This is a genomic window from Clostridium sp. LS (assembly GCF_002760435.1).
Classification (GTDB): Bacteria; Bacillota; Clostridia; order Clostridiales; family Clostridiaceae; genus Clostridium.
On sequence record NZ_AUUU01000038.1, the window covers coordinates 1 to 57,671 of the forward strand.

Annotated in this window: 51 protein-coding genes (1 of these 51 running past the window's edge); 42 read left to right on the plus strand and 9 right to left on the minus strand. The window is 29.4% G+C overall.

All coding sequences use genetic code 11. The annotated features are described in order from the left end of the window. Window positions 1-249 precede the first annotated feature (249 nt). From COL3_RS09290 to COL3_RS09335, 10 genes are all read left to right on the plus strand, one after another. Window positions 250-1,206 (plus strand): polysaccharide deacetylase family protein, encoded by a 957-nt coding sequence (locus tag COL3_RS09290; protein ID WP_008428947.1) that lies wholly within the window; start codon window positions 250-252, stop codon window positions 1,204-1,206. A 316-nt stretch (window positions 1,207-1,522) separates the two neighbouring features. Further along, entirely contained in the window at window positions 1,523-2,908 is a 1,386-nt protein-coding gene (locus COL3_RS09295; RefSeq protein ID WP_008428946.1) for a TldD/PmbA family protein, read from the plus strand. Window positions 2,909-2,911: 3 nt separating this feature from the next. Beyond that, window positions 2,912-4,255, plus strand: coding sequence for a TldD/PmbA family protein (locus tag COL3_RS09300; RefSeq protein WP_008428945.1), 1,344 nt, complete (start codon window positions 2,912-2,914; stop codon window positions 4,253-4,255). Window positions 4,256-4,446: 191 nt separating this feature from the next. Beyond that, the gene (locus COL3_RS09305) at window positions 4,447-5,256 is read left to right on the plus strand and encodes a putative ABC transporter permease (RefSeq protein WP_008428944.1); all 810 of its coding nucleotides are present in this window, start codon (window positions 4,447-4,449) and stop codon (window positions 5,254-5,256) included. Between the two features lie 28 nt (window positions 5,257-5,284). Then, window positions 5,285-6,394 (plus strand): histidine kinase, encoded by a 1,110-nt coding sequence (locus tag COL3_RS09310; protein ID WP_008428943.1) that lies wholly within the window; start codon window positions 5,285-5,287, stop codon window positions 6,392-6,394. Further along, window positions 6,391-7,011: a response regulator transcription factor gene (locus COL3_RS09315; RefSeq protein ID WP_008428942.1), complete on the plus strand. Its 621-nt coding sequence runs from the start codon at window positions 6,391-6,393 to the stop codon at window positions 7,009-7,011. Before COL3_RS09310 ends, COL3_RS09315 begins: the two co-directional genes overlap by 4 nt. Before the next feature lie 300 nt (window positions 7,012-7,311). Beyond that, the gene (locus COL3_RS09320; RefSeq protein ID WP_008428940.1) at window positions 7,312-8,241 is read left to right on the plus strand and encodes an ABC transporter ATP-binding protein; all 930 of its coding nucleotides are present in this window, start codon (window positions 7,312-7,314) and stop codon (window positions 8,239-8,241) included. A gap of 13 nt (window positions 8,242-8,254) precedes the next feature. After that, the gene (locus tag COL3_RS09325; RefSeq protein ID WP_008428938.1) at window positions 8,255-9,403 is read left to right on the plus strand and encodes an ABC transporter permease; all 1,149 of its coding nucleotides are present in this window, start codon (window positions 8,255-8,257) and stop codon (window positions 9,401-9,403) included. Then, entirely contained in the window at window positions 9,396-10,517 is a 1,122-nt protein-coding gene (locus COL3_RS09330; RefSeq protein WP_008428936.1) for an ABC transporter permease, read from the plus strand. The genes COL3_RS09325 and COL3_RS09330 overlap by 8 nt, the downstream gene beginning before the upstream one ends. 36 nt (window positions 10,518-10,553) lie before the next feature. After that, a complete protein-coding gene (locus COL3_RS09335; RefSeq protein WP_008428934.1) occupies window positions 10,554-11,309 on the plus strand; it encodes a class I SAM-dependent methyltransferase in 756 nt (251 codons plus the stop codon). A 179-nt stretch (window positions 11,310-11,488) separates the two neighbouring features. Here COL3_RS09335 and COL3_RS09340 read toward each other — a convergent pair whose 3' ends face one another. Continuing rightward, a complete protein-coding gene (locus COL3_RS09340) occupies window positions 11,489-13,360 on the minus strand; it encodes an LTA synthase family protein (protein WP_008428932.1) in 1,872 nt (623 codons plus the stop codon). A gap of 323 nt (window positions 13,361-13,683) precedes the next feature. On the opposite strand from COL3_RS09340, the gene yedF reads away from it, so the two are divergent. Beyond that, entirely contained in the window at window positions 13,684-14,256 is a 573-nt protein-coding gene (gene yedF / locus COL3_RS09345; protein WP_008428929.1) for a sulfurtransferase-like selenium metabolism protein YedF, read from the plus strand. A 25-nt stretch (window positions 14,257-14,281) separates the two neighbouring features. Continuing rightward, window positions 14,282-15,241 carry an NAD(P)/FAD-dependent oxidoreductase gene (locus COL3_RS09350; protein ID WP_008428927.1) on the plus strand — a complete coding sequence of 320 codons (960 nt, stop codon included), beginning with the start codon at window positions 14,282-14,284 and terminating at the stop codon, window positions 15,239-15,241. A gap of 78 nt (window positions 15,242-15,319) precedes the next feature. On the opposite strand, the gene COL3_RS09355 is transcribed toward COL3_RS09350, so the two are convergent. Both COL3_RS09355 and COL3_RS09360 read right to left on the minus strand, forming a co-directional pair. Next, the gene (locus tag COL3_RS09355; RefSeq protein ID WP_008428924.1) at window positions 15,320-15,898 is read right to left on the minus strand and encodes a GDSL-type esterase/lipase family protein; all 579 of its coding nucleotides are present in this window, start codon (window positions 15,896-15,898) and stop codon (window positions 15,320-15,322) included. Between the two features lie 24 nt (window positions 15,899-15,922). Beyond that, window positions 15,923-16,585, minus strand: coding sequence for a RusA family crossover junction endodeoxyribonuclease (locus tag COL3_RS09360; protein ID WP_008428922.1), 663 nt, complete (start codon window positions 16,583-16,585; stop codon window positions 15,923-15,925). 600 nt (window positions 16,586-17,185) lie between these two features. Here COL3_RS09360 and tsaD point away from each other — a divergent pair. From tsaD to COL3_RS09385, 5 genes are all read left to right on the plus strand, one after another. Continuing rightward, complete coding sequence (tsaD, locus tag COL3_RS09365; RefSeq protein WP_008428921.1) at window positions 17,186-18,205, plus strand: tRNA (adenosine(37)-N6)-threonylcarbamoyltransferase complex transferase subunit TsaD; 1,020 nt, start codon at window positions 17,186-17,188, stop codon at window positions 18,203-18,205. An 8-nt stretch (window positions 18,206-18,213) separates the two neighbouring features. Further along, on the plus strand, window positions 18,214-19,215 hold the full coding sequence (locus COL3_RS09370) for an alpha/beta hydrolase (RefSeq protein ID WP_008428919.1): 1,002 nt from the start codon (window positions 18,214-18,216) through the stop codon (window positions 19,213-19,215). A gap of 261 nt (window positions 19,216-19,476) precedes the next feature. Next, complete coding sequence (locus tag COL3_RS09375) at window positions 19,477-20,694, plus strand: trypsin-like peptidase domain-containing protein (protein WP_008428918.1); 1,218 nt, start codon at window positions 19,477-19,479, stop codon at window positions 20,692-20,694. A 171-nt stretch (window positions 20,695-20,865) separates the two neighbouring features. Further along, entirely contained in the window at window positions 20,866-21,174 is a 309-nt protein-coding gene (locus COL3_RS09380; RefSeq protein ID WP_008428916.1) for a PTS lactose/cellobiose transporter subunit IIA, read from the plus strand. 11 nt (window positions 21,175-21,185) lie between these two features. Then, entirely contained in the window at window positions 21,186-22,334 is a 1,149-nt protein-coding gene (locus COL3_RS09385; protein ID WP_008428914.1) for an ABC transporter substrate-binding protein, read from the plus strand. Window positions 22,335-22,362: 28 nt separating this feature from the next. Here COL3_RS09385 and COL3_RS09390 read toward each other — a convergent pair whose 3' ends face one another. Then, window positions 22,363-23,493: a glycosyltransferase family 1 protein gene (locus COL3_RS09390; protein WP_008428912.1), complete on the minus strand. Its 1,131-nt coding sequence runs from the start codon at window positions 23,491-23,493 to the stop codon at window positions 22,363-22,365. Window positions 23,494-23,620: 127 nt separating this feature from the next. Here COL3_RS09390 and COL3_RS09395 point away from each other — a divergent pair, with 127 nt between their 5' ends. From COL3_RS09395 to COL3_RS09405, 3 genes are read left to right on the plus strand one after another with little or no spacing between them, the layout of a single operon-like run. Further along, entirely contained in the window at window positions 23,621-24,637 is a 1,017-nt protein-coding gene (locus COL3_RS09395) for a CotS family spore coat protein (RefSeq protein ID WP_008428910.1), read from the plus strand. Between the two features lies 1 nt (window position 24,638). Then, window positions 24,639-25,454 carry a hypothetical protein gene (locus COL3_RS09400; RefSeq protein ID WP_008428909.1) on the plus strand — a complete coding sequence of 272 codons (816 nt, stop codon included), beginning with the start codon at window positions 24,639-24,641 and terminating at the stop codon, window positions 25,452-25,454. Window positions 25,455-25,513: 59 nt separating this feature from the next. Further along, on the plus strand, window positions 25,514-26,569 hold the full coding sequence (locus COL3_RS09405) for a CotS family spore coat protein (RefSeq protein ID WP_008428906.1): 1,056 nt from the start codon (window positions 25,514-25,516) through the stop codon (window positions 26,567-26,569). Window positions 26,570-26,940: 371 nt separating this feature from the next. On the opposite strand, the gene COL3_RS09410 is transcribed toward COL3_RS09405, so the two are convergent. After that, window positions 26,941-27,951 (minus strand): AraC family transcriptional regulator, encoded by a 1,011-nt coding sequence (locus COL3_RS09410; protein WP_008428904.1) that lies wholly within the window; start codon window positions 27,949-27,951, stop codon window positions 26,941-26,943. A gap of 146 nt (window positions 27,952-28,097) precedes the next feature. Between COL3_RS09410 and COL3_RS09415 the strand changes: the two genes are divergently transcribed. Further along, window positions 28,098-28,877 (plus strand): SDR family oxidoreductase, encoded by a 780-nt coding sequence (locus tag COL3_RS09415; protein WP_008428900.1) that lies wholly within the window; start codon window positions 28,098-28,100, stop codon window positions 28,875-28,877. 186 nt (window positions 28,878-29,063) lie between these two features. On the opposite strand, the gene COL3_RS09420 is transcribed toward COL3_RS09415, so the two are convergent. Then, a complete protein-coding gene (locus tag COL3_RS09420; protein ID WP_008428898.1) occupies window positions 29,064-30,197 on the minus strand; it encodes a glycosyltransferase family 1 protein in 1,134 nt (377 codons plus the stop codon). 108 nt (window positions 30,198-30,305) lie between these two features. Here COL3_RS09420 and COL3_RS09425 point away from each other — a divergent pair, with 108 nt between their 5' ends. From COL3_RS09425 to COL3_RS09440, 4 genes are all read left to right on the plus strand, one after another. Next, the gene (locus COL3_RS09425; protein WP_008428895.1) at window positions 30,306-31,304 is read left to right on the plus strand and encodes a CotS family spore coat protein; all 999 of its coding nucleotides are present in this window, start codon (window positions 30,306-30,308) and stop codon (window positions 31,302-31,304) included. A 165-nt stretch (window positions 31,305-31,469) separates the two neighbouring features. Further along, window positions 31,470-32,330, plus strand: coding sequence for a sporulation peptidase YabG (gene yabG / locus COL3_RS09430; RefSeq protein ID WP_008428894.1), 861 nt, complete (start codon window positions 31,470-31,472; stop codon window positions 32,328-32,330). 85 nt (window positions 32,331-32,415) lie between these two features. Next, window positions 32,416-32,733 carry a thioredoxin gene (trxA, locus tag COL3_RS09435; RefSeq protein WP_008428891.1) on the plus strand — a complete coding sequence of 106 codons (318 nt, stop codon included), beginning with the start codon at window positions 32,416-32,418 and terminating at the stop codon, window positions 32,731-32,733. A gap of 255 nt (window positions 32,734-32,988) precedes the next feature. Next, window positions 32,989-34,980 carry an EAL domain-containing protein gene (locus COL3_RS09440; RefSeq protein WP_008428889.1) on the plus strand — a complete coding sequence of 664 codons (1,992 nt, stop codon included), beginning with the start codon at window positions 32,989-32,991 and terminating at the stop codon, window positions 34,978-34,980. A 165-nt stretch (window positions 34,981-35,145) separates the two neighbouring features. Here COL3_RS09440 and cooS read toward each other — a convergent pair whose 3' ends face one another. Then, complete coding sequence (gene cooS / locus COL3_RS09445; protein WP_008428886.1) at window positions 35,146-37,065, minus strand: anaerobic carbon-monoxide dehydrogenase catalytic subunit; 1,920 nt, start codon at window positions 37,063-37,065, stop codon at window positions 35,146-35,148. Between the two features lie 343 nt (window positions 37,066-37,408). On the opposite strand from cooS, the gene COL3_RS09450 reads away from it, so the two are divergent. The 10 genes from COL3_RS09450 (at window position 37,409) to rho (ending at window position 49,645) form a co-directional block, all read left to right on the plus strand. Continuing rightward, window positions 37,409-37,651 (plus strand): Veg family protein, encoded by a 243-nt coding sequence (locus COL3_RS09450; protein ID WP_008428883.1) that lies wholly within the window; start codon window positions 37,409-37,411, stop codon window positions 37,649-37,651. Between the two features lie 398 nt (window positions 37,652-38,049). After that, the gene (locus tag COL3_RS09455) at window positions 38,050-39,612 is read left to right on the plus strand and encodes an SPOCS domain-containing protein (protein WP_008428881.1); all 1,563 of its coding nucleotides are present in this window, start codon (window positions 38,050-38,052) and stop codon (window positions 39,610-39,612) included. Between the two features lie 173 nt (window positions 39,613-39,785). After that, window positions 39,786-40,631 (plus strand): cyanophycinase, encoded by an 846-nt coding sequence (locus COL3_RS09460; protein ID WP_008428879.1) that lies wholly within the window; start codon window positions 39,786-39,788, stop codon window positions 40,629-40,631. Beyond that, entirely contained in the window at window positions 40,603-43,248 is a 2,646-nt protein-coding gene (cphA, locus tag COL3_RS09465; protein WP_008428876.1) for a cyanophycin synthetase, read from the plus strand. The genes COL3_RS09460 and cphA overlap by 29 nt, the downstream gene beginning before the upstream one ends. Before the next feature lie 161 nt (window positions 43,249-43,409). After that, complete coding sequence (gene ispE / locus COL3_RS09470; RefSeq protein WP_008428874.1) at window positions 43,410-44,252, plus strand: 4-(cytidine 5'-diphospho)-2-C-methyl-D-erythritol kinase; 843 nt, start codon at window positions 43,410-43,412, stop codon at window positions 44,250-44,252. Window positions 44,253-44,313: 61 nt separating this feature from the next. Next, the gene (spoIIR, locus tag COL3_RS09475) at window positions 44,314-45,069 is read left to right on the plus strand and encodes a stage II sporulation protein R (protein ID WP_008428872.1); all 756 of its coding nucleotides are present in this window, start codon (window positions 44,314-44,316) and stop codon (window positions 45,067-45,069) included. A gap of 195 nt (window positions 45,070-45,264) precedes the next feature. Further along, window positions 45,265-45,681, plus strand: a complete 417-nt coding sequence (locus COL3_RS09480) for a DUF1934 domain-containing protein (RefSeq protein ID WP_008428869.1) — start codon at window positions 45,265-45,267, stop codon at window positions 45,679-45,681. Window positions 45,682-45,797: 116 nt separating this feature from the next. After that, window positions 45,798-46,103 carry a hypothetical protein gene (locus COL3_RS09485; RefSeq protein WP_008428868.1) on the plus strand — a complete coding sequence of 102 codons (306 nt, stop codon included), beginning with the start codon at window positions 45,798-45,800 and terminating at the stop codon, window positions 46,101-46,103. A gap of 167 nt (window positions 46,104-46,270) precedes the next feature. Further along, window positions 46,271-47,881 carry a CTP synthase gene (locus COL3_RS09490; RefSeq protein ID WP_008428866.1) on the plus strand — a complete coding sequence of 537 codons (1,611 nt, stop codon included), beginning with the start codon at window positions 46,271-46,273 and terminating at the stop codon, window positions 47,879-47,881. 318 nt (window positions 47,882-48,199) lie between these two features. Continuing rightward, window positions 48,200-49,645: a transcription termination factor Rho gene (rho, locus tag COL3_RS09495; protein WP_008428864.1), complete on the plus strand. Its 1,446-nt coding sequence runs from the start codon at window positions 48,200-48,202 to the stop codon at window positions 49,643-49,645. Between the two features lie 39 nt (window positions 49,646-49,684). Here the strand turns inward: rho and COL3_RS09500 are convergent, their stop codons facing one another. Together COL3_RS09500 and rpmE are read right to left on the minus strand one after the other, a co-directional pair. Continuing rightward, window positions 49,685-50,791 carry a glycosyltransferase gene (locus tag COL3_RS09500; protein ID WP_008428862.1) on the minus strand — a complete coding sequence of 369 codons (1,107 nt, stop codon included), beginning with the start codon at window positions 50,789-50,791 and terminating at the stop codon, window positions 49,685-49,687. 219 nt (window positions 50,792-51,010) lie between these two features. Continuing rightward, the gene (gene rpmE, locus COL3_RS09505) at window positions 51,011-51,220 is read right to left on the minus strand and encodes a 50S ribosomal protein L31 (RefSeq protein ID WP_008428861.1); all 210 of its coding nucleotides are present in this window, start codon (window positions 51,218-51,220) and stop codon (window positions 51,011-51,013) included. Between the two features lie 188 nt (window positions 51,221-51,408). Here rpmE and COL3_RS09510 point away from each other — a divergent pair, with 188 nt between their 5' ends. The 7 genes from COL3_RS09510 to upp form a co-directional block, all read left to right on the plus strand. Beyond that, window positions 51,409-51,993: a thymidine kinase gene (locus COL3_RS09510; RefSeq protein ID WP_008428859.1), complete on the plus strand. Its 585-nt coding sequence runs from the start codon at window positions 51,409-51,411 to the stop codon at window positions 51,991-51,993. Window positions 51,994-52,017: 24 nt separating this feature from the next. Continuing rightward, the gene (gene prmC, locus COL3_RS09515) at window positions 52,018-53,778 is read left to right on the plus strand and encodes a peptide chain release factor N(5)-glutamine methyltransferase (protein WP_008428858.1); all 1,761 of its coding nucleotides are present in this window, start codon (window positions 52,018-52,020) and stop codon (window positions 53,776-53,778) included. Window positions 53,779-53,985: 207 nt separating this feature from the next. Continuing rightward, a complete protein-coding gene (prfA, locus tag COL3_RS09520; protein ID WP_008428857.1) occupies window positions 53,986-55,068 on the plus strand; it encodes a peptide chain release factor 1 in 1,083 nt (360 codons plus the stop codon). 85 nt (window positions 55,069-55,153) lie between these two features. After that, window positions 55,154-55,741 (plus strand): hypothetical protein, encoded by a 588-nt coding sequence (locus COL3_RS09525; protein WP_008428856.1) that lies wholly within the window; start codon window positions 55,154-55,156, stop codon window positions 55,739-55,741. A gap of 52 nt (window positions 55,742-55,793) precedes the next feature. Continuing rightward, window positions 55,794-56,843: an L-threonylcarbamoyladenylate synthase gene (locus COL3_RS09530; RefSeq protein WP_008428855.1), complete on the plus strand. Its 1,050-nt coding sequence runs from the start codon at window positions 55,794-55,796 to the stop codon at window positions 56,841-56,843. A gap of 168 nt (window positions 56,844-57,011) precedes the next feature. Continuing rightward, window positions 57,012-57,461 carry a ribose 5-phosphate isomerase B gene (gene rpiB, locus COL3_RS09535; RefSeq protein ID WP_008428854.1) on the plus strand — a complete coding sequence of 150 codons (450 nt, stop codon included), beginning with the start codon at window positions 57,012-57,014 and terminating at the stop codon, window positions 57,459-57,461. A 44-nt stretch (window positions 57,462-57,505) separates the two neighbouring features. Continuing rightward, window positions 57,506-57,671, plus strand: the beginning of a protein-coding gene (upp, locus tag COL3_RS09540; protein ID WP_008428853.1) for a uracil phosphoribosyltransferase. Its footprint extends 464 nt past the window's final position; the window shows 166 of its 630 coding nt (coding positions 1-166); the start codon lies at window positions 57,506-57,508; its stop codon lies beyond the right edge, outside the window.

A 57,671-nucleotide genomic window follows, 5' to 3' on the forward strand; every position in this document is an offset into this window, starting at 1 on the left:
GCTGTTAACCGATAGGTTGGAGGTTCGAGTCCTCTTCGCGGAGCCATTTTTTTATGAAAAACTTGTAAAAAGGAAAAATTTTCAGTCGAGAAATCGGCTTTTTTTTATTGTATAAAACCTGCTAAAACCTTATACTATATATAGATGCCAGTTCCATGGAAAAGTATTTTTTAAAATTGATTTATCAAAGAGAATAAGTAGCAAACTATAGTAAAATTTATTGAATTTAGATATTGAGGTATTATAAAAATGAGACATAGCAATAGGCGTAAACAAAATAAAATTAAAAATATAAAAAGAGCAAGAGTTACTGTTTTATTCATCGTAGTTGCGATAATTGTAGTTATGGGAAGTGCTATTATAGCTCAAAAGTTTTCGGCTAGCAAACAATCTGTACAAGCACTTGATAACAATGCAAATCAAGATAAAAATCAGGATTCAAATGGCAGCGAGGTTAAAAGTGAAGTACCAAGTAAGGATCTATCTAAGGAAAGTTCTTCTGAAGTAGAAGATGTTGCTTTTGTAGAAAATTATTTGAATCAGCAAATGAAGAATAAAAAACCTGATGGCGCTGATGGTAAAAAAGTTGTGTATTTAACTTTTGATGATGGACCATCAGAGACTGTTACTCCACAGATATTGGATATTCTCAAGTCTGAAAATGTACATGCAACCTTTTTCCTTGTAGGAAAAGCAATTAATGAAAGTGATACTACTAAAAATTTAGTAAAGCGTGAATTAGCAGACGGGAACGCAATAGGTAATCATACTTATTCGCACAATTATACTTATTTATATCCAAATGGAAAAATTAATTTGGAGAATTGTATGTCTGATTTTGAGAAGACAAATCAAATTTTGAAGGATGTTTTAGGTCAAGATTTTTCAACAAGAGCTGTGAGATTTCCAGGCGGACAAATGACTTGGGGGAAGAAGGATCCTAAAGGAGTAGAGAAAATGGATGCAGCACTACATGATAAGGATTATCATCAGGTTGACTGGAATGCATTATCTGGAGATGCAGAAGAAGGCGGTCCTAAGAATGCAGCACAGTTAACACAAGAACTTATAAAAACTGTAACGGGACGAGAAAAGGCAGTAATATTAATGCATGATACTTATGGAAAAGAAGAAACAGCCAAAGCTTTACCTGGAATTATAAAATATTTAAAAGACCAAGGTTATGAATTTAAGATTATGAAGTAATAAGATTAAAAGACTATGTTCATTTTAGTTATATTGTAGCAATTAGTATTTGCTAATATTATAACTAAAATTGAAATAGTCTTTTTTATTATTAAAAAATTGTTAAATGCCTAAATGCACTTTGTATGGAATATTTTATGATAATAATTGAAATACAAATAATTAATGCTAAACTAATAATATATATAATTTACTAATAAAGTATCTGTATATTGTCTTGTTTTAAAATATGAAAGTTATTATCAATGTATATAATTATATTATTAGTGAAAATTACCTTTATAGAAGATAATTATTAAATTTAAGGAGGAATACAATGTTATCAAAAAGTGTTGCAAGTGAAGTATTAGCAAAGTGTCTGGTAACCGGAGGAGATTTTGCTGAGATATTTGAAGAGGATTGCATTAATAATTCAATATCATTAGTTGATGGTAAAGTAGACGATGCTATAGGTGGAAGAATTTACGGAATAGGAATAAGAATTTTTAAAGGATTGAATAGTGTGTATGCATACACAAATAATAATAATCTTGATAGCCTTTTAGAAACTGCATATAGAGCAGCTTTAGCATTAGGAGAAGTTAGAGGGGACAAAATAAATTCTATTATTTTAAATGAAAAACATATAGAAACAATACACCCAATAGTACATTATCCAAAGTATGTGGCTTATGATAAAAAAATAGCCATATTAAAAAGTGCTTATAATGGAGCTAAGAATTTTAGTAGTGATATATCACAAGTTATTGCAAGCTATGCAGATAAAGAACAGAATGTGTTAATTGCAAATACAGAAGGATTATATGTTCAAGATACTCGTATAAGAACAAGGCTTGGAATAAGTGCAATTGCATCAAAAGGGAATGAAAATCAAACTGGGTTTGAGGGGCCTGGAAGACACAAAGGAATTGAAATGTTTGATGATGTTGATCCTGAATATCATGGAAGGGAAGCAGCAAGAATAGCTCATACAATGCTTCATGCTAAGAATTGCCCAGCTGGAAATATGGCTGTAGCAATTGATAATGGATTTGGCGGAGTTATATTTCATGAAGCTTGTGGTCATTCATTGGAGGCAAGTGCAGTATCTAAGGGAAATTCAGTCTTTGCAAACAAATTAGGGGAACAAATAGCATCAACTAAAGTAACAGCCATAGATGATGGAACAGCACCAAATGCTTGGGGTTCATTAAATATAGATGATGAAGGTAATAAGACGCAAAAGAATATTCTAATTGAAAATGGTATTTTAAAAGGATATATGATTGATAAATTAAATGGAAGACGTATGAATATGGAGGCAACTGGCAGCTCAAGAAGGCAAAGTTATAAGTTTCAGCCAACTTCAAGAATGACTAATACTTATATAGCAGCAGGAGATGATAATCCAGATGATATTATTAAATCTATAGAAGATGGTTTATATGCTAAAAAGTTAGGTGGGGGGTCTGTTAATCCTGTAACTGGTGAGTTTAACTTTGCTGTTCAGGAAGGGTATCTAGTTAAAAATGGAGAGATTCAAGAACCTGTAAGGGGAGCAAGTCTTATTGGTAAAGGCAGCGAGGTTCTTATGGATATAGATATGGTTGGAAACAATTTGGATGTTGCTCAAGGAATGTGTGGAGCATCATCAGGAAGTATACCAACAAATGTAGGTCAGCCTATGATTAGAGTAAAGAAAATGACAGTTGGAGGTAGATAGAATATGGATTTTAACTTATTTAAAGAAGAATTATTTAAAGAAGCTAAGAATTCAGGATTTGAGGAATGTGAAATATATTATTCTGATTCTGAAAGCCTAAATTTAAATATTTATGAAGGTGAAGTTGAAAAGTATAAATTAAATAATGCCTTTGGACTTTCATTTAGAGGGAAAATTGATGGTAAGATGGGATATTCCTATACAGAGATATTGGATGAAGAAGCAATAAGTACTCTTATCACAAACGCAAAAGAAGCGGCCCTTGCAATAGAGAATGATGATGTTCAATTCATTTATGAAGGTGATAAAGAATATAAAGAATTAGATTGCTATAAAAAAGATTTAGAGAATGTGAAGCCGGATGAACTTATTTCGCTTGCTTTAGAAATGGAAAAGGAATGCAAAAAGCAGTGTGATAAAGTTGTAAATTTTCATGGCTGTGGAATAGGATATGGCAAATCCACTTATGGAATTATTAATTCAAAAGGCCTAAACTTAAAGAATGAAAGAAATAGTTTAACTGCATATGTAGTGCCTATAGTAGAGGAAAACAAAGAGAAGCAGGATGGATCAGGATATGTTATAGCTAAAAAAGTTGAAGATATTAAACCAAGTGAATTAGCAAGACAAGGTCTTGAAGAGGCACTTGCTAAAATTGGTGGTAAGAGTATTCCATCGGGTAAGTATAAGATAATAATTAATAATGAGGCAATGGTATCCTTACTTGGAACATTCTCTTCAATATTTAATGCAGAGCAAGCTCAAAAGGGATTGTCTTTATTGAAAGGAAAAGAAGGTGAAATTATAGCATCAGATAAAGTAACCTTAATAGATGATCCTCATTTACAAGATGGACTTGGAACTACTTCTTTTGACGATGAAGGTGTTGCAACTTATAAAAAAGAGATAATATCTAAAGGAAAATTGAATACATTATTATATAACTTAAAAACTGCATATAAAGCTGGAGTTAAATCTACAGGAAATGGATTCAAAGGTTCATATGCATCAACAATAGGAGTTAGCCCGACAAATTTTTATATAAATCCTGGTGAAAAGTCTTTCGAAGAGCTTTGTAGCGAAGTTAAAGATGGTGTAATAATTACAGATTTTGCTGGACTTCATTCAGGGGCTAGTGCTGTAACAGGAGATTTTTCTTTAGCAGCTAAAGGTTTTATGATTGAAAATGGAAAAAAGAGCTTTCCAGTAGAGCAAATCACTGTAGCAGGTAATTTCTTTACACTATTAAAAGATATCGAAGAAGTAGGAAGTGATTTGAAATTTCCTATGAGCAGCATAGGATGTCCTTCTGTTGTTGTAAAAGAACTTTCAGTAGCAGGGAAATAATAATTAGGTGAATGATGAATAGTGAAGAATGAATGATGAGGATAACAATTCTAAATTAAAAAAATTACACAATAAAAAGTAATGCTTCAAATATTAAATTTGTCTAGCAGAACTTTCTCTGTGAACTTCGACCTCAATCATTCATTATTCATCATTAATCAATAAGTTGTGCTAAGGTAGGTTGAAGTGTTATGAATACAATCTATATTTATCTTTTTTATTTTATAATCTATAGCTTTTTAGGATGGATATGTGAAACTATTTACTGCTCCATTATAGATAGAGAGTTTGTAAACAGGGGATTTCTTAAAGGACCATTTTGCCCAATTTATGGTGCAGGCGCACTTATTGTAACTATATTATTAACCCCATTTTCAAAGAATATTATTGTTTTATACCTAAGTGCAATGATTTTTACAAGTGTATTAGAATATGTTACAGGATCATTATTGGAGACCATGTTTGATCTTAAGTGGTGGGATTATGCAAATAATAGGTTTAATATAAAAGGTAGAGTGTGTCTATTAAATTCGATACTATTTGGAATGTTATCAATAATTGCAGTTAAAATAATAAATCCAATTATAGCCGAAATTGTTAGAGAATCACCATTAAATATTATTATATGGACATGCAATATATTAATAATGTATTTTTTAATGGATATAATAATTACAACCTATAAGGTTTTGCAATTAGGTGGGAAATTAGAAGAAATGAGTATATTGATTGAAGAAATTAAGGAAAAAAGTGAAAATTATAAAAGTATTTTGCAACAGAATTTAAGTAGATTCGATGGGCTAATAGAGCAAGAAAGTGAAAAAATAATTTATGCCAAAGAACAAATTAGTAAATTAAAAGTTAAGTTAGAAAATGTGATATTAAAAAACAGATCTGTAAACAAGCGTATCATAAGGGCATTTCCAAATATAAAATCATTAAAACATCAGTATTCCCTTGATAGACTAAAAGAAGAAATAAAAAAGATAAAGAGAAAATAAAAATACTTTTAGATAAGAGGAATTAACGATGAAAAAGAATATATCAATGCTAATAATTATGATGTCGGTATTTTGTGTGTTGAATTCAATACTTTTAGGATACCAAGATGTTGATATTATCATAAGAATAACGTGTATCATTGGAATTTCTATTCTGGAACTATTAGATCATTTCTTAAAGATTAATGAGAAAAAAATAAATTTTCTTCAAATTATAAGTATTTTAGTGTTTGAGAGCTTAGGCTTTAATGAAATTATTTTTTTATTGCCTATAGTTATTTTTAAGATTATCAAAAATAAGGCATCTATGTTAACTAGCATTTTAATTAGTTTATGTATTGCAAGTTATTTTTATAGAGAAAATTTTCTTTATATGTGCATTTACATTATAATTGCTAACTTATATTTATACGAATTAAAGAAGCAACGCGAAAATGAATTAGAGATCAAGGAATTTAATAGGGGACAAAGATATGAAAGCCACTTAATGGAGCATAAAGTAAGAAATCTAGAAAGATATATTGAACAGAATAATGTAGTAATAAGTTTAAAAGAGAGAAACTTTATGGCTCAAAAGCTTCATGATCATTTAGGGCATAGGATTACAAGTTCCCTTATGCAGCTAGAGGTAACTAAAGAGGCACTAGGAAAGAATAATGAACTTGCTAATAAATATCTACTTACGGCAATGGAAAACCTTAGGGAAGGAATGGATGAAATACGGCATATTCTAAGAAATGTCAAACCTAGGGATAGAGTTATTGGAGTTGAAAATGTAAAAGAGCAATTATTAAAATTTGAATATAGTACAGGTATAAAGACAACCTTAAATATAGAGGGAAATATAAATAAAATCACATTAAGGCTTTGGATGGTATTAGAAGAAAATATTAATGAGGCTTTAACTAATGCAGCAAAGTATTCCATGGCAAGCGTAATTAATCTCTCAATTTTTGTATATAACAAAATAACCAGAATAGAATTTAGAGATAATGGAAATGGATACAAGAATCTTAATAAAGGGTTGGGCCTTAGAGGCATTGAGGAGAGAGTTCAAGGCCTGGGAGGAAGAGTAGAATATTGTAATGATAATGGTTTTATTATTAATATGATTTTTAATTTGGAGGAGCTAAAATGAGCATTAAAATATTAATATGTGATGATGATAGCTTGATTAGAGAAAGCTTAAAAATAATACTGCCTATTAAAGGTGACATTGAGGTAATTGGAGAAGCAAGTAATGGAAGGGAATGCATTAACTTTTGTTTAGAAAATGAAATTGATGTAGCTTTAATTGATATAAGAATGCCTGTAGTTAATGGAGTCGAGGCGGTTCGTGAAATTGTAAAAAAAACAAAAACAAAATGCTTAGTTTTAACAACCTTTGATGAGGAGGATTATATTAATGAAGCTCTCTTATATGGGGCAAAAGGATACATATTAAAGAATAATTCTCCAGAACAAATAGTAAATTCAATAGTTTCAGTTTACAATAATACAATTGTAATGAATGAAAATATACTAGACAAGCTTCATGGAAAAGAAATGGAACCAGAAATAAAGAAATATGATTTTACTGATAGAGAAATAGAAATCATAAAAGCTATTAGCGAAGGCCTAAGTAATAAGGAAATTAGTAATAAGTTATTTATTTCCGAAGGTACAATAAGAAATTATATTACAACAATACTAGATAAAACTGGACTAGAACATAGAACAGCATTAGCTGTTAATTATTTAAAAGGTAATCTGTAAATATAACTCCCCGAAATAAGTAATATATGATTGTTCCAGTTTCTAAGAATCACATCTATCAAAATTTCTAATGAAATATTCCACAAAAGTATGTTGCTTATTCCTAATTGAGATATATTTAAAGGGATGAGTTAACTCTATAATTAAAGTATGACAAATGTAATATATAAAAGGTGAGTTTTCTAACTATTGAAAATTTGCCTTTTTTTATATACTTATATTATGGAAGTTAAGGAATAGATAAGAAATTTAACTATTGTTTTTAAATGTATATTTGTTATAGTTTGGAGGTAATTATAAATGAGAATGTTAGAAATAAGAAAGCTTTATAAGGATTACGGGAATCACGTAGCTGTTGATGGAATAGACTTGAAAATCGAAAAAGGTCAAATTTATGGAATACTCGGACCAAATGGAGCAGGCAAAAGCACTACAATTGGCATGATATGTGGATTGATTAAAAAGACTTCAGGAGAGGTTCTTTATGAGGAAGAAACTAATAAGATAAGAAAGTGGAAAGAAAACATTGGAATAGTACCTCAGGATTTTGCATTATATTGGGATTTAACTGCTGAAGAAAACATTAGTTTCTTTTGCTCCTTATATGGGTTTAAAGGACAAGACCTTAAGTATAGAACCGCTAAAACTTTAGAATTTGTTGGGCTTACAGATGTGAGAAATAAGAAGGCTTCAGAATTTTCAGGAGGTATGAAACGGAGGCTTAATATTGGGTGTGCTATAGCTCATTCTCCTAAACTGATAATAATGGATGAGCCTACGGTTGGCATAGATCCACAATCTAGAAATCATATTCTAGAGTCAGTTTTAAAGCTTAGAGAAGAAGGTGCTACAATAATATATACTTCCCATTATATGCAGGAAGTTGATGACATTTGTGACAGAATAGCTATTATTGATAAGGGTCACATCATTGCTGAGGGTACAAGTGATGAGCTTAAGAATTTAATAGGGGATAAGAATACATTAGATATAACTGTAACCAAGAAGATTAATGGTTTAGAGAATATTCTTCAAGAAGTTACAGGAGTTGAAAAAGTAGTTTTTGCAGATAACGAATATAGGATTACTACGCTTAAAAGCAGCAATTTAATATCAAACTTAGTAACGGTTATTTCAGATAATGGTGGAGATATAAAGAATATTGTAAATGAAGAACCTAGTCTTGAAGCAGTGTTCTTAGCGTTAACAGGCAAAAAGCTTAGAGAGTAATGGGGGGATTAATATGTTTTTATCAATGTTAAAAAAAGAATATAAGCAGATGTTAGGAACGAAGAGAAACTTAATATTTATGTTTCTATTCCCAATAATTCTAATTACTACTTTAAGCGTCGGTCTTAAAAATTTAATGACTTCAGGAGATATATTTGGTTCAGGAAATGAATATTCAAAGGTGTATTACACAATTAATGGTGATACAAAGTATGAACATGGATTTCTAGAATTTAAGAAAGGTGTAGAAGAGGCTGTTAATATTAAATTTGAAGAAACTTCATCTTTAAATATTGTTAAGGATGAAGTGGATAAGTATAATGCCTTAGTTCATATTGAAGTAAATGATAGTGGCTTTAAATTATATTCCTCTAAGAATGGAGAAAGAATCAAAACCAAAATATTTAGAGGTATATTTGAATCAATTCTTAATGAATATGCAGCATTTGATACTATAAATGAATATAATCCAAAGGCTTTCTCAAATTTAGTTCAGAATAAATATAATGAATATGTTGTTAAAGAAGATGTTGGTAAAGCTCGGGATATTACTTCATCTGAATATTATACCTTCGCAGAATTAGCTCTGATTATTTTATATATTGCAGGAATAGTAGCAGAATCTGCATACAAAGAAAAACAGCTTACAACCATCAATAGAATTAGATTATCAAAAATGACTGAAAGTTCTTTAATAGGAGCAAAAATTATTGTTGGAATTATAATATCTATATTGCAGACTATATTAGTGTATATTTATTCTACCTATGTACTAGGTGTAAATTGGGGAGAAAATACACTTAAGTTTATGAGTATATTCTTTGCGCTTGGAATTTTTGTTTCTGTAGTAGGAGCCCTTATCGGAATCATAGCAAAAAATGATACGATGGTGACAGGTATAATACAAGTTTCAATAGTAGTCATATGTTTTTTAGGTGGAGCCTATACTCCGCTCAGTGTAATGGTTGGAATGGGACCAGTAAGTAAGTTATTGTGTATCAGTCCAATTTATTGGATTAATACAGCAATAGGTAGTTTATTATGTGGGATAGAATCTAATGCTTATCTCATTGCACTGGGAATGCCTTTAGGCCTATCAGCCTTATGTATGTTTGTATATTTTGGAGTTTTAAGAAATAAAGGAGGCCTTGCAAATGATTAGAATAATAATAAATGTGGCAAAAATTTTACTCAAGAGGAAAACTTTTTTAGTCGTAACATTTATTCTTCCGATTATATTAATATTTGCGTTTGCGGGAATAGAAAGTGGCAGTTCAACTGTAAAAGTTGCAGTAATAAATGAAGATAGCGGGGCATTTGGTAAAGAAGTAGAAGATAGATTATCAAAGCTTGATGGAGTAACTAAAGTAGAACTTGAAAGCGATAATTATATACAGGATTTAGTTTATCATAAATATGAGATGACAATTAAAATAGATAGGAATTTTACGGATAATATTATAAGAGGTGAAAAGAGTGAGATTACTTATAAAACAATCTCAAATAATGATACTCAGGCAGTTATAAAAAGTTTTTTGGAGAGTGAAGTATCTGCATTAGCTAAGATATCAAATAATATTGATATAAAAGCTGAAGGCATAGATGCAGTTATAAAAACATTTAGGGATTCAAGACCAGAATATGAAGTTCTAAATAAAAAAGATATAAAGCCAAGTATATTGTCATCATTGGGTGTAATATTCTATTTATTGTTTGTTACAGCAGCAGGAAGTTGTGGATTTCTACTAGAAGATGAAAGAGAAGGTACAAAAGAAAGAATCCTTATGGGAAAGATTAGCGAAAGACAATATTATGCTAGCCAATGCGTTGTATTCTTCCTTTTTACAGCCATACCATCAGTAGAATATTATGTAGCATGTAAAATATTTAACTATGAGTTTGGCTTTGGTAATACAATATTACTATTATTTCTCGCACTACTAATGTCCTTATTAGCCGTTACTTTTAGTATAATGATAGCGTCTATAGTAAAGAATAAATCAGTATTTTCTCTTATAAATACAGCGTTAACCGTACCTGTATTTATGTTAAGCGGTGCTTTCTGGGATTACGAAATGATGAGCAAGAGTTTGCAGAGGGTAGGGGATGCTCTTCCTCCAAGATGGATCTTCATGGCTGTAGAGAAATTGCAGGCAGGAAAGGGATTCATATCAATTTTACCTATAGTAGTTGGAATATTAGCATTATCAATTCTATTTTTATTATTGAGTTCATTCTTCACAAGGAATAAAATGGTATTAGTTAAAAATAGTTAAAATATTTAAATTATATTATTGGGGAGAGAATTAAATATGAATGAATATAAGAAAGCGGAGATAATTGCAAAAGCAAAAAAGCAATTTGATAAAGACTTTTTCACAGAGGGATATATTGATATTATTTCAGATGATAAACATTTAGAAGGGATATTAGCCAAGATTGACACAAAACCTAATAGTAGAATTTTAGATTTGGGAACTGGCAGTGGATATGTAGCATTTCCGTTAGCATTGAAATATAAAGAAATTGAAGTAGTCGGACTAGATATAGTAGAGAATACTATAAGAAGAAATAATGAAGTAGTAAGGGAAAAAGGAATTAATAACTTAATATTTAGTAGTTACGATGGAATAACAATTCCTTATGAAAATAATACATTTGATGCAATTGTCACAAGATATGCCCTACATCATTTTCCTAACATTGAGGAGACGATAAAGCAGCTTCAAAGAATTGTAGGGGAAGGTGGACAAATATATATATCAGACCCAACTCCTAATAAAATAGACAATAAAAGATTTGTAGATAAATATATGCAGCTTAGAGATGATGGACATGTTAAGTTTTATACCAAGGAAGAATATATAGAATTACTTAATAAGTATGGTTTTGAATTAGAAAATATATTCATTAGTAAAGTAAGATTCCCAAGAGTAGTTAGTGATAATTATTATAAACTAATGAAAAATTATGAAGAGGAAATTATAAAGGCATATGATATTGAGGTTACAGAAGATAAAATTTTTATAACAGAAGATGTTTTGAACATGAGTTTTAGAAAGAAATGATTCACTCTTATTATAGGTAAACAGCTTTTAACATTTGCTTATGTTTAGAAATAAATTTGATTTTTACTTTCAAATATAGCCCAACTAGAAATATAAGTCATTCTTTTGTGGAATGTTTCCTTAGAAACTGGAATAAAAGAATGACTCATATTTCGCAGGGCTATATTCTAAATTTATGTCTAATTAACATTATGTGCGTAGTTTGCACGTATCATTTTATCTGAAATATCTAATGATTTTTTATAAACTTCTTTTTCTTTATCAGTAAGATTTTCTCCACCTTTAAGTGTACCATTAGTTATTACAGCAAAAGATTTATTTGTATTCAATAGGTTTCTACCTAAAGCGGTATTTTCATACTTATCTTTGTCTACTCCAAGCAGATAAAGAAGTGTTGGCATAACATCAATTTGTCCATTATACATTTCATCAAATGTTTTTCCTTGTTTTTTAGATGGATCATAAATAATAAATGGAACAGTAGGATTTCCTGTATTTAAAAACCAATCTTCTTTATGAGATAATTGTCCAATAGTATCATCGTAATATTTATGGATTCCGGTGTGATCACCCATAATGGCAATAATACTATTTTTAAGTAAACCTTCTTTATCTAATTGATCAATGAAATATCCTATTTGTTTATCAGTATAATGAAGACTTTCAAAATATCCCCCAAGTTTGCTTTCGTTTAATTCAGGATCGAGTCCTAGTTCTCTATATTTTTCAGGAATATCAAAAGGTCCATGGCTTGTTAAAGTTACAGTTTCAGTATAAAATGGCTGCTTTTGTTTTTTTAGCATAGGAATCACTTGTTCAAAGTATCTTTTATCACTAATTCCAAGACCTATTACTTCATCGACATTAAATGAATAATAATCAGAAAAGTTATCAAAACCAATGCCGAGTAATCCGTTTTTATAATTCCAGAATGAACCCTTATCAGGGTGAATTGCATAAGTATTATATCCTTGAGTCTCTAGAATATTAGGCATAGAATTATAATTAGTATTAGGATATCTGAAGAAGGTACTTCCTTGTCTTAATGGCAGCATAGAAGTGTTAACCATTAAATCGGCATCAGAGCTTGTCCCTTCGTTAACTTGCTCAAAAGTATTTGGAAAATATAATGAACTTTGAACTAACTTATTTAAATTAGGAGTAATCTCTTTACCATTAATTTTTTTACCAATAACGAAATTTTCTAGGGATTCAACTTGTATATATATTAAATTTTTGCCTTTCGCCATGCCGAAGTATTCATTATTAGGCAAATCTTCTTTTTTAGTTTCAAATAATTCTTTAATATCAGCCTTATCCTGATTAGTTAATTTATATGGCTGAGAATCTCGGTAAACTGTATAACAATCAATAATATGGTATCCAATAGGAGAAAAATATCTAGCAGTATTTGACTTATCATAGTTACTAAATAAATAAGCGTTTGGAACATCTTTATTATTAAATACATTTATACTAATAGGTACATAAATTATATATAATATTGATAGGATAAAAGTACATAAAAAAGTTTTAATGGAACGCTTATGTTTGTTGCTAAATGATTTCCTTGATATATACACATATATGGCTAATATTATAAAATCAAATAGGAATATAAAATCTAAATTACTTGTCATAGATAGTATACTTCCAGACATATTATCTAAATTAGCTGTTTGTGTTAATATCAATGCAGAGGGCACAGTTAAAAAGCCCCTAAAATACCAAACGTCTATTAATATTAAAAAAGTTAAAAGTAAATCGATTACTATGGTATAAACGACTCTGCCTATTCCTCGAAATAAAAGAGAGAAGCTTATGAACGCTACAGCAAAAGCTATGTAATAATTCAAGAAAGGATCTGCAGATTGATATCCAGCAGAAAAATCAAGAGAATATGGATTCTTATTAATCACAAAACCTTGAAACATTATACCTTTTAATATTATAGAAATTACAGGAATTAAAAAGAATATTATTCTTATAATTGTATCTTTATTTAAATTACGTCTTAAAAAATTATTAATACTAGAGTTAAAAGAACTCATTATGTCACCTCAATTCGATAAATCACTACATTATATAGTATACATAAATTTATAAATTAAACAAATATAAATTAATGGAATATGCACATATAAAAAAGTAGCTATGCTGCAAATAGGAACTTTTTAGCGCATCTTTGGGCTATTATTTTTTTTTCATATACATGAATTTAGAATGGTATACTATAATATAGGAAAGTTTATATAATAAATGTAAGTATAATAATTTAATCAAGTTGTAAAATTAATCAATCTATATTTGAGAAATTTATTGTCAAATCTGATATATTAATAATATATTGAAATATTGTTAGGGGGCTATAATTATGAAAGAAATAGATTGCAGAGGATTGTCTTATTTAAAAATTATAAGAGAAATTAAAAAGTATTTTAATTCGATTGGTGAGGGCGAAGCAGTTGTAATAGTAAACAGTGAACTTGGGCGTTCAAATGTTTTAAGGTATGCAGCTCATAAAGGATATCAAGTTGATGAGGAAGATGAGGAGAATAGGTTTGCAATTAAAATAGAAAAAAGAGGCTGTCTAGAAGTAGAAGATGAGGGTGAGATATTTTCTATTTTAGTTACAAGGGAAAAATTGGGAGATGGAGAAGATGAATTGGGAATAACTCTAATAAACGAGTATTTTGAAGCACTAAATGAGTATGATAAGCTGCCAAAAGAAATTTTATTCTTAAATTCAGGTGTTAAATTATTTAGCAAAGACTCCAAAGCTATTGAAGATATAAAGATGTTGTACAAAAAGGGTGTAAAACTTTTGATTAACGATACATCATTAGATTATTATAATTTAACAGGAGAAATAACATTTGGGGAAATTGCAAGTATGTACGATATGGTTGTTGCTATGAAAAAAGCAAAAAAATTGATAAAGTTATAGGATTTATTTTATGGAGGTACAAAAAATGCCAAATTATGATTTGATTGTTATTGGAGCAGGAATAGCTGGGATGACAGCAGCAATTGGAGCGGCAAAGGAAGGTATAGAAAAAATACTTATTATAGAGAGAGAATGTAATGTTGGAGGAATAATTAATCAATGTATTCATAATAGCTTTGGGGAAAAGTTTTTGGGAGAAACAGTTACTGGCCCTGAATATATAGATTATGTAGAAAGACAATTGAACGAACTTGGTATAGAAATATTGCTAAATACTACTGTATTAGATGTTAGCAAAGAAAGGAAAGTTACTTATGTTAACTCAGAAGATGGTATTAAGGATATTACTGCAAAAGCAATAGTTTTAGCTATGGGGGCAAAAGAAAAGTATTCAGGAAATGTTGTTATACCGACAAATGGACTTACAGGAATATTTACTGTGGGCGAAGCTCATAGAATAGTTAATTTAGAGGGATATTTGCCTGGAAGAAAAACTATTATTATAGCTAAAGATAAATGGGGATTTTTAGTTGCAAGAAGACTGATAATAGAAGGAGGAAGCGTGGAAGGTATAGTATTAGATAAGGAATTTAAAGAAATTGAAGATAGTGAAATTTTAGATATTATTAACGGTTTTGATATTCCTATAGTTGAAAATTCTAGGGTAATTGAGATTGCAGGAAATAATAGAATTGAAAAAGTGAAGATTATGAATTTAATTAATGAAGCAGTAGAAGAAAAAGAATGCGACTCTTTATTACTATCAGTAGGTTTTATTCCTGAAACTTCGATAATTAAAAGATTAGATATTAATATGGATAGTGAGACTTTTGGGCCAGAAGTGTCAGAATTTAAAACATCAATTAACGGGTTTTTTGCATGTGGAAATATTATATATGGGGAGAATGCACTGCATATGAAAGGAATTGATGGAATCGAATGTGGGATGGAAGCAGCGAAATATATAAAAAAATATATGCATTAGAATGGAAGGTAGTTAAAATATATAATTTATACCCTCCATTTCCTCGCTTAATATAATGAATTTCTAGTAAACGAAAATTTATTTATTTGAATTAGAGTAGTGGAGAAGAGCTTGTTTATACATAAGTTCGTGTCCCAAAGAAGTTAGATGAATTCCATCTAAATATATATCATTTCTATCTTCAGTTAAATCGTAAAAATTAATGAATGATATTTTATAATTATTACATAAACTGATAAGTTCTTCTTTTAAAAATAGCAAATTATTTTCAGCATAGGCATATAAGTGCGAAGGCGAAAAAAGTTCATTAGCCATTTTACCAATTATTTTAGGGGGGATACCTATAGTTACTTCAGAGTTAATATTTATTCCATCCTTAATCATTAATTCTATATTACTGATTACTGATGTAACTGACCTTCCAAGGAGAAGATCGTTTGTGCCTCCCATTATAAAAATTTTTAGAGGAAAATGTACTAAGACATCATTATAATATCTAGTAAGCATTGATGTGGTTGTTTCACCATTGTGGGCTTTATTTAATGAAGAAAAGAAAAGTGATTGTGCAATCTTATATGCCCATGATTTTTCTTTACTCACTCCATATCCAAAGGTTAAACTGTCTCCTAAAAAAACAATATCCAAATTATTGCTCATAATTAATTCCTTTCCCATATATAATCAAAATAACTTATTAAAACATTTTTTGCATATTAAAGTTTTTCCGTTATCTGCCTTTACATGATCATTGGAGGTTATAGATTTATTGCAAATGCTGCATATCGAAAGTGTTTTAGGCAAAAGCTTTTTATGTTTGTTTTCAAATTTATCTAACGAATTACTTTTTATTTCATAAGAATCATGTTTTTTTGAAGCTAAGTTTTTCCTTATAGGAGAATATATTTTAGCTTCTACAGGAGTACTCTTTTTTGTAATTGAATAATTAATATCATATTGACTTTGCGCAAATAACTCCAGTTCAAATCTTGGATTCTCTTTATCATAATATTCTTCAGTAAATATTTTTGTTATCTGAGCATCATTTACGATCAATCCACTTTTTTCTATACCGTCAAATATACTTTTAGTAATATTTATTGTATCAGGATGGCGCTTTTCGCTTTTATAATAGACTTTGAGGATAGCTATTAAGCTTTCAGAAAAAATAATATCTGGATTTTGACTTCTAGCAAGTAGTGCAATTTCTTGCTCATATAATGCATATCTATCATGATATTTACCAGAGCTATGAGGCAGAATAGCGCGGCCATTTATATTATGTAATTTAAAGTTCGATTTTGTAATAGGTGATCCGTTAATTATTACTTTAGCATAGTTAGACATTTTAACGCTCCTTAGATAATATTAGATTGCTCCATTTAATATACATTATATATAATTTTTATACAGATAAACAACAGATAGATATTCAGTGCAATAATTTGATTTATTTATCCATATAGCAAATTTAGGTAATTTGGAATATAATAAGAATTGCCTTGAGCTTAGGCATAATCAAAAAAATATATCGGCCTTAATAAATTCGGCTTTGATAATATTATATATATAAAGTATAATATTTTAGTGGCTATTAATAAAGAAAGTGTAATAAAATTTCATTTTGTAAAATATTTCATTAATTATTAAGAATATATTAAACGATATAATGAATACATGAATTCATATTGAATATAAGATACAATAGATTTAGGCGAAAGAAAAATAACTATTGTATATGATATTTACATTTTGGCAGCTTAGTAAAACTTACTATATGAACATTTGGTTCGGGGATAGGTAGTACTAGGCTAATAGGTATTTGCCTATTGTGAATAAAGGTACATTTACTTTCCTTATTATATAAGCCGGGCAAGAATTTAGATTATGATGAAATTAGAAATGAGTCGACAATTAATTGATTTATTATAAAAAGAGGTATTAAAAATGGATAATAAAATAATTTTAGCTATAGAGTCAAGTTGTGATGAAACATCAGCTGCTGTTGTAGTAAATGGCAGGGAAGTTTTATCCAATGTAATTGCATCACAGATAGAAACACATAAAAAATTTGGTGGTGTAGTACCAGAAGTTGCATCAAGAATGCATATTGAAGTAATAGATAGTGTAGTAAAGGCAGCTCTTGAAGAGGCGGAAGTAACATTAGGTGATATTGATGCAATAGGAGTTACCTATGGTCCAGGTCTTGTTGGAGCACTATTAGTTGGTCTTCAGTATGCAAAGGGATTAGCACTAGGGTCACAAAAACCACTAATTGGCGTTAATCATATCCAGGGTCATATTAGTGCAAATTTTATTGAACATAAGGATTTAGAACCTCCGTTTGTTTCTTTAGTTGTTTCCGGGGGGCACACATTTATTGTGCATGTAAAGGGATATAGAGATTTTGAGGTAATAGGTCAAACAAGAGATGATGCAGCCGGGGAAGCATATGATAAGGTGGCTAGGGCATTAGAACTAGGATATCCTGGCGGACCTAAAATTGATAAGTTAGCGAAAGAGGGAAATGAAGATGCAATAGATTTTCCTAGAGCAAAGTTTCAAGATGATACTTTAGATTTTTCTTTTAGCGGAGTTAAGTCGGCTGTATTGAATTATTTAAATAAGGCTAGAATGAAAGATATAGAAATAAATAAGGCTGATATTGCGGCATCATTTCAAAAGGCAATAGTTGATGTGCTAAAAACTAATTTATTTTTAACTTGTGAAAGAAGAGGAGTTAAGAAAATTGCAGTAGCTGGTGGTGTTGCATCTAATTCATATTTAAGAGAAATTCTTAAAAAAGAGGGAAAGAAAAAGGAAATTGAAATTTTATTCCCCTCTCCGATACTGTGCACTGACAATGCGGCGATGATAGGAAGTGCGGCTTATTTTAACTACGTAGAAGGCGTAATATCAAATTTAGATATAAATGCAAGGCCTAATCTAAAGTTAGGGGAGAGGTAGATTCTAAAATGAAGTTATTATGGCATTCTAATGGGCTACATAAGGTCGAAAAGGATAAAGTAAGCAAGGGGAAGGTTTTGAAAAAAATTATTATTTTTTTTGTAGCTTTACTAGTTGTTGGCTTTATAGTACAAAATATAAGTAACTTTGTAGATAATTCGAGATTAAAATCAAAATTCAAGTTTGCTAGAATAGATGGAAAGAAGATGGAGTATAAGATTAAAACGGGTGGAGATTATACTGTAGTCTTTGATGGAGCAATTGGAAACAATATGTATGAATGGGATGAGATTTGTAAGTCATTAGAGGAGAAGAAAATATCAACCTTCGTTTATAATAGGAGAGGATATGGATTTAATGAGGGCGGAGATATTAGAACTCCAGAGGATCAAGCAAAGGACTTGAAACTTCTTCTTAGGAAAGCAGGGGCGCCAGAACCATATATTTTAGTTGGGGAAGAGTACGGCAGTTTAGTAACCACAAATTTTATTAGGTTATATTCTGACTCTGTAGCCGGCGTTGTGTTGGTTGATCCGATATCAGAAGAAGAGGTGCAAACTAAACAATTTAATCAGGAGATCAAAGATAAGTATTATAGAAGTACGTTTGAAGAAATAGGTACTAATTTTGGATTAACTTCATTATTAAGTAAAATGGGATTAACTATAGAGAATAGTACTTTTAAGGAACACTTAAGTGAAAATGAGTTAGACGAATTTAATAGCTTTAAGAATAAAACTAATTATAGGCAGGCTGTTTCAAATGAGTTGGAGAATTTATATAAGGGCGCATCTAGCAGCCAGGTGGATGGATTACTAGGTAATAAGCCTCTGTATTTGATAACAGATAAAGATGATGATCCCATAACAAAGATAGGTAATTCAGCTAGTATTACAGTATACAAGGAAGAGATAAGTGGATCTCCAATTTCAGTATTAGATCCAGATGCAATTGTTAATGGTGTAAATAGTGTTATAAAAGACGCTAAAAAATTAGCTAAGAAGTCATAAGAGTAAATAATTTTTTTAAAATAATTAATATGTTGAATAAGATTTCTAAAATTTAATATAATTGATTTATATTTCATGAGAAAAATATATTTAATTATATATTATTGTCATTTGTTTGACACATAAAAATTTTATACTTACATTATAGAGTTACTTCTGGTAGCCAAAATCAAAGTGTTTACTACTTTAAATGGACATAAATGATATGACTTAATTGCTAGTTAAATAAATTAATAATTGATATATTGGGAGGAAAAATATATGAATGATAATAATGAAAAATATATTGATGTAGATTCATTACCAGTAAATGAAGATCAGCAAGTTTCCTGGGAAAATTCTTTTCAGAATAATAATAATTATGTAGAACCAAAGAAAAGAAAAAGAAGGGGCATACGCGTTCTAGGAAAGGTTGCAGGAATTTTACTTCTTACTATGATAGGAGGAGTAGTTGGCAGCGGAATTACTTATTCATTAATGAAATCAAATAATGTTGTTGTTACTAAGCAGATAACAAGTACTATTCCACAATCTTTTACTTCAAGTACACCAGATGCAATGTCCGCTGCAGATGCATTTAACAAAGTAGCGCCAGCAGTTGTTATTGTTTCAACTAAAAGCACGACTAGTAATGGATTTACTTCTGGAGAAGAAGAGGGAATGGGTTCAGGATTTATAATTAATGAAGAAGGTTATATATTAACTAATTATCATGTAATTGCAGGTGCTAAAGAAGTTACAGTAACTTTAAGTGATAAGACTGAAGTAAGTGCAACTGTAGTAAATTATGATCAAGATAGGGATGTCGCAATGCTTAAATTGAAAGAAGGAACTAAAGTACCTGCTGTAGCAGAACTTGGAGATTCTGATGAAGTATATCCAGGCGCAGAAGTTATAGCGATTGGAACACCTCTTTCAAAGAATTTTGCTCAAACACTTACAAAAGGAGTTATAAGTGGAAGTAATAGAACAATGGACGATAGTGGAAAAAGTGTAGACTTTATTCAGACAGATGCTGCTATTAATCCAGGTAATAGTGGAGGTCCATTAGTAAATGCCAAGGGGCAGGTTATAGGAATAAATTCTATGAAGATAGGATCTCAAATAGGAGAAACTAGTGTTGAAGGTATAGGATTTGCAATTCCAATAAATGAAGTAAAAAATAAAATCGATGCTTTATCAAAACCTATTTTAAACTTAGGAATTCAAATAAGAGAAATTGATAGTGCTACAGCTAAGAAATATGATTTAGTAGAGGGAATTTATGTATCTTCTGTTGATGAATATTCACCTGCTGAAAAGGGCGGACTTAAAATTGGAGATATCATTGTAAAATGTGATGGAAAATCAGCTAAAACGTTCAGTGAACTTAAAGCAATAAAAGAAGGTAAAAAAGCTGGTGATTCCATGAACTTAGAGGTGGTAAGAAATAAGAAGACTGTTGATTTAACAGTTGTCTTAGAAGAGAAAGCTCAATAAAATTCTTTTATGCATCTAAAACTAGAGTTGGTAAAATACAATGCCAATTCTAGTTTTTTTCTTTATATGGTAATATATATTAGTTTATTCTTTAAAAATACAAGGAAAAGTAGTAAAATTAATCATTATAAGGGTAAAAGGGATGTATATAAAGAAGAAGGGGATAACAATATGGAAGAGATAATACTAAATATAATAATGCATAGTGGAGAAGCAAGAAGTTATTCCATGGAAGCTATTTCTTTAGCTAAAAGTGGAAGATTTAACGAGGCAAAAGAATTAATAATAAAGGCTGATGAGGAATTAGGTTATGCACATAATTCTCAAACAAATCTAATACAAGGCGAGGCTGCAAGTGATAAAATAGAATTTTCTTTGCTTTTAGTGCATGCAGAAGATCATTTAATGACAACAATGACATTTAAAGATTTAGCAGTAGAAATAATAGAGGTGCATGAAAAGATAAATTCTATTCAGTAGAGGTATAATATATGAAGAATAAAATTAAATATGTCGTTACATTTGCTATTATTTTTGTAATAGTAATAATAAGCATTAATTTACTTCAACCTAATAAAGAGCAACAAGTCAAGGGGAGTATAGAGCTCATAGTTAATGAAAATTCCTATGACTATTTAGTTGAATGTGCAAACAACTTTATGAAACAAAACGATAAGACTTTTATTAATGTAAAAAAATTAGAGGATTATAATCAAATAATTGCTAATAAAAGTGATGAAGGTAGCAAATTAAGATTACCTAATATAGCTCAGATAGATAGATATAATTTTGATAAATTAAAGTTGGATGATTATGAGTATTATAATAAAGATAATAAATTATTAAACAATTACATTAAAAACTTTTCTAAATATAGAGTTTCCCAAGTTATGTATGGAGATAATTCTATAGGTATACCATTGACTTCTAGGCCGTTGGGTTTTTATATTAGGGAAGATATGATTAAGAATTTTAATTATAAAAGAGATAGTATGAATACTTGGGATGATGTTATAAGAATTGGTAAGGATATATATGCAAAAAGTAATGGAAAAGTGCATATAATTAATGCAACGGGGCAAGATTATGAAGATTTGTTAGATCTACTAACTATGGAGATTATGAGTGATAATGATAAAAGTGTAGAGGAAATAAAATCTCAAGTTCAAGCTATGATTAAAAATTTAGAAGACAATAATATTTTAAATCTTCAAGACGGAGGAGAATTTTTAGCTAGAATATCTTCTGTTAATGGAATGAAAGAAATAATGACATTGGATGTACCTTGCGAATGGAGTTTAGGAAATGTACCAAGTATTAAAGGTGGGACAAATAAATTCTTTGCAAGTGAAGGAGATAATTTGCTAGTCTTAAATCAAAATAGTGATAATGAAAAGCTGATTGAAAAATTTATAACATATGTTATAACCAATAATGATGAAGCTATTAAGTACGTGAAGGCTGGGAGATTCTTTTCAAGTTATTTATCAACATATAATAATAAAGAAATTGAGGATCAAGTAAAAAATTTTTCCGGTCAAAGTCCACTTGTGGTTTTGAGTAATATTGAAGAAAAAACTCCAGAAATTAATGATTACGATAAGTATATAAAGATAAAAGAAGAGCTTAGGGGGCAATAGTCCTCTAAGCTCTTTTTTTATTTCATTTCTATGCCGTATACTGTGATGATATGTTTTTGTAGGCTTTTAATGTATTATCAGCAGTTTTATTCCAAGTAAATTCTAGACTCCTTTTATAACCTTTTTCGCTGAGTATAGCCTTTAAATTTTCATCATTTAGAAGTGTTACAAGTGCTTCCTCTAATTCATTTATATTATGAGGGTTTATAAGTATTGCAGCATCCCCTGTTACCTCAGGAATTGAAGTTAAGGTAGAAGTTATAACTGGAGCTTTGCAGCTCATTGCTTCTAATGGAGGTAACCCAAAACCTTCATAAAATGAAGGGTAAACAAAAGCATCACATCCGCTGTACAGCACAGGTAATATATCGTCTTCTAAATAGCCACAAAAAATAACTTCTTCTTGAAGGTTGTTTTCTTTCACGAAAGTAAATAATTTTTCACCTTCATCTTTAAGAGGACCTCCAAGTAACAATTTATAAGGCTTATTCAAATCTTTATGAACTTTACTAAAAGCCTTAATTAACCCAAGAACGTTTTTTCGTAAACTAAATCCTCCAATATATAATATATAGGGATCTTTAACACCAAAATTTTGATTAACGTAAAATTTACAGTTATCTTTATTCAAAGGTTTATAATTATCATTAGCGGCAAGAGGAGTTACAAATATTTTATCTTCAGGATAAAAGCTAAAAAACTTTAGAATGTCTTTCTTTGAATATTCAGAAACTGTCAATATACCACAGGAGTTAGATATTATATTAGGCATATCCCTTAGAAATCTTTCCAAATAACCTTTACCAACAGTTTCAGGCATAACATATGGGATTAAGTCATGTATTGTAACTATAGTTGGAATTTTTGTATCAAAGTCAAATCCTATTCCATTTTGGGGAATATGGTATAAGTCAGTATGAAATTTATTTAATGCGTTAGGTATATAGCATTTCTCATAAAAACCGCCATGTTTACCAGAAGAATATACTATTTTGGTATTTTTTTTATTAAAATTACTATTGAATTTTCCAGAGCAAAATAAAGTATAGTCATCTTTTGAATCTAAAGAAAGAATTTCTGATATAAGATTGTTGGTGTAAGTACCAATTCCAGTTCCTTGGTGCAAAGTAGCGCTACGAGCATCAATGGCAATTTTCATATGAACACCTCAATAAATACATATATATTACAAAGTATTATTTGATATTAATTTTTGTGAATCTAAATCACAATAAATTATTTATACACATATAATAAAAATAAACAATGGCTGGTAGGAAAGTTTTATGGAGAATAATGAAGAGATACTTAAAATTAAAAGCTATGTTGAAGAAAATTATAGTATAAATGTGGATAATATAGAAAAGGTGAAGAATAGCTATAAAATTATTACAAAAGATGAGGGATATTGTTTAAAAAAAATTAAATATGAATTCTCTCATTTCTATTTTATTTTTTCTGCAATGAAACACCTACAAAAAAATGGATTTGAAAATATTCCTGAATTTATTATGAATAAAGAAAAAATGGAATATGGAAATATAAACGGAAAATATGTTTATTTAACAAAATGGATACCATCTAGGGTAAGTAATTTTGATAATCCTTTAGAATTAGCTATGGTATCTAGCAAGCTTGCAGAATTGCATAAATATAGTAAAGGTTTTACTTTAGAACAGAAGATGAAGCCTAGAATTGGATGGTTTTCTTGGATTAAGGTGTTTGAAACAAGAAAGAATGAAATACTTGATTTTAAGAATAGAATAAATCAAAAAGCATACAAATCTAATTTTGACTTATTGTATTTGGATAATATTGAAAAAGAAATTAAAAGAGCAGGAGAAAGTATATTAGGTCTTCAAAAAAATAATTATGTAAAAATTATGGAGAGGGAAGTCTTTACAAGGGGGTTTTGTCATCATGATTATGCCCATCATAATATTTTAATAGACAGTAATAAAAATATAAATATTATAGATTTTGATTATTGCATATTAGATTCTCATATACATGATTTATGTTCACTATTAATAAGAGCTATGAAGGATGGGAAATGGGAAGCAGAAAAAGCAGATTTAATATTAAATGCCTATAGAGAGGAGATGGAAGTTAGTCCAGAAGAATTCCCTATAATCAGGGAGTTTATAAGATTTCCTCAAGCTTTTTGGCAGATAGGGCTGCAGGTATATTGGGAGCAACAGCCATGGGGAGAGGATTTCTTTATAGGTAAGTTAGAAAGATATTTAGATGATTGCGAGACCAGAGAAAAGTTTATTAATAGTTATTTTTATGGAGGAAATTAATATGGAAGAATTATCAATGACAGAATACTTAGACGGAAAGGGAATAACTATTATTGGACAAAATTTTAGCTATGATAAAAATATACAAAAGAGAGATATTACTTCTCAAATTGAGTTAATAGTAGAAGTTCATAAGATATTAGTTGGATGTAATTTCGCTGGATTAAATAGAATTAAAAGCACAATAGGTAAAGAAGTTGAATCATATAAGGTTCAAATAAAAAAATTGCAGAGGCATTATGACTATATAATCAGTAAGCCATGTACCGATGATATAGAAAAAATAATATTATCAAATGGAAAAATAATGCTAAGAAAAGCTAAAAAAGCTTTGAATTATATTTATGAAAATGACTATTACGGCGTTATAAAACGCAGTATGAATAGAGAAGAAATTTGCATTGGTAAGGTTGATAAAAATAATTTGAGAAAAATTGAAGGGAAAATTCAAATAGGGACAATTAAAGGAATGGCATATAATTTAGTAGAAGAAGACTTATATAATTATATAAAAAAATTACAAAGAAAAGAATTTGATATAGATGAAGAAGAATTGATAAAAATATTTGTACGAGGATCCCATTTATCCTTTAACAGTTTTGATTATTTAAAAGGGTTATGCAGTTATCCAAAAGATTTTTTAAAAACTTGGGAAAGATATAGGGATAGAAAAAGGGACGATAATCTTGAAATACGTAGTACTTTAAGTGAATGTAAGTTAAAAAATAAAGATAACAAGAAAGAAAAGACAATTGAAGAAATATTGTTAGAATTGAAAAAGAGTTTAAAGTATGAAAGTAAAAGTTTTATCATATAGGCGTTTTAGTGCAAGTATTATTTTTTATACCTAAAGCTTAGTTATACAGGAGGAAAAATATGAATAAAACTAAGTATTCAGAAAAGAATTATTTATGTGATTACGACTTAAGTTTAAATTTATTCAATGAGCTAGAGATAAAGGTAAATGATATAATTCCACTTAGAAAAGTATTTGTAATATACACAGATGAAGGGAATAAAATTTTAAAAAAAGTAAACTATGGAATAGACAGAGTAAACTTAATAAGTGAATCTTTAGAATATGTGAAAAAAAATTATAGTCATGTAATAACATATAAAAGATTTAAAGACAATGTATGTTATAAAAAATGGAATGACCAGACTTATATTGTTATGGATATTTTGGATGGAAGGGAAGCATCATTTTCCAATCCAGTAGAAATAGATCTTTGTGCCGAGAATATAGCTTTAATGCATAAAGCTTCTAAAGGCTTAAGAGAACACTTAATAACAAAATTTAATAGAGATTTTTTAGATGTTTCACTTAACGATAAGTTCCAAAAAGCGTATGATGAATTAGTTTGGATAAAAAATTTAGTTAATAGTTATAAATATAAAAATGAATTTGATGAATTATTTAATAAAAATGTGGACAAATACTTAGTTGAAATTGAAGAAGTACAACAGCAGTTAAAAAAAAGTAATTATGAAAATTTAAGGAAAAGTGGAGACACAATTTCTCTTTGTCATAATGATTTAGCTTATCACAATTTTCTAACTAAAAATGATGAAATAAGTATAATAGATTTTGATTATATGACTATTGATTTACGAATAATGGATATTGGAGATTTTATTTTAAAATGCATCAAGAATGTAGCCTTTGATGTAGATAAAATGTTAGCGTGTATTAATGGCTATGAGAATATAACACCATTAAAGCAAGAAGAAAAAGAATTATTATATATTCTAATTAAATTCCCTAGGGATTTCTATACTATTTCAAGAGATTACTATTACAAAAGGAAGAAGTGGGAATATGATGTTTATTTAAATAGACTTGAAATGAAGCTAAATAATGAAGACTTTAGGTATGAATTTTTAAAAGCGTACAAAAATAAGTTTCTTGTAGATACCGAATATTTAACTTAGATTTAAGCGTGTACCAACCGAAATTAGGTACATGTGTATTCCATAGGACTATGAAAATTTCGCTGGAATGTTTTAAATAGGTGGTTGCACCCATTTATACGTGCTCCAATTATTCATTGGACAAGTATAAATGGAACAACGAATAGAGGAAACTCGACTCACTATGTTCACTGAGTAAGTGATTCACACCAAATCGTAGATTTGGGTTCTCTACTTAAAAACATTCAGCAGCTCATTTTCAAATGCCTATTTCATACACCTGTACCTAATTTCTCTGTTTAGATACACACTTAAGTCTAGTAAATATTGTGTATATATTAAGGTATAAATAATTTAAAATTTATGTCTCTAGAATATATAAACTTGAATAGCTACATTAAAGATTTCCTAAATTGAATTGGAGTTATGCCTGTCCAATTTTTAAAAGCTCTATGAAAAGCACTGGCTTCAGAAAAACCAAGAATGTATGCAATTTCATCTATTGATATACGACAATTCTTAAGGTGATTTTCAGCTATATTTTTACGAGTTTCCCTTAATAAATTTACATAAGAAGTATTTTCTCTACTTAAATATAACTGTAAGCTTCGAGTACTTATTAGTAATTTTTTCGCGACAAACTCTATAGAAGGTAAATTAGATTTGCTTATTTCATATAATATTATTTCAGTAACCTTTTCTGTATATTCGTTTTTATCAAAAGTTCTTAGAATTTCTTCAGCATTTCTTTCAAATAGAGACAGTAGTTTTTCATTTGGTTCAGTTACCTTAATGTTTAATAAATCATTATTAAGAACTAAAGCATTTACTTCTTTTTTAAAGAAAACATTGCACCTAAAGATTCTTTCATATTCAGAAGTATCTTCCGGTTTAGAATGAGTAAAGTAAACCTCGTGGAGTCTAATATCCTTGTTAGATAATAGTTTAATGTATGAAAGCATTCCAGAAATTTTAAAATCAGAAAACTGCCTGTTATCTTGTAAGGATTTATCAATAGTATTATTGCTAAGGATAGTATAATTATCTATAGTTTCTAAATCTGAAATACTAGTATTATCAACTATTTTTTCATATCTATTATATTTAAGCCAGCATTCCTTTAATGTAGAACAGTTCATCAAAATATGCCCTAAAATATTAGAAAAGCCTTTAGATAAACGTTCTCCTTGGTGAAGGCCTAGGTTATTGTCATTAGTTAATTTTGCGGCAGCATCAAAAATTTTTTTTGCTTCGTTGCCAGATAACCTGTTATCTGGTGAAGATAAAATTAAAGGATTGAGACCTGAGTATTTAATAACGTTATCTATGCTAATACCGTAGGAGTCAAAATTATTTAGAAATGACGACATTTTTGTTGCCGAAATTGACCTTATATTATTCATATATATCACCCTAAATCATTATTTATTATAAGATTATTTGTGTTTGCGCAGGATGTCAATTGTTTTGCGCAAAGTGTCATTTATACTAGTGCCTAAGTGAGATATAAATATATTATCATAAAACTTATGTAGGGGGATGAAACTAAATGAATAAAACGGTACTAATCACAGGCGCATCAAGTGGAATTGGTTTAGAACTTTCAAGAACATTTGCTAGTGAAGGATATAACTTAGTTATGGTTGCTCAAAATAAAGAAAATCTTGAGAAGGCCAAGAATATTATTTGTAGAGATAAAAAAGATACTAAAATTTTTACTATTGAAAAAGATTTGTCTATGCCTTCAGCGCCTGAAGAAATATTTGAATATACCAAGCAAAATTTTATACAAATTGATATTTTAGTTAATAACGCAGGAATACAGTTATATGGAAATTTTCACGACAAAAATATGGAAGAGACTTTAAATATGATGTATTTAAATATGGTTGCATTAACAAAGCTGACTAGATTGTATGTTGATGGAATGATTGAGAGAGGATATGGTAAAATACTTAATCTTGGATCAACAGGATCTTTTCAGCCTGTTCCATTAAATACAGTCTACTGTGCTACTAAAGCTTTTGTTTTATATTTTTCAGAGGGAATAGGAGAAGAACTTAAAGGCACAGGAGTAACAGTTACTGCTCTTTGCCCGGGGGCAACAGAAACAAATTTTGCAAAGAGGGCAAACATTGAAAATACAAAACTTTTTAGTGGAAAGTTATTAAAGCCTAGTGATGTAGCAAGAATGGGATACAAAGCTTTAATGAAAAATAAACGAGTTCTTGTTGTAGGATTAAAGAATAAAATTATGACTTTATTTGTTAGATTTACTCCAAGAAACATTGTTACTAAATTTGGCATGGGTCTGATGGAAAGAAAATAATAGGCAGCCTATTTGGCGGCCTATTTTAGTTATAAATTTTTAATTATAGTGTTTATATTAGACATCATTTTCATATAAACGGGTTATAAGGCAAGTGAGCAACAAAATTAGAGATAAATGCTCTGTACTAAAAACTATGAAGGAATTTAACGAGTCCTGGGAAACAAGCACGGGCTCCGCTATCAACTATTTATTTCTTTTAGAATTTAGTATAGCATCATAAGCGTGAATTGTATCAAGGGCTGTCTTATTCCATGAAAAATTTTTACTGCGATTTAAGCTTTTTTTAACCATTGTTAGCCTTAATAAACTATTACTCAATACTCTTTCTATATCATAAGATAACGCTTCAATATCATTAGGATCTATAAAAAGTGCAGATTCATAACATACTTCAGGCAACGACGTAACATTAGAAGCAATTACAGGAGTTCCGCATGCCATAGCTTCTATAGGCGGTAATCCAAAGCCTTCATAAAAAGAAGGATAAACTAGAACTTCTGTGGCATTATAAAATAATGGCATATCCTCTATAGGAATAAAGTCTGTAAAAATAACATTGTTTGATACATGTAATTCCTCAGCTCTTTCCTTATATCTATCATAAGAAGGACCTTTCTTACCGGTTATAACTAATTTAAAAGTTTCTTTTAATTTATTAGGGAGATTTGAATATGCCTCAATTAACCCTAATATATTTTTTCTTGGGCTAAAACCACCAACATACAATATAAAATCTTCCTGAATTCCATATTTTTTTGTAATAAAATCTTTAGATTGACATTTACTCATTGGTTTATAAATATCTTGGGCAGCAAGTGGTGTTACATAAATACTCGAAGAAGGAAAATTGAATTCTTTGGCTATATCATCTTTGGAGAAATTGGAAACAGTAATTATACCATCACAGGCTTCTAAAATTTTAGGTAATTCATTATTAAATATTCTAAGATATCTATCGCTTACAGTTTCAGGCATTCTTAAGGGGATTATATCATGTAATGTAATAACTTTTTTACATGTAATATTGTCTGTAAGGCCAACTCCATTTTGAGGTACATGATAAAGTTCAATATCAGCATTGTTTAATATATTTGGAACATTTATATCGTCCCAAAAACTATTAGAAGGTGTTGAAGCAACAAATTCTGTTTTAAAATTAGATTTTAAGTTTTTTATTGAGTCACATTGAGGCATAAAAATTAAATAGTCATTATCAGAATCAATATTGTTAAGGCCCCGTATCAACTCATTAGTATATGTGCCTATTCCAGTACCTTGATACCACTTTGCAGCCCTGCCATCTATTCCTATTTTCATTATTAAACCCTTTCATAGTATTCATCCTAATCCATTATATTAAAAGAATATAAAAAATGTTAATAAAAGAAATAGTATCCTCATATAAATATACAGGAGGTGAGAAGTATGATGAGGGAATTCGAAATAGAAAGACAATTTAACATTAAGATAGAAAAAATTAAGGCCAATAAAGGCGTATATTATCTTAAAACAGACAAGGGCGAAAGATGTTTAAAGAAAATAAATTATGGGCCTCAAAAATTATTATTTGTGTATGGTGCTAAAGAGCACTTAAGGAAAAATGGTTTTAATAATTTAGATAAATATTATTTAAACATAAATGGAGAACCTTATGCATTGGTAAATGAAGATTTATACACTTTATCTGAATGGCTAGAGGGAAGAGAATGCGACTTTCATAACATAGATGAAGTAAGGATAGCGGCTAAGACTTTAGCAAATCTTCATGAAGCATCTAAAGGCTATGATCCACCAGAGAACTCTAAACTTAAAAGTGATCTTGGCAGATGGTCTCATTTAATAGAAAAAAGAATTAAATCCTTAGATAAAATGAGAGATATGGTAAGAAAGAAAAGCATAAAAAGTGATTTTGACATACTGTATTTAAAGTCTATGGACTTCTATAAGGAGATCGGAAAGAAATCCTTAGTCACTTTAAATGAATCGGATTATTATGAGTTATGCATGTTTGCAGAAAATGAGAAGAGCTTTTGCCATCACGATTTTACTTATCACAATATAATTTTAAGTGAGAATATGGATGTACATGTTATAGATTTTGATTATTGTAAAAGGGAGGTTAGAACTTTTGATATTAGTAACTTTATGATAAAAGTTTTAAAGCGAGTTGATTGGAATTTAGAATTTGCGAATGCGATTATAGATTCATATAACTCAGTATCTCAGTTAAAAGATTCGGAATATAAAGTGTTATATGCATATCTTCAATTTCCACAAAGATATTGGAGACTTGCTAATAGATATTATTATAATGAAGTTAATTGGGGACAAAATACATTTGCAAGCAAATTAGAATCTATAATAAATGAACAAGAAAAATATTTAGATTTCTTAGATAAATTTAAAAATGAATATAAGGTATGATGCACATAAAATTATAAAAAGAGCTGCTTAAAAATAATTCTTAATTATTTTTAAGCAGCTTCTTTGCTAACTTAAAGCTTTAAGAATATAATTATATAATTCTGAGAAACCTTTAATGGCCTCTACCATATTATAAATTGTGAAATAATATTGCAGGAGATAATTATGGACATTGGAGATATAGTTGTTAGAAAATCGTACAACAAAGACATTACTTTTAAGATAATAGATATCAAATATAATGATGGAAAAGAGAATGTTATCTTAAAAGGAATCAATATAAGAATAATAGCTGATGCAAGTATTGAAGATCTTGAAATGGCTGAGGAAGATAGCGGTTCTCAAGATAAGATTTTAAATACAAGAGTAAATGAAGCTATAAAAAAAGCTATGAACTTAAGATTTGATCTTAGGGATAAAGCTGAGAAGTCTCCTAAAATAAAAGCAAAAAATGAGTTAATGTTTGGAAGGCCAGGAAGGATTCTTCATGTGGATGGAGATAGTGAGTACATGGAAACCTGCTTAAAAGTATATAAGCAATTATCATTAGATGCAGTTGGCAGGGCAATAGCTGAAAAAGATCAGCCAGATGTGATTGTAGATTTAGTAAAGGAGATTAAACCGGATATAGTAGTTTTGACTGGTCACGATAGTGTTTTAAGGGAGCCCAGAGATTATTTAAGCTTAGATAACTATAGAAATTCAAAATACTATTTAGAATCAGTCAAGAACTTAAGAAATTATAATTCAAGTTATGATGAATTAGTTATTTTTGCAGGAGCCTGTCAAAGCTGTTATGAAAGGATACTAGATGTAGGTGCTAATTTCGCTTCGAGTCCAAATAGAGTATTAATTCATTGTTTGGATCCAGTGTTTGTGTGTGAAAAGATTGCTTATACAAGAATAGATAAGGTTGTATCAATAACAGATGTGATTGAAAATACAATAACAGGAATAAAAGGGGTTGGAGGATTACAGACAAGGGGAAAGTATAGAGAAGGTTATCCAAAGTCTCCATATATTTAAATATATATAAGTTATGTATTGGGACAAAGGTAAAATATGATTAATATAATATAAGGCGCGATCAAATAAATTTAAGGAGTTAACTATGGTTAGGATAATAAACGATAGGGAGTTTTTTTATGAAGTTGAAAATACTAGAGGTGTAGTAGTAGTTGATTTTTTTGCTACATGGTGTGGACCTTGTAAAATGTTGGCCCCTGTACTTGATAAAGTAAGTAATAATATGAGAGGTAAGGCTAATTTTTTTAAAATAGATGTAGATCAAAATATGCGAATAGTTGAAAAGTACAATATAGCAACTGTTCCTACTATGATCATATTTAAAGATGGCATCCAAATGGAAAACTTAGCAGGTTTTATGCCAGAACAAAATATAACTAACAAAGTGAAATCATATTTATAGTGAATATTTTATTTCATATAAAAATAATTATATCCTAAAATAATCACATTATTAAGAAAGATTATAAGTATATTTATATTTTATAATGTACTATAATCTTTTTATTTATATATTGCAATTAATGTTAATATTAATTAGTATTTACATATATGCCATATGTATATGTTATATTGAATGATTGCCCAAATAGTTTGATATTAAAGGAATTTAACATATGAAGGGACTTATAGAAGTTTACCATACGGAGGAATGTTAATGAGAGTTGCACCAAAATTAATGAATAGAAAATTAAGAAGTAAATTAAGAGAAAAACTTTCTATTGAAAAAATTTTAAAAAAGAATAAGCTACAGAGGATATTTAATAGTTTGATGGTTGTAGCAATAATTATATTTTCGCTATTTACAGTCATTTCTTATAGAATAGTTGATTATAGTCAGAGAAATGAAAATAAAATCTATGAAGATGGATATTTAGCCTCAAATTATGCTAATAAAATTAATGAAAATGTCTTAAATATAAGAATATATTCTCTTGTATATTCTGTTACTTATGACCAGTCTATAGCAGATAAATTGAGGGCGTATGGAAAAGACATTGATGATAATATTAATAATTATAAGTTGCTTCACAATCTAACAAATGAAGAACAAGTCATATTAGATAAATTAATACGTTCAAATATTATTTATAGTAATAAAGTTAAACAAATGATTGATGATATTAATAAATCAAAAACAATTAAGGATAATGAAATACAAGAAATTATTTCTCTAGATAATGAAACAATTACATTAAGTAAACAATTGATAGATTATGCAAATAAGTATATAAATACTTTAAACAATCAAGATAAGGATGCAAAGAGAATGGTTATTAGTACGGTGATTATTATTGACTTTGCAATGATTTTTATATTTATATCAATTATGCTTATAGTAAGGAAAATTAATGATGAAGCAAATTATTACGCTTATTACAGTCCTATTACTGGGCTGCCAAATAAAAAGTATGTATATGATACATTAGTTAATGATATTTCTAAATTAGATAAAGATAACTATGCGGTGTTAATTAGCCTTGATGTTGATAATTTTAAAGCGGTTAACGATACTTTGGGACATAGCGCTGGTGATAAATTTTTGAAACAGGTTGGAAAGAGATTTACAAGAATAATTGCTGCTGAAGATTATGTTTGTCATGTAGGTGGAGATGAGTTTTTATTTTTAATTAAATCTATAAATAATAAATATGAAGCTGAAATATTAATTAATAAAATATTAAATGTATTTAAAGAAACATTTTATATTAAAAGAAATAAAATAGATTATGTAACTGCAAGTTTGGGTATTGTAGCTATTGATAAAAGATATGATTTTGAAATATTAAATAATTACGCAGATGATGCCATGTATGCATCAAAGAGAGAAGGCAAGGACAGATATAGCTTTTATGATGAGAATATGAATTCAAATGTATATGAAAAAGCTGTAAAGAAAAAAGAAATAGAAGAAGGAATTAAGAATGGAGAATTTAAAGTGTTTTACCAACCTAAAATTTCAAATGAAGAGAAATTTTTGGGTGCAGAGGCTCTTGTAAGATGGATTAAAACCGATAGTACAATCATTCCGCCGTCAGAATTCATTGAATTTGCAGAAAATGAAGGGCTTATAAAAAATATTGGAGAAGTAGTTATTATAGAGGTATGCAAAAAGGTGAATGAGTGGATAAAAAAAGGATACAGGAATTTCAGAATAGCAATTAATTTATCAGCAGAGCAACTTATAAATGAAACATTATGTGAAAAAGCTCTAGATATAATTAAGGAATTTAAAATACCATTTGAGTATATAGAGTTTGAAGTGACAGAATCAACAATAATAAAAGATTTCAACATTGCCATAAAGAATATTGAAAAAATTAAAAGTTATGGTATTAAAGTTAGTCTTGATGATTTTGGGACAGGATATTCATCTTTAAATTACTTAAAAGAACTTTCAATTGATTGCGTAAAAATTGATAAATCTTTTATTGATAACTTAGTATTTGATGATGGAAGTAATGTCATGGTTAACACTATAATAAAATTATGTCACTACTTTGGTTATGAGGTTGTTGCAGAAGGTGTTGAAAAGCGGGAACAGATAGAATGTTTAAAAGATCTTAATTGTGATGTATTTCAAGGATACTATTTTGGGAAACCAATGAATGATATAAATTTTGAAAATGAATTTTTATTATGTGTATAAATAAATTGAATTATTTATTCTTACGAACATATAAAGTTTAATTCAAAAAATTCTATATTTATAGTATATAAAATATAGAAAATCTCTAATATATCCTCTAAGATAATAAAGGAATATTAGAGATATTTTTGTGCAGAATACTATTATTTATGAGAAGTTTGTATTTTAGCTTAAGCCTAATCCTTTTCTTTTAGCAAGTATATGTGCTTCAATATTTTGGGCAACTTCAACAGGGTCATCACCAAGAGCAATCTTTCCGCCAGTTACATCTTCCGCTTTTTCAGTTAGAAGTTCCACTAACTGAGTGGCTCCTGTCATGAAAGGCGTAGGAGATAAATGAGTATAGGTACCATATGCTAGCGCAAAAATTCCATCTATAGTTGCTTTTTGTTCCATCCATTCAGGAGCTGTAACAGCTATTGGGAGATCAGATACGTCAACGTCTAAATGATCTGCAAGAGCAGTAACAAGCATAGATATTCTTCCAGTATCTGTACATGTTCCAAAGCTTAATACTGGAGGGATTTTTAACATATTACACACTTCTCTTAGACCTTCACCTGCAATTCTATTAGCTGCCTCAAGTGTGCATAGACCAGCAACTTCGAGTGCATGATTTCCACAACCGCCACTTACTACTAATATATCTCTTTTAATAAGTTCTTTTGTAAGGTTTATAGTAACCCAATCTTGAGGGCCGTTTCTTAAAGTAGAGCAGTTAGCAAGGGCAACAACCCCTTTTATCTTTCCTGCGGCAATAACATCCACTAATGGATCAAGCTTATTACCAATTGCACCTAATACAGCTTCCGTTGAAAAACCAGCAATAGCCTTTTGAGTTTTTTCTGGAACTAATGGTTCAATGCCTCTTTCTTTTCTTTTCTTAAAGTTTTCTATTCCTAGTTCAATTAATTTGTCAGCCATTTTATCAACTTCTGAAGGCTCGTAAGGTATTTTATGTTTTACTCCAGGAAGATCTATAATTGTACTTACTGCTACTAAAGTTACTTGATATTTTTCGGCATACATATCTATAGCAGGAGGAGAACAGTTTTCTTCCATTGCAAAGACATCAACAGTACCGGTAGCAAGAAGGGGTTCTATAGTAAGCCAGTTTCCCATATGACCTACGAAAACTTCATCCATTTCAAACCTTTGAAGAAGCTCTTGACCTGTTTCTATGGAGCCAACTATTCTAAGCCCTTTAGCTCCAGCTGCTTTAGCGGCATCTTGAACTTCTTTAGTTCTTGCTTTTAATAATGTAGCAACTCCAGGCCAAGGTTGGTGGCCGTTAAATACAAGATTTACATAATCAGGATCCATAATTCCTAAATCCATATTAACTTCATGAGGTTTAGGTGTTCCAAAAAGTATATCTTGAACCATTTCAAGTCCTATTTGAGTATTGTAAATTGTAGCGATACCAAGTCTAAGAGCTTTCATAGCTAATGATACATGGCTTCCATCTACATTTGTGAGACAGCTGGCTACGCAGTTCTGTTCTTCGTGAACTGTTCCTGCGGGATATATATCGAGCTTTTTCCATAAATCTTTTCTTTTCCTTGGAGCAAAAGCTTCAACCATAACATTTTTTTCAGCTAAATCAACCTTTTGTTGATCCTCTAATAATACTGCTAAATCAATAGCCATTTGATTAATATCCTGATTTGTATCTACACCTAACTTTTCGCACATCCACTTAAGTTTATCCACATCAGTAATTGTAAATGGGGTCTTGCCCTCGCCTGTAGCTTTTAATGTCCTAAAGGCTTCATAAGCATGATGGCTATAAGTACCAGCACCCATTATGTTCTTTAGAAGAAAGTTTCTCATAGCCATAGCATCCCCAGCTATACCGCACACACCTTTTTCCTGACCAGTTTTTTCGCTTATTCTGCATGGTCCGTTTGAGCATAGTTGGCAGCTTAAACCTTGAAGACAAAATTTACATCTGATTTTTTCTTGTTGTGCGTATCTATCAAATACGTTAGATAATTTATCTTCTCTAATTCTTTTAAGCATTTCTTCAACTGAGTCGTGATAGCTCACCCTTCCCTCAGATTTTTCAAGTATTTCTTCACTCATAAGATTATCCTCCTTAAGATATCAATATCATATAATAAGTTTTCCTGTCATCAAGGTAATTATGTATATTATTTGAAAAGTTGAGATTAAGAAAGGTCTTTGTTAGTTGTATAGTAGCAAAACATATGAAAGATTTTTGAATTAAAAAATAAAAAGAGCAAAATTAATAAGAAATAGAATAATAATTAAAAAAATACAGATAATATAATAAAATAGCTTGTAAATATATATAATTGGAAAAATGTTTACATTGACAATATGACACTATAAATGATAAAATATTTATTTTGCTTGACAATTATATGATTTTAAGATATAATATAGCGTGAAAGAGGGTGTTTAAATGGAAAAAGTAAAAACTATTGCTTCCATTAAAAATGACATAGAGAGGCACATAGGTCAGAAGGTGACTCTTAAGGCTAATGGTGGGAGAAAAAAGATTTTAGTTAATGATGGTATCATTGAAAGTGTATACCCTAGCATTTTTGTTATAAGATTAAAAAATGACACCCAAAGGACCGTGACATATAGTTATTCAGATGTATTAACAAAGACTGTACAATTGGTATTTCCAACTAGAATATAAACTTCGATTAAATCGGGGTTTTTTCTTTTTTATTTAAAAGTTGTAGTACTAAAATGCGTTTATAAAATTTTAATCAATAAAGGAATAAAATAAGTTGGTGAATAAGAGTTTTAGAAAATAAAAAAAGAAAGATGGTGGGTTTCCATCTTTCAACTATGGTATAAAAGGGTATTGAGAATTTATGAGAGGTTATATGGTCAATAACCAATTACTATATTACGACAAAAAATAATATATGTCAATAAAAAAAACGAAAAAAATTTTAAATTAACAAATTATTAGACGAATTTAGTAAAATTTTCGCTTAAATTTTGTTTTGAAAAAGAAAATATACCTATCATAAACCTGTTCTCATAAGTATATAAATAAATAATAGGAATTTTATGGAGGTATAAAAGATGGCAGATATAGATATTGTAAAAGAAAATGTACAATTCGAACAATTACTTAGAGAGAATAATTCTAATACAGTATTGAAAGATGAATATTTAATCCCTGATACTCATCCAGATGTACAGGAAATATTAACTGTTGAAGCTAGACCAATGATAACTAATAAAGAACTAATTGGTGATAAAATAATTATAGAAGGAAAAGTTGAATATACAGTAATATATTTGGCTAAAGAAGATGGCTTTGTTGCAAGCTCAGTCAATTATAATCAAAACTTCACAAATAATATTGATTTAAATCAAGGGGAAAATAGAGTTATTTGTGAGGCATCGTGCAATGTTGAACATATTGAAGCCAATATAATGAATGAGAGAAAAATATCAATTCAAGGCATAATTACTGTAGAGTGGGAGCTTTATAAGAGTAATGAATTTGAGTTTGTAAAAGACATCGAAGGATGTGACGATGTAGAAGTTCTAAAGAAAACAGAAAGCATAAATAAAATTAGTGCAACTGAAGATGCAGAATTAGTTGGTAAATCTATGATCAGGGTGGGGATGGATAAGCCTCAGATAAGCAAAATATTAAAGTGTTCTCTATTACTTCATAAAAAGGAAATAAAAATTTTAGAAGATAAAATTTACTTGGGATGTTATTGCAAATTAAATATTTTGTATAAAGGTGATGATTCTAAAGAAATAATTCCTTTAGAAGACGATATTTATTTATCAAAAGAAGAAGAAATCAAGGGTATTACCTCTGATATGATTCCAACAGTTTCATATGAAGTTGCGAACAATGACTTAATGTTAGAAGAAGATGATTTGGGAGAAGTAAGAATTATAAACAATGAATTTGTTGTTAAAGCAAATGTAAAAATATACTCAAAAGAAAACATAGATACTATTAAAGATGCATATTCTACTAAGTGTTTACTTGGGCTAAAAAAAGATGAGCATGAAGTTGGTATTCTTCATGGAATAAATAGCTCCGAATCAGTAATTAAATATAATATTCAACTAAAAGAAAATGATCCAAGACCTGAACATATTATATCTGCAAATGGCACTGTGATATTAACTGATAAACAAGTTATGAGAGATAGAGTCGTTGTAGAAGGAATTATTAAAGCAGATGTGTTATACAAAACAACTGATGAAGATAAATATTTATCACATATTAAAGCTGAAATACCATTTTCAGCTATGATTGATATTCTTGGCGCAGATGAAAGCATGAAATCCATAGTAAAGGGTAGTTTAGAAAATATGGATGCAGCGATAGAAGGAAATAGTATAGCAGTTAAAGCTAATGTTATACTATTAGGAAAAATTTTGTATAAAACTAATAAAGAATTCATTTCAGACATAGTTGAAGAAGAGGGAAGTATTCCAGAAAAGAAAGCCAGTATAACCATTTATGTTGTAGGTCCAGGGGATACGTACTGGAATTTAGCTAAAAAATATAATACAACAGTTGATGATTTGATTAAAATAAATAGGATTGAGGATCCAGAACATATTGAGGAAGGACGAAAATTAATAATTCCAGGAAGAGCAATTTTTTAAAAAATAATCAATTCATATTTTAAGCTTATTATTTTTTCACTTGCCTTATAAGGAGAGATTTTAAGATGACTCTAAAGTTATCTTAAAACCTCTCCTTTGTTGTGGTTAAATTTTTGAATAATTATTAAATTTGCTGGATAGAATATGTAATGCATGATATGAGGTGATAAAAATTGAAAAAAGTTTTAAGTGGCAATTTAATAATTATTGGAGGAGCCGAAGATAAAGAAGGTAAAAAAGAAATCTTAAGAAGAGTTTGTAATTCAATTAATAAAAATGATGACATTTTATTAGTTGCAACAATTGCAACTGAATATCCAAAAGAAGCCGCTAATAAATATAAAGAGGTTTTTGGAGAGCTCAATGTAAAGAATATAAAAGTATTAGATATTAATGAAAGGACCGAAGCATTCGATGAGATGAATGTAGGATTAATTAAAGAATCTTCATTAATATTTTTTACAGGAGGTGATCAATTAAGAATAACAAGTTTAATTGGTGGAACTCCAGTTTATGACGCTTTAAAGGAAGCATGCCGAGAAGGAGCATTTATTGTAGGGACATCAGCCGGAGCATCCGTAATGAGTGATACAATGATTGTTCAAGGTGAAGATGAAGATTCACCAAGAAAATGTACATTAAAAATGGCCCCGGGATTGGGATTAATTAAAGATGTTATAATTGACCAACACTTTGCTCAAAGAGGGAGAATAGGAAGGTTATTAACAGGAATAGCACAGAATCCTGAAGTTTTAGGAATAGGAATAGATGAAAATACAGGAATAGTAGTTAATCAATCTGGAATGATAGAAGTTATAGGCGAAGGAGCAGTTTATTTTATCGATGGCAGTGAAATTACATATACAAATGTTTCAGAATTATATGCAGATGACATATTAAGTATGCATAACGTAAGATTGCATATATTAACTGATGGAAATAAATTTGATCTTATAAAAAAGTCACCTTTTGAGGAGGAAAAGTTTAGTCATGAAGATAATACAAAAGAGAATATATGAAGGGCAAAATATTTATTCCCATAAGAAGTGTATTAGAATAGATATTGATTTAGAAGGATATTCTGAAATACCAAGTAAGGAAATACCTAATTTCAATTTTAATCTTGTAAATATTATACCTGAACTCAAAAATCATAGGTGTGGAATTGATGAAGAGGGCGGGTTTGTTAAGCGACTAAAAGAAGGAACCTATTTAGCACATATTTGTGAACATATAATGATTGCAATACAGAATAATTTAGGTATAGATGTTTCCTATGGAAAGGCAAGAGAAATTGAAGGTGACATGTACTATATAATTGTTCAATATGAATATAAAAACACAGTAATAGAGACGGCTAATGTTGCGATTGATTTAATTAACTCGTTAATAAAGCAAAATCCTATAGACTTTCAAGGAAGAATAGAGATTGTAAAAGACATCTTACAAAAAGAGCAAATGGGCTCTACAACAAAAGCAATTTGCGATGCTGCAAAAGAATATAATCTCCCAGTTATGCAACTTGGAGATAGTAATATTTATCAAATTGGGTATGGCAAGGCAAGCAAAATTATTGAGGCTTCAATAGGAAATAAAACTAAATGCGTAAGTGTTGACATTTCCTGTGATAAGCTCCTAACAAAACAATTGCTTGCTAATCAAAATATTCCAGTAGCAGACGGAAGCAAAGTGTTTAATTTGATAGGATTATTGCAGGAAGCAGAAAGAATAGGATATCCAGTAGTGTTAAAACCTCAATGTGGAAATAAAGGTCAAGGTGTAGTACTTAATATAAAAAATCAAAAACAATTAGTTGATTCATATATGAATTTGCGAAAAAGTCAAAAAGATATTATCATTGAAAAATATTTTGAAGGAAAAGATTATCGAGTTTGTGTAGTTAATTATAAAGTGGTAGCTGTATCTTTAAGAATAGCACCTTTTGTCATTGGAGATGGAAAGAATAATCTAAGAGAATTAATTGATATTATTAATGAGGATCCTTTAAGAGGCGAAGATCATGAAAAAGCTCTAACAAAAATAAAGATTAATACAGAATTAACTTCATGTTTGTTAAAGAGAGGATATACATTAGAATATATTCCTAAAAAAGGAGAAAAGATATTACTTAGAGAAAACGCTAATCTTTCAACAGGTGGTATGGCTGTGGATTGTACAGACGATATTTGCGAGGAAAATATCGAGTATTGTATAAACGCTGCAAAAACTTTAGAGTTAGATATATGTGGAGTTGATATTTGCACAAAAGATATTGGAGTTCCTCTTGAAGAAAATAATGGAGTTATTTTAGAGATAAATGCTGCTCCGGGAATAAGAATGCATCATTATCCTTCGAAGGGAAAGGCTCGTAATGTTGGTAAAGCAATACTCGAAATGCTTTATGATGACAAACCTAGCAATATTCCTGTGATTTCCATTACAGGTACAAATGGAAAAACTACTACTACAAGACTAATAGGTCATGTGTTAAGAAAGATGGGTAATACCGTAGGAATGACTTGTACTGATGGTATATATTTAAATGACAAGTGTATTCATAAGGGTGATGACACAGGATTTGAAAGTGCAAGGACAATACTAATGAATAAGGATGTAGATGTAGCTGTTTTAGAAACTGCTCGGGGTGGATTGGTAAAAAAAGGGCTGGCATATGATCTTGCTAATGTAGGAATTATAACTAATATAACCAATGATCATTTAGGCCTAGATGGGATTAATACAATTGAAGAGTTAAGTTTTGCAAAAGCATTAATTGGAGAAGCTGTCAAAAAAGATGGTTTTGTAGTAATAAATGCTGATGACAAATATAGTAAGGCAATAATTAATAGATTTGAAGCTGAAAAAATTTATTTTTCAAAATCTAAAGAAAATCCATTGATACAAGAAAATATATCTAGTGGTAAAATAGCAGTTTTTATAGAAAATGACATGATTTGTGTAATTAATAATAAGAAGAAATATGAAATTGTCTCAATAAAAGAAATTCCTATTTCTTTTAATGGACAGCTACAATATAATATTGAAAATGCTATGGCAGCGTGCGGTGGATTAGTAGGGTTAAGTATTGATTATTGCATGATTAGTAAAGGATTTATGGATTTCAAATCTGATAGTAAGGATAATAGTGGAAGATTTAATGTATATAACTATTATGATAGAAAGATTATTTTAGATTATGCCCATAATATTGAAGGATATAGGGCTGTACTATCCTCATTAGAAAAAATAAAAGAAAAAAATAATTTAATTGGTGTAATTGGAATACCAGGAGATAGAAAAAATGATATTGGATATGCAATTGGAGAGTTATGTGCTAACAGTTTTGACAAAATAATAATAAAAGAAGATAAAGATAGACGTGGCAGAAAAGTCGGTGAAATTGCAGAAATTTTAGAAAAATCTATACTAGAAGCAAATAAAAATGCAAATGTAGATATATGTTTAGATGAAGTAGATGCTTTAAAGTATGCGGTAGAGAGTAGTAATAAAAATGATATAATTGTAGTGTTTTACGAAAAACTAGAACCGCTTGTAAATTTTATAAATAATGAACCACTAAAAGAAGTAGCTACAGTAAGTGCAAAAAGATATAGGCAATATATTAATAATATATAGTTTTTATTTAAGTGCAAAATTTATTTATAATTTTCCGCTATAACAAGCCTAAAATCTAACAAGAATAAAATTATATAAAATCCTCCTTGTATAACTTTATTAGACAAGATTTTTTACCTATGATAAAATATTGTTAAAATGTGCAGAGGAGATATATAAGAATGAAGATTAAGGCTTATGGAAAAATAAATATTGCCTTAGATGTTGTAGGAAAAAGAGATGATGGATATCATTTGTTAAAAATGATAATGCAGACAATAGATTTATATGACATAATTGAAATTGAGAGAAGTAATTCTGGAATAAACTTAAGGTGTAATAAACACTATGTTCCTACGGATGAAAGAAATTTGGCATATAAAGCAGCAAAACTGTTCAAGGAAGTTTATTCTATTAATGATGGAGTTGACATAAATTTAGTTAAAAATATTCCTGTTTCAGCTGGATTGGCTGGAGGTAGTACTGATGCTGCAGGAGTTTTAAAGCTTATGAATAAGTTGTTTAATATAAATGCTGATGATGAAAGATTAAAAGAGCTAGGATTAAAGCTAGGTGCGGATGTTCCTTATTGCATAAATGGTGGAACAGCATTGTGTGAAGGTATTGGGGAGAGAATTACTCCATTAAAAAAATTTCAAAATAAAATTTTAGTTTTAATAAAACCGCCTTTTGGTGTATCAACTAAAGAAGTATATAAAGCTTTTGATCTATCAAAGGTTGTTCTTCATCCTAGAATAGATGAAATAATTAAGGGAATGGAAAATGATGATATCTATTGTGTAGTAAATAATATGAAAAATTTATTAGAAAATGTAACTTTGAAAAAGCATAGAATCATTTCAAATATCAAGGAAGAAACAAAATTGAATGGTGCTATTGGCAGTATGATGAGTGGAAGTGGCCCTACAGTTTTTGCTTTTTTTGATGATATGTTAAAAGCACAAATATGTTATGATAATATGAAGAAGAAGTATAAAGACGTATTTATTACAAGAACAATTTAAGTTAGAAAGTGTATAAAAAACCCCCAAGTGGTAATACTTTGAACTACAAGGGGGTTTAGTTATGAAAAAAAATTTAAAATTTGAAAAAATTATTTTTACTGTTTTGATAAGTTTAACTATAATTATATTTGCCTGTGGGTGTACAAGCGTACAAGGGAATAATGGTAGTAATTTTAAGGTTAACCTGGTTGGAACTAGTAAAAATACTGATAATATAGAGAATAATAGGGTACTTAATTATGATGAGGTTAAAGATTCATTAATAAGATTTCATGTAATAGCGAATAGTGATAATGATGATGACCAAAAATTAAAATTAAAAGTTAAAGATAAAGTAATAGATTATTTATATCCTTATTTAAATAAGTCAGCATCCTTAGATGAGTCTAGGCAAATTATAAAAGACAGAATGCAGGAAGTAAAGAAAATTGCAGAAGAAGTAATTAAAGAAAATAATTATGGATATAATGTACAGGTTCAATTATCTAGAGAAAATTTCCCTGAAAAGTCTTATGGTAACATAACTTTACCACAAGGTAACTATGAGGCCTTTAGGATAATCATAGGAAGTGGACAAGGGAGAAATTGGTGGTGTGTAATGTTTCCGCCATTATGTTTTGTTGATGAGTCAAAGGCGCAAGTAGAGTATGATAAAACAGAAGAAAAAATAAAATCAAGTGAAAACCAATCTAATTTGCATGAGCAATTAAATCAGGATAAAGATGAACCAAGTAAGCAAGAAGATGATGATAAGGGAAATAATAATATACAAATAAAATTTAAAATCGTAGAGATGTTTAAGGATTTATTTAGTTAAAAAACAGAGTTATAAGACATTTGAAGTAATAAGATATTTCATCATGTGTATAAATTTAAAAAAGTACAATGTAGATATTATTTTTGTAACTATAATTTTCAATTAAGATTACTTTTGAAAGTAAATCTGCATTATACTTTGTAAATTAGATTACAAAGCAAATGAAAAATATAAAATAACATTTGGAGGTTAATTATGAATAAAAAAGCAATTATTACTGTTGATAGTACTGTTATAAATGATGAAGAAGATTTAATAGGATTAGTAACTCCAGGAGATTTTTATGAAATGCAGGATGGGTTTAAGGTAGAGTACGAAGAAACAAAACTTTCTGGAATGGAAGGAACAAAAACTACGATAATAATAAGAAAAGATTCCTTTGATTTAATTAGGGAAGGGACCACAGAAACTAGAATGGAGTTTAAAGATAAGCAAAAGACAGTATCTTTATATAAAACGCCATATGGAATAATGGATATAAAAATAGATACTAGGAAACTTGATATAAATGTTAATGAAAATGGTGGAGTTATAAGTACAATGTACATATTAGAAATTGGTGGACAACCAGCATTGAAGACTAATTTGACAATTGATATAAGGCTTAATTAAATTATATGCAATAAAAAATATGACATCAGCCTCTCTTTTGAAAGAATAAAAAAGATTGAAATATATTTGATTAATTTAAAAAATAACAGGATATAATTTGAAAGGGAGGGATATGTATGGAAAATAAATTGAAATATTTAAAGATATTGAATAATATATGTAGTTATTATGGAATAGGTGAAGAAAAATTTATAGAATTATTAAAAAATAGAGACAATAAATATATATTATTGTTAATATTAAAGAATAATCATTGCCTAGAAGTTGATCAGATTAAAGAGATACTTAAACTTAAAACGGCAAAGAGTATAAATAACAGTGTAAAGTTGGCTGAAGAAAAGTTATTGATAAATAAGCTTTTTAGAGAAAGGTATTTTGAACTAGAAAATAATATAGGAAAGAATAGTATAACTAATTTATAAAAAAAGACTAGATATTAATACAAATATGTGATAATATAATACCTATGTTATCAAGCAACACAGATACCCCATAATATATTTTATGGGGTAATATACATTATAGCATCGATTGATTGAAATGTCAATAGTAAGATTATATATCATTTTTTTACATAGGGAGGATAAAAATGAATACAAAATACATTTTTGTTACAGGTGGAGTTGTTTCAGGAATCGGAAAAGGGATAACAGCGGCATCTCTTGGGAGATTGTTAAAGAATAGGGGGGTTAAAATTTCTATTCAAAAATTTGATCCATATTTAAATGTAGATCCAGGAACAATGAGTCCATACCAGCACGGAGAAGTTTTTGTGACTGATGATGGTGCGGAGACAGATTTAGATCTAGGTCATTATGAAAGATTTATAGATGAGAATTTAACTTTAAACTCAAATGTTACAACTGGTAAAATATACAGTTCGGTTATAGAAAAAGAAAGAAGAGGAGAATACCTTGGGGCTACAGTTCAAGTAATTCCTCATATAACAAATGCAATAAAGGATAAGGTGTATCAAGTAGCAAATGAAAGAGATGTTGATGTAGTAATAACTGAAATTGGTGGAACTGTTGGTGATATAGAATCTCAACCATTTTTAGAAGCTATTAGACAAATTAAGAGTGAAGTTGGAGCAGAAAATGTTTGTTATATCCACGTTACATTGGTACCGTACTTGGGAAAAGCAGGAGAATTAAAAACGAAACCAACTCAACACTCTGTAAAAGAATTAAGAATGATAGGTATTCAACCTGATATAATAGTTTGTAGAGCTGAGAAAGAACTGACAGATGATATTAAAGCTAAAATAGGTTTATTCTGTAATATAGATGGAAGATCAGTAATTCAAAATCTTGATGCAGAGCATTTATATGAAGTACCATTAATGTTGCATTCAGAAGGATTAGACAATCTTGTGTGTGAGAAATTACATTTAGGATGTAGAGATATAGATAATTCTGAATGGATTGAAATGGTAATGAAAATAAAAAATCTTAAGAATAACGTGAAAATAGCTTTAGTTGGTAAATATGTTGAATTACATGATGCGTACATATCAGTAGTTGAAGCATTAAGTCATGGTGGATTTGCTAATGATTCTAAAGTAGAAATAAAATGGGTTAATGCAGAAAATATTGAAAACAGCAATGCTGAAGAAATGCTTAATGACGTAGATGGAATTTTAGTTCCAGGCGGATTTGGAGATAGAGGAATAGAAGGTAAAATTGCTGCAATAAAGTGGGCAAGAGAAAACAAAAAACCTTTCTTAGGAATCTGTCTAGGAATGCAATGCGCTGTTATTGAGTATGCAAGAAGTGTATTGGGATATGAAGATGCTAATAGCTCAGAGATAAATCCGGATACAAAACATCCAGTAATAGATCTTATGTTAGATCAGAAGGATATAGAAAATCTTGGTGGTACTATGAGACTAGGTCAATATCCTTGTGAATTAGATGAAAATAGTAATTCTTATAAAGCTTATAAGAAAGAAACTATAAGTGAAAGACACAGACATAGATATGAATTCAATAATGAATTTAGAAAACAAATAATTGAAGCAGGAATGAAAATTGTAGGAACTAGTCCTGATGAAAGATTAGTTGAAATTGTTGAAGTTGAAGACCATCCTTGGTATGTTGCAGTTCAATTCCATCCAGAACTTAAATCAAGGCCAAATAAACCACATAAATTATTTGTAGGTTTTATAGAAGCAGCATTAAAAGAAAATAAATCAAAGTAAAAATTGTTTTATTAACAAGTTTAATATATAATAATTTTGAGAATAATAAATACATGAACTGGTGAATTTATCGTAATAATTTACCAGTTCAAAATTATATAAAATTGATATATAATAAATTAAATAAAATTTGATATTAATTTTTTATGAAAATTCCTAAAATGTTAAAATTAAAGTTCAAAAGGATATTCTGAATTATCCCTAAAATGTATATCACATCTAATCATCTTATTATTAGTTTTCCAATTGCAAGTAAAAGAAAAAATTTTATAAAAATGATTTTTATAGATTAACAGTCTATAAATTGGAGGTGGAAATTTGACAAAACAAGAATACGAAAGTATGACATTAACAGCCTTAAAAGATATTGCTAAAGATTTGGGCGTTAAGAATATATCTAAGTATAAAAAAAATGAGTTGATAGAAGAAATATTAAAAAGTTCTAATAATTTTATAGAAAAAGATGGCGTTATTTTGAGAGAGAATATAGCTCCAAAAGTTGCGGAAAAACCTCAAGATACTAAAGAAAGAATTAATAATAAGGAAACTACAAAAGCGAGTGGTGATACTGAGAAAAAGGAAGAAATTGTGTCTAAGGATGAAAGTGCAGAGAAAAAAGAAAACTTGAAAGAAATGATAGATGAATCCAATGTAGCAAAAGGAATTTTAGAAATTTTAGAAAATAACAGCTTTGGATTTTTAAGATGTAAGAATTACTTAACTAGTAGTGATGATATATATGTATCTCCGTCGCAAATTAGAAGGTTTAATTTAAGAACTGGCGATGAAGTGGAAGGAAAAGTAAGGGAAGCAAAAGAAACAGAAAAATTTAAAGCCCTTTTGTTTGTTCAAAAAGTTAATGGTGAGCATCCAGAAAAAGCTATAGGCAGAAAATCATTTGAAACTTTAACTCCTATATATCCTAAAGAGAGGTTGAGATTAGAGACTTCTGATAAAAATGATTTAGCATCTAGATTGATGGATATAATTTGTCCAATAGGGAAAGGGCAAAGAGGAATTATTGTAGCTCCGCCTAAGGCTGGTAAAACTACTTTATTAAAAAAGGTAGCTCAGAATATTTCTAAGAATTATCCAGAAGTTAAATTAATAGTATTACTTATAGATGAAAGACCAGAAGAAGTTACAGATATGAAGAGATCTATAAATGGGGATGTAGTTTATTCTACTTTTGATGAAGAACCACAAAATCATGCTAAGGTAGCCCAAATGGTTTTAGAAAGAGCTAAGAGAATGGTTGAACAAGGGAAAGATGTTGTTATTCTTATGGATAGTATAACAAGGCTATCTAGAGCATATAATTTAACAATAAATCCTACAGGTAGAACTTTATCAGGAGGTCTTGATCCAGGTGCGCTAATAATGCCTAAAAAATTCTTTGGTGCGGCAAGAAAAATTGAAGAGGGTGGAAGCTTAACTATACTTGCAACTGCTCTTATAGAGACTGGATCAAGAATGGATGATATGATTTTTGAAGAGTTTAAAGGAACTGGAAATATGGAAGTTCATTTAGATAGAAGATTGCAAGAAAGAAGAATTTTCCCGGCTATAGATATATATAAATCAGGAACTAGAAAAGAAGATTTAATCTTATCTAAAGACGAGTTAGAAGTTGCATTTTCTATAAGAAGGATAATGTACAAAGATGGAAATGCAGATGATGTTACAGAAAATCTTATCAATATGTTGTCTAAAACTACAGATAATAAGGAATTTATAAGTGCTTTTCAAAAGAAAACTCAATAAGAATAAAAGGATGACCAATATTAATGAGTGGTCATCCTTTTATTTGTTTGAAATCAATTGATCTGCTATCTTAACTATTTTTGTTAGAGAATATGTTGAAGATAATTCCTTGAGTTTAGACCTCATTTTGCTTAACTCCTCTGGATTTTGGATTAAATGATTAATTGTATCGTTAATTTTATTAATATTTTTAACATAAATAGAGTATCCCTCGGTAGTGAGAAAATCAATATTTTCATTTTCTTGACCAGGGATAGCAAAAGGAATTACTAATGGGATATTTTTAACAATGGATTCAGTGACAGTTAAACCGCCAGGCTTAGATATTATTACATCGCAGTAATCCATTAGGTAAGATATATCCTTGGTGAAACCTAATATGTGAAGTTTTTTATTTTCAAATTCATTATCTTTACAGTATTTTATTAATTTGTTTTTTAGGTGACTATTTTTACCACAAACAACCGTAATTCTTAACTTATTTGTGTTTTTTAATAATTCCTTCAGAACTAGAAATATTTTGCTTAATCCGAGGCTTCCACCCATAAGTAATAAATTAAAATATTCATCATCTTTTAGGGTATCGGCGGATGTAATTTCGGTATAAAATTTACTGTCTATAGGGATGCCTACAGGATAAATCTTATCAGGGTTAATATTTCTGTCTATCAGTGATTGTTTAGTATAGTTACTTCCGGTAATGTAAGCGTCAACACAAGAATCTACATAGAGATAATGAGCTTTAAAATCAGTAACTACTAAAATGAATGGAGTCTTCAATCCTTGTTTTTTTAAGTCTGAAAGTACACTTATATTAATAGAGTGAGTAGCTATAATGATATCAGGCTGTATTTCGTTTATAAGCCTGGAAACTTTCTTTCTAGTCAAAAAGAAAACATGTTTTAAAAATTTGTTAATGAATTTATTGTCGGTTAGTTTGTAAAATAAGCCATAAGTTCTTGGAAACTTTGAGGCAGAAATTTCATATGCCATTACTATAATGTCATTAAGAAATTTGCTGTTTTTAGCTAGAAAATCAAGCTTGGTGATTTGGTAACCAGCACTTTCAAAAGATTCTGCTACAGATGCAGCAGCTTGATTATGTCCTTGTCCTGTAGATGTTGTTAAGATTAATACTTTTTTCATGAAAGTCACTCATTTCGATTGTATTATATTACATAGTTTACCATGTTTATTATATAATTTAAATATTAAATTATGTATGGTAATGTATTAAAATATAGTTAATTATCTTAATATTATGTAGATAAAAAATTTTTTATGTTAATGTATGGACAAATAACCGTTTTTCTATATCTATTAAGGTTAACAAAAAGGGAAAGACATTGTCTTTCCCTCAGGTTATTACTTGCTGCCAAGGTTGAATCTTTTGTTGAATTTATCAACTCTTCCACCAACGTCAACAATTTTTTGTTTTCCAGTGAAGAATGGGTGGCATTTAGAGCATATTTCAACTTTTAATTCTGATTTAACAGAACCTGTAGTGAAAGTGTTTCCACATGCACACTTAACCACTGTTTCGTGGTGGTATTCTGGATGTATGCCTTCTCTCATTATTATTCACCTCTTTCAATTATATGAACTTATGTTAATTATTCAATAACAACCTCTAAATTATAGCATAGTGGAAAATTAGCGTCAATAATAAATTATGGGGTGTAATTATATAAAAATATCTTTTTATGATTAGTATTAAATGATATAATCGTGTATGATACCTTTAGAAGGAGAGTACTTTATGTATGAGTAAATTATATTTTAGATATGGGGCTATGAATTCAGGTAAGTCAACTCATTTAATGCAAGTTGCTTATAATTATGAAGAGCGGGGAATGAGAGTGATTATTATAAAGCCTTTGATTGATAATAAAGGCGGGGATACGCTTGTATCTAGACTAGGAGTAAATAGGCAGGTAGATTTATTAATTTCCGAAAATGATAATATTTTAAATATAGTACATAATTATTTAACAAACGGCAAAAAAATAGATTGTATATTAGTAGATGAAGTTCAATTTATGAAGTCTGAACAGATTGATCAATTATTTGAAATAGCAGTTAAGATTAATATACCTATAATATGCTATGGTCTTAGAACGGATTTTAAAATGAATGGATTTGAAGGGAGTATACGGTTGCTTTTGCTAGCACATAGTATAGAGGAAATGAAAACAATATGCGCGTGCGGTAAAAAAGCTATATTTAATGGAAGAAAAATAAATAATAGATTTGTATTTGAAGGGGAGCAAATTGCTATAGATGAGCAGGATAATGTTGAATATGAATCATTATGTGGAGAGTGTTATTACAAATACAAAGAAAAATAATAAAAGAGAGTAAGTGATTATTTAATGAAAAGACGTGATGTTGGGGGTCAAGCTGTAATAGAAGGAGTTATGATGAGAGGCAGTAAAAGTCTTGCAACAGCAGTTCGAACTCCTAAAGGAAATATAGAAATAGACTATAAAGATAACAGACCAATAACTAAAAAGTATCCTATACTAAATATACCTTTTCTCAGAGGTTTTTTTGTACTAGTAGAATCAATGAAGGTTGGGATGGAATCATTAAATTATTCTGCTACATTTTTAGAGGGTGAAGATGAGGAACCATCGAAATTTGAAAAATGGCTGGAAGATAAACTAGGTAAAAAAGCTAATGATGTACTAATGGGGATAACAATGTTTATTTCTTTTATTCTTGCTATAGGACTTTTTGTTGCATTGCCAACAGGTATTGCTTCGTTTTTTAAAGGGTTAAGTATCTCTAATATAATGTTAAATTTAATTGAGGCATGTATAAGAATAATAGTCCTTTTATTATATATGTTTTTCATAAGTAAACTTGATGATATATACAGAGTTTTTCAATATCATGGGGCTGAACATAAAACAATATTTTGCTATGAAGCTATGGAAGAGTTAACGGTAGAAAATGTCAGAAAACAACCAAGACTACATCCGAGATGTGGTACGAATTTTTTATTTTTAGTCATGCTTGTTAGCATTATAGTATTTTCTTTTACCGGCTGGGGTGGAATTGTTCAGCGGTTAGTGATTAGAATTGTTCTTATACCGTTAGTAACCGGTATAAGTTATGAGCTTATAAAGTGGCTAGGCAAAAATGATAACATGTTAGCTAAAGTAATAGCTTACCCAGGTCTTAAGTTGCAATTGCTAACTACTAAGGAACCGGATGATTCACAAATTGAAGTTGCTATTGCATCTTTAAAAGCAGCAGAAGGAATTAAAGAACCTAATAAGAATATTGAGGAATTATTAAAAGCAGGAACTTTTACCTTAAAAGAAAAGGGGATTGATACAGCACGATTGGATGCTGAGTTATTGCTGGGGAGCGTAATTGAAAAAAATAGAATTTATTTAATTACAAACAAAGAAGAAGAAATAAGCGAAGAAAATGCCAAAAAATATTTCGATTTAATTGAAAAACGAAGAAATAGAATGCCGGTTAAATATATTTTAAATAAGTGTGAGTTTATGGGAATTGAATTATATGTTGAAGAAGGTGTATTAATTCCAAGAGATGATACTGAAATACTTGTGGATGAAGTGCTTAAAAGTATAGAAGAAAATGAGGAGAAGCAAATATGCGATTTGTGCTGTGGTTCTGGTGCAATTGGTATTGCATTGGCACACTATAGGAAAAATGTAAAGGTAGATTTAATAGATTATTATCCTGTTCCAGAAAGGGTATCACTAATAAATATAAAGAAAAATGATATGGAAGATAGAGTTACATTTATAAAGAGTAATTTGCTGGAAAAAGCTATAGAGGATAAAAAAAATTATGATATCATTGTTTCTAATCCCCCTTATATAGAGGAAGAGGAAATAGATAATCTTATGGACGATGTTAAAAATTATGAGCCGCACACAGCCCTAAATGGTGGTGCTGATGGGTTAGAATTCTATAAAAAAATAATTCTGCAAAGTCAGTATGTGCTGAAAGAATCTGGAATATTAGCCTTTGAAATAGGGTATAATCAAGGAGAAGCAGTAAAATCGTTGATGGAAGAATATAATTTTAAGGATATAAAAGTAATTAAAGATTTTGCTAGTCTAGATAGGATAGTTATGGCAGTTAAGAGTTAACAATTATAGAAGGAAAGCCATAGGTTTTTCAAAAATATATTTAAAGAAATTACGCAGTAAAAAGTAATGCTCCAAATCTTGTATTTGGTTAGTAAGACTTTCTTTATGAGCTTCATCTTCAACTGTACACTGTTAACTCTTAATTGTTAACTGATTTAAGTTGTGATATAATGTAGAAATGTGAAAAAAAAAGTACGGAGTGATTAAATGTTATTAGATAGATTAGAATTTATAGAAAATAAATATGATGAATTATCAGTTAAAATTAGTGATCCTTCAATTATGCAAAATCAGAATGAATGGAGAAAATTATGCAAAGAACATGCTGATTTAGAAATTATAGTAAATGCATATAGAGATTACAAGAAAGTAACTGAAGATTTAAAGGCTAACAAGGAAATGTTAAGCAGCGAAAGTGATAGAGAGATGAGAGAAATGTTAAATGAAGAAATAACAGATCTCACAAATAGGGAAGCTGAATTAGAAAGAGAAATTCAAATCTTATTACTTCCTAAAGACCCTAATGATGATAAGAATGTATTTATTGAAATCAGAGGGGGTGCAGGTGGTGAGGAAGCTGCACTATTCGCTTATAACTTATTCAGAATGTATACTAGGTATGCTGAAACTCAAAGATGGGCCACAGAGATTATGAGTTTAAATGAGACAGATCTAGGTGGTTTCAAGGAAGTTGTCTTTATGATAAAGGGTAATGGCGCTTATTCTAAGCTAAAATATGAAAGCGGCGTTCATAGAGTACAAAGAGTGCCAGATACTGAGTCAAGCGGAAGGATTCATACTTCAACAGCTACAGTAGCGGTTTTGCCAGAGGTGGACGATGTTGAAATAGAAGTTTTAGATAAAGATGTAAGAATAGATGTATTTAGAGCTTCAGGAAATGGGGGACAATGTGTTAATACAACAGATTCAGCTGTTAGAATTACTCATTTACCAACAGGCCTTGTGGTTTCATGTCAAGATGAAAAATCACAATTAAAAAACAAAGAAAAGGCTATGAAAGTTTTAAAGTCAAGGCTTTATGAACAAGCAGAGAGAGAAAGAGCAGAAGGAATCGCTGAAGATAGAAAGAGTCAAGTTGGAACCGGAGATAGAAGTGAAAGAATTAGGACCTATAACTACCCACAAGGAAGAGTTACTGACCATAGAATAGGATTAACTTTATATAAGTTAGATACATTTTTAGCTGGAGATCTTGATGAAATGATAAATGCACTTATCACAGCAGATCAAGCTGAAAAAATGAAATCCATGGGAAATACACAAATGTAATAATTAATTACTTAACAAAGCCTTGCATTATATTATGTAGGGCTTTAGACATAATATGCATTAAAAGTAATTTAGGGGATTAATTATGGATATATATAAAGCTATAAAAAAGGAAAAATCTCATCTTAAAATATTTTTGATTTCTATGGTTGTTATTGCACTATTTCTTCCTATAATACTGTTAATAACGGGATTAACTACTATATTTTATATAAGTTATGTAATCTTTATTGAGTTTTTGATAGTAGTAGCTATCATTGTTAAAATGAATGGTTATAAAGTAGAGTATAGATACTTAAACAATAGATTGATATTTAAAACGGGAATTTTTGTTAAAGAATATTTAATTATATGTGACAAAGTTGTCCTAGTACATACAAATAAATCAGATTATGATTTAGAGATTGTTTTAATAACGAATGTAAAATTTAAGAATAGAGGATTAAGGCTAGTAGATCAAAATTTTTTAAAGAGATATCCGCAAATTTCCGAGCAATATAATGTTATTAATAAAGCAAGCCCCAATAGAGATTATTATTTTCAGGTAATTAAAAGAGGCGGATTAAAGAAATATTTATTGTTAGATTTAATATATAAGAATTGTGTTAAGGCTGTTTATACTGATGATAGTATACAGAACATAAAGATCGCTAGAGGACAGCTTATAGTTTAATGGAACTTGAAGTGACCAGTTAATTAAAGGAGTGAGAGAGGAGGTAAGGCGCTTGGAGACTAAAGTTAGTATAATAAGTAATGTTGAAAAAGACGAGGACAAAATAAAAGAAGCTGCTGAATTTATTATGAATGGAGGTACTGTTGTTTTTCCGACAGAAACTGTTTATGGGTTAGGAGCTGATGCATTAAATTCTGAAGCGGTAAAAAAGATATTTAAAGCGAAGGGGAGACCGCAGGATAATCCACTAATAATTCATGTTTCATCAAAGAACATAGAATTATATGCAAGAGAAGTTCCGGTAGTTGCAAAAAAACTTATAGATAAGTTCTGGCCAGGACCTCTAACAATAATTTTAAGAAAAAAGGGTATAATACCAGATGTAACTAGCGCTAATTTAGACTCTATTGGAATCAGAATGCCCGATAACGAAATAGCCAGAAAGCTAATTGAATTATCTAATACAACTATTGCAGCACCTTCTGCTAATATAAGTGGTAGGCCAAGTCCAACAGATTTTCAAAGATGTATAGAGGATCTAAATAGTAAAGTAGATTGTATCTTAGGAGGAGCACAAAGCGATATAGGTGTAGAATCAACGATTGTTGACTGTACTGTGTATCCTCCAGTAGTTTTGCGCCCAGGTGGAATTACATTAGAAATGCTTAAAGAAATAGATTCGAGAATTGAGATCGACAAAGCTATAATGGAAAAGCCAGGGGGGAATTTAAAGCCTAAAGCACCAGGGATGAAGTATAAACACTATGCGCCTGATGCTAAAGTGACAATAATTTCGGGAGAAAGAAAAAAAACTATTGAAAAAATAAAAGAAATGGTACACTATAATATAGAAAAAGGTAAAAAGGTATGTATTCTTACTGTTGAAGAGAATGCAAAAGAATATACTGAAGGTAATTGTATAATTATGGGAAGTATAATGGATTTGTCAACAGTTGCTAAGAATTTATTTGAATCTTTAAGGAAATGTGATGATTTAAAAGCAAATTTGGTTCTTGCTGAAGGATACAAGGAAGAAGGCCTAGGTATAGCTATAATGAATAGGTTAAATAAGGCTGCAGGGTTTGATATTATAGAAGTTTAGGATGATGAATAATGAATGATGAATAATGAATGATTGCGGAAAAAATCCCTTTAAGAGATTTTTATAAATGTATATTTTTAAGAAATTACATAGTAATTTCAACTTTAATCATTTATCATTAATTATTAATCATTCACCAATCAAAATAATTAGGGAGATGATTTAATTATGAAAATTGCAATAGGATGCGATCATGGTGGATTTGAATTAAAGAATGAAATTGTTAAGTTTTTAGAAAGTGAAAATCATGAAGTAAAAGATTTTGGAACATATTCAGTTAGTTCTTGTGATTATCCTGATATAGCTTTACCAGTAGCGGAAGCAGTTGCGGCTAAGGAATATGAATTTGGAATATTAATTTGTGGTACTGGAATAGGAATTAGTATTGCAGCAAATAAGGTTCCAGGAATTAGGGCTGCATTATGTTCAGATACATTTAGTGCGCATGCAACTAGAGAGCATAATAACGCAAACATATTAACTATGGGGCAAAGGGTAGTTGGGGCAGGCCTTGCTTTAGATATCGTAAAAACTTTTATATCAGCAAAATTTGAGGGAGATAGGCACCAAAATAGAATAGACAAAATTTCAGAAATTGAAAAGAAATATTCTAAATAAATTTTATTAAGCATAACTAAATAGTTAAACATGGAGGAGTAATAATGAGTAAAGTTACAGAAATAAATCACCCACTAATATTACATAAGTTAGCAATTTTAAGAAATGAAAAAACAGGATCAAAGGATTTCAGGAAATTAGTAGAAGAAATTTCGATGTTAATGGCTTATGAAGTAACAAGAGATTTAAATATGGAAGAAGTTGATGTAA

Excerpts from the sequence above, each read along its gene's own strand:
- COL3_RS09290 (WP_008428947.1), top strand. The coding sequence starts at position 250 with ATGAGACATAGCAATAGGCGTAAACAAAATAAAATTAAAAATATAAAA.
- COL3_RS09295 (WP_008428946.1), top strand. The coding sequence starts at position 1,523 with ATGTTATCAAAAAGTGTTGCAAGTGAAGTATTAGCAAAGTGTCTGGTA.
- COL3_RS09300 (WP_008428945.1), top strand. The coding sequence starts at position 2,912 with ATGGATTTTAACTTATTTAAAGAAGAATTATTTAAAGAAGCTAAGAAT.
- COL3_RS09305 (WP_008428944.1), top strand. The coding sequence starts at position 4,447 with ATGAATACAATCTATATTTATCTTTTTTATTTTATAATCTATAGCTTT.
- COL3_RS09310 (WP_008428943.1), top strand. The coding sequence starts at position 5,285 with ATGAAAAAGAATATATCAATGCTAATAATTATGATGTCGGTATTTTGT.
- COL3_RS09315 (WP_008428942.1), top strand. The coding sequence starts at position 6,391 with ATGAGCATTAAAATATTAATATGTGATGATGATAGCTTGATTAGAGAA.
- COL3_RS09320 (WP_008428940.1), top strand. The coding sequence starts at position 7,312 with ATGAGAATGTTAGAAATAAGAAAGCTTTATAAGGATTACGGGAATCAC.
- COL3_RS09325 (WP_008428938.1), top strand. The coding sequence starts at position 8,255 with ATGTTTTTATCAATGTTAAAAAAAGAATATAAGCAGATGTTAGGAACG.
- COL3_RS09330 (WP_008428936.1), top strand. The coding sequence starts at position 9,396 with ATGATTAGAATAATAATAAATGTGGCAAAAATTTTACTCAAGAGGAAA.
- COL3_RS09335 (WP_008428934.1), top strand. The coding sequence starts at position 10,554 with ATGAATGAATATAAGAAAGCGGAGATAATTGCAAAAGCAAAAAAGCAA.
- COL3_RS09340 (WP_008428932.1), bottom strand. The coding sequence starts at position 13,360 with ATGAGTTCTTTTAACTCTAGTATTAATAATTTTTTAAGACGTAATTTA.
- yedF (WP_008428929.1), top strand. The coding sequence starts at position 13,684 with ATGAAAGAAATAGATTGCAGAGGATTGTCTTATTTAAAAATTATAAGA.
- COL3_RS09350 (WP_008428927.1), top strand. The coding sequence starts at position 14,282 with ATGCCAAATTATGATTTGATTGTTATTGGAGCAGGAATAGCTGGGATG.
- COL3_RS09355 (WP_008428924.1), bottom strand. The coding sequence starts at position 15,898 with ATGAGCAATAATTTGGATATTGTTTTTTTAGGAGACAGTTTAACCTTT.
- COL3_RS09360 (WP_008428922.1), bottom strand. The coding sequence starts at position 16,585 with ATGTCTAACTATGCTAAAGTAATAATTAACGGATCACCTATTACAAAA.
- tsaD (WP_008428921.1), top strand. The coding sequence starts at position 17,186 with ATGGATAATAAAATAATTTTAGCTATAGAGTCAAGTTGTGATGAAACA.
- COL3_RS09370 (WP_008428919.1), top strand. The coding sequence starts at position 18,214 with ATGAAGTTATTATGGCATTCTAATGGGCTACATAAGGTCGAAAAGGAT.
- COL3_RS09375 (WP_008428918.1), top strand. The coding sequence starts at position 19,477 with ATGAATGATAATAATGAAAAATATATTGATGTAGATTCATTACCAGTA.
- COL3_RS09380 (WP_008428916.1), top strand. The coding sequence starts at position 20,866 with ATGGAAGAGATAATACTAAATATAATAATGCATAGTGGAGAAGCAAGA.
- COL3_RS09385 (WP_008428914.1), top strand. The coding sequence starts at position 21,186 with ATGAAGAATAAAATTAAATATGTCGTTACATTTGCTATTATTTTTGTA.
- COL3_RS09390 (WP_008428912.1), bottom strand. The coding sequence starts at position 23,493 with ATGAAAATTGCCATTGATGCTCGTAGCGCTACTTTGCACCAAGGAACT.
- COL3_RS09395 (WP_008428910.1), top strand. The coding sequence starts at position 23,621 with ATGGAGAATAATGAAGAGATACTTAAAATTAAAAGCTATGTTGAAGAA.
- COL3_RS09400 (WP_008428909.1), top strand. The coding sequence starts at position 24,639 with ATGGAAGAATTATCAATGACAGAATACTTAGACGGAAAGGGAATAACT.
- COL3_RS09405 (WP_008428906.1), top strand. The coding sequence starts at position 25,514 with ATGAATAAAACTAAGTATTCAGAAAAGAATTATTTATGTGATTACGAC.
- COL3_RS09410 (WP_008428904.1), bottom strand. The coding sequence starts at position 27,951 with ATGAATAATATAAGGTCAATTTCGGCAACAAAAATGTCGTCATTTCTA.
- COL3_RS09415 (WP_008428900.1), top strand. The coding sequence starts at position 28,098 with ATGAATAAAACGGTACTAATCACAGGCGCATCAAGTGGAATTGGTTTA.
- COL3_RS09420 (WP_008428898.1), bottom strand. The coding sequence starts at position 30,197 with ATGAAAATAGGAATAGATGGCAGGGCTGCAAAGTGGTATCAAGGTACT.
- COL3_RS09425 (WP_008428895.1), top strand. The coding sequence starts at position 30,306 with ATGATGAGGGAATTCGAAATAGAAAGACAATTTAACATTAAGATAGAA.
- yabG (WP_008428894.1), top strand. The coding sequence starts at position 31,470 with ATGGACATTGGAGATATAGTTGTTAGAAAATCGTACAACAAAGACATT.
- trxA (WP_008428891.1), top strand. The coding sequence starts at position 32,416 with ATGGTTAGGATAATAAACGATAGGGAGTTTTTTTATGAAGTTGAAAAT.
- COL3_RS09440 (WP_008428889.1), top strand. The coding sequence starts at position 32,989 with ATGAGAGTTGCACCAAAATTAATGAATAGAAAATTAAGAAGTAAATTA.
- cooS (WP_008428886.1), bottom strand. The coding sequence starts at position 37,065 with ATGAGTGAAGAAATACTTGAAAAATCTGAGGGAAGGGTGAGCTATCAC.
- COL3_RS09450 (WP_008428883.1), top strand. The coding sequence starts at position 37,409 with ATGGAAAAAGTAAAAACTATTGCTTCCATTAAAAATGACATAGAGAGG.
- COL3_RS09455 (WP_008428881.1), top strand. The coding sequence starts at position 38,050 with ATGGCAGATATAGATATTGTAAAAGAAAATGTACAATTCGAACAATTA.
- cphA (WP_008428876.1), top strand. The coding sequence starts at position 40,603 with ATGAAGATAATACAAAAGAGAATATATGAAGGGCAAAATATTTATTCC.
- ispE (WP_008428874.1), top strand. The coding sequence starts at position 43,410 with ATGAAGATTAAGGCTTATGGAAAAATAAATATTGCCTTAGATGTTGTA.
- spoIIR (WP_008428872.1), top strand. The coding sequence starts at position 44,314 with ATGAAAAAAAATTTAAAATTTGAAAAAATTATTTTTACTGTTTTGATA.
- COL3_RS09480 (WP_008428869.1), top strand. The coding sequence starts at position 45,265 with ATGAATAAAAAAGCAATTATTACTGTTGATAGTACTGTTATAAATGAT.
- COL3_RS09485 (WP_008428868.1), top strand. The coding sequence starts at position 45,798 with ATGGAAAATAAATTGAAATATTTAAAGATATTGAATAATATATGTAGT.
- COL3_RS09490 (WP_008428866.1), top strand. The coding sequence starts at position 46,271 with ATGAATACAAAATACATTTTTGTTACAGGTGGAGTTGTTTCAGGAATC.
- COL3_RS09500 (WP_008428862.1), bottom strand. The coding sequence starts at position 50,791 with ATGAAAAAAGTATTAATCTTAACAACATCTACAGGACAAGGACATAAT.
- rpmE (WP_008428861.1), bottom strand. The coding sequence starts at position 51,220 with ATGAGAGAAGGCATACATCCAGAATACCACCACGAAACAGTGGTTAAG.
- COL3_RS09510 (WP_008428859.1), top strand. The coding sequence starts at position 51,409 with ATGAGTAAATTATATTTTAGATATGGGGCTATGAATTCAGGTAAGTCA.
- prmC (WP_008428858.1), top strand. The coding sequence starts at position 52,018 with ATGAAAAGACGTGATGTTGGGGGTCAAGCTGTAATAGAAGGAGTTATG.
- prfA (WP_008428857.1), top strand. The coding sequence starts at position 53,986 with ATGTTATTAGATAGATTAGAATTTATAGAAAATAAATATGATGAATTA.
- COL3_RS09525 (WP_008428856.1), top strand. The coding sequence starts at position 55,154 with ATGGATATATATAAAGCTATAAAAAAGGAAAAATCTCATCTTAAAATA.
- rpiB (WP_008428854.1), top strand. The coding sequence starts at position 57,012 with ATGAAAATTGCAATAGGATGCGATCATGGTGGATTTGAATTAAAGAAT.